Source organism: Streptomyces sp. NPDC021224 (assembly GCF_044332905.1).
GTDB lineage: Bacteria > Actinomycetota > Actinomycetes > Streptomycetales > Streptomycetaceae > Actinacidiphila.
On record NZ_JBIRPW010000003.1, the window covers coordinates 1 to 57,671 of the forward strand.

Annotated in this window: 41 protein-coding genes, 1 tRNA gene, 2 rRNA genes and 1 pseudogene (1 of these 45 running past the window's edge); 36 read left to right on the forward strand and 9 right to left on the reverse strand. The window is 73.0% G+C overall.

Going from position 1 to position 57,671, the window contains the following annotated elements:
• From ACH4PY_RS08695 to ACH4PY_RS08710, 4 genes are all read left to right on the forward strand, one after another.
• A 23S ribosomal RNA gene (locus ACH4PY_RS08695) occupies positions 1-76 on the forward strand; the annotation flags it as partial.
• A gap of 96 nt (positions 77-172) precedes the next feature.
• A 5S ribosomal RNA gene (gene rrf, locus ACH4PY_RS08700) occupies positions 173-289 on the forward strand.
• Positions 290-424: 135 nt separating this feature from the next.
• Positions 425-1,144, forward strand: coding sequence for a DegT/DnrJ/EryC1/StrS family aminotransferase (locus ACH4PY_RS08705; protein ID WP_398179249.1), 720 nt, complete (start codon positions 425-427; stop codon positions 1,142-1,144).
• Positions 1,145-1,239: 95 nt separating this feature from the next.
• Positions 1,240-1,312: transfer RNA gene (locus ACH4PY_RS08710), tRNA-Thr, on the forward strand.
• Between the two features lie 71 nt (positions 1,313-1,383).
• Here the strand turns inward: ACH4PY_RS08710 and ACH4PY_RS08715 are convergent.
• Positions 1,384-4,023: a SpoIIE family protein phosphatase gene (locus ACH4PY_RS08715; protein ID WP_398177669.1), complete on the reverse strand. Its 2,640-nt coding sequence runs from the start codon at positions 4,021-4,023 to the stop codon at positions 1,384-1,386.
• Between the two features lie 340 nt (positions 4,024-4,363).
• On the opposite strand from ACH4PY_RS08715, the gene ACH4PY_RS08720 reads away from it, so the two are divergent.
• The 10 genes from ACH4PY_RS08720 to ACH4PY_RS08765 all read left to right on the forward strand — a co-directional run bounded on the left by ACH4PY_RS08720 (position 4,364) and on the right by ACH4PY_RS08765 (position 19,426).
• Positions 4,364-9,760, forward strand: a complete 5,397-nt coding sequence (locus ACH4PY_RS08720) for a HAMP domain-containing protein (protein WP_398177672.1) — start codon at positions 4,364-4,366, stop codon at positions 9,758-9,760.
• Between the two features lie 235 nt (positions 9,761-9,995).
• Complete coding sequence (locus ACH4PY_RS08725; protein WP_398177675.1) at positions 9,996-10,685, forward strand: two-component system response regulator; 690 nt, start codon at positions 9,996-9,998, stop codon at positions 10,683-10,685.
• Between the two features lie 137 nt (positions 10,686-10,822).
• A complete protein-coding gene (locus tag ACH4PY_RS08730; RefSeq protein WP_398177678.1) occupies positions 10,823-13,561 on the forward strand; it encodes a DNA translocase FtsK in 2,739 nt (912 codons plus the stop codon).
• Between the two features lie 244 nt (positions 13,562-13,805).
• Entirely contained in the window at positions 13,806-14,615 is an 810-nt protein-coding gene (locus ACH4PY_RS08735; RefSeq protein ID WP_398177681.1) for a helix-turn-helix domain-containing protein, read from the forward strand.
• A gap of 194 nt (positions 14,616-14,809) precedes the next feature.
• On the forward strand, positions 14,810-16,327 hold the full coding sequence (rimO, locus tag ACH4PY_RS08740; RefSeq protein ID WP_398177683.1) for a 30S ribosomal protein S12 methylthiotransferase RimO: 1,518 nt from the start codon (positions 14,810-14,812) through the stop codon (positions 16,325-16,327).
• Positions 16,324-17,178, forward strand: a complete 855-nt coding sequence (gene pgsA, locus ACH4PY_RS08745) for a CDP-diacylglycerol--glycerol-3-phosphate 3-phosphatidyltransferase (protein WP_398177686.1) — start codon at positions 16,324-16,326, stop codon at positions 17,176-17,178. Before rimO ends, pgsA begins: the two co-directional genes overlap by 4 nt.
• The gene (locus tag ACH4PY_RS08750) at positions 17,175-17,657 is read left to right on the forward strand and encodes a CinA family protein (protein ID WP_398177689.1); all 483 of its coding nucleotides are present in this window, start codon (positions 17,175-17,177) and stop codon (positions 17,655-17,657) included. The genes pgsA and ACH4PY_RS08750 overlap by 4 nt, the downstream gene beginning before the upstream one ends.
• A 164-nt stretch (positions 17,658-17,821) precedes the next feature.
• Positions 17,822-18,214: a helix-turn-helix domain-containing protein gene (locus ACH4PY_RS08755; RefSeq protein WP_398177691.1), complete on the forward strand. Its 393-nt coding sequence runs from the start codon at positions 17,822-17,824 to the stop codon at positions 18,212-18,214.
• A gap of 212 nt (positions 18,215-18,426) precedes the next feature.
• Entirely contained in the window at positions 18,427-18,900 is a 474-nt protein-coding gene (locus ACH4PY_RS08760; RefSeq protein WP_398177694.1) for a Dps family protein, read from the forward strand.
• A gap of 160 nt (positions 18,901-19,060) precedes the next feature.
• Positions 19,061-19,426: a hypothetical protein gene (locus ACH4PY_RS08765; RefSeq protein WP_398177697.1), complete on the forward strand. Its 366-nt coding sequence runs from the start codon at positions 19,061-19,063 to the stop codon at positions 19,424-19,426.
• 38 nt (positions 19,427-19,464) lie between these two features.
• Here the strand turns inward: ACH4PY_RS08765 and ACH4PY_RS08770 are convergent, their stop codons facing one another.
• Positions 19,465-20,271: a DNA-formamidopyrimidine glycosylase family protein gene (locus ACH4PY_RS08770; RefSeq protein WP_398177700.1), complete on the reverse strand. Its 807-nt coding sequence runs from the start codon at positions 20,269-20,271 to the stop codon at positions 19,465-19,467.
• Between the two features lie 247 nt (positions 20,272-20,518).
• The gene (locus ACH4PY_RS08775; RefSeq protein ID WP_398177703.1) at positions 20,519-25,174 is read right to left on the reverse strand and encodes an ATP-dependent helicase; all 4,656 of its coding nucleotides are present in this window, start codon (positions 25,172-25,174) and stop codon (positions 20,519-20,521) included.
• A gap of 91 nt (positions 25,175-25,265) precedes the next feature.
• Between ACH4PY_RS08775 and ACH4PY_RS08780 the strand changes: the two genes are divergently transcribed.
• The 7 genes and pseudogenes from ACH4PY_RS08780 to recX form a co-directional block, all read left to right on the forward strand.
• Entirely contained in the window at positions 25,266-26,117 is an 852-nt protein-coding gene (locus ACH4PY_RS08780; protein ID WP_398177706.1) for an AraC family transcriptional regulator, read from the forward strand.
• Positions 26,118-26,126: 9 nt separating this feature from the next.
• Complete coding sequence (locus tag ACH4PY_RS08785; protein ID WP_398177708.1) at positions 26,127-26,873, forward strand: AzlC family ABC transporter permease; 747 nt, start codon at positions 26,127-26,129, stop codon at positions 26,871-26,873.
• On the forward strand, positions 26,870-27,196 hold the full coding sequence (locus tag ACH4PY_RS08790) for an AzlD domain-containing protein (protein ID WP_398177711.1): 327 nt from the start codon (positions 26,870-26,872) through the stop codon (positions 27,194-27,196). The genes ACH4PY_RS08785 and ACH4PY_RS08790 overlap by 4 nt, the downstream gene beginning before the upstream one ends.
• Positions 27,197-27,254: 58 nt before the next feature.
• Entirely contained in the window at positions 27,255-27,449 is a 195-nt protein-coding gene (locus ACH4PY_RS08795) for a DUF3046 domain-containing protein (protein ID WP_031513085.1), read from the forward strand.
• Between the two features lie 139 nt (positions 27,450-27,588).
• Positions 27,589-28,743: an AI-2E family transporter gene (locus tag ACH4PY_RS08800; protein WP_398177714.1), complete on the forward strand. Its 1,155-nt coding sequence runs from the start codon at positions 27,589-27,591 to the stop codon at positions 28,741-28,743.
• Between the two features lie 229 nt (positions 28,744-28,972).
• Positions 28,973-30,085 carry a recombinase RecA gene (gene recA / locus ACH4PY_RS08805; protein WP_398177716.1) on the forward strand — a complete coding sequence of 371 codons (1,113 nt, stop codon included), beginning with the start codon at positions 28,973-28,975 and terminating at the stop codon, positions 30,083-30,085.
• Positions 29,988-30,680, forward strand: a pseudogene (gene recX / locus ACH4PY_RS08810) (recombination regulator RecX); the annotation flags it as partial. The gene recA and the pseudogene recX, both read left to right, overlap by 98 nt.
• A gap of 12 nt (positions 30,681-30,692) precedes the next feature.
• Here recX and ACH4PY_RS08815 read toward each other — a convergent pair.
• A complete protein-coding gene (locus ACH4PY_RS08815; protein ID WP_398177719.1) occupies positions 30,693-32,414 on the reverse strand; it encodes an FAD-dependent monooxygenase in 1,722 nt (573 codons plus the stop codon).
• Positions 32,415-32,745: 331 nt separating this feature from the next.
• Here ACH4PY_RS08815 and ACH4PY_RS08820 point away from each other — a divergent pair, with 331 nt between their 5' ends.
• Both ACH4PY_RS08820 and ACH4PY_RS08825 read left to right on the forward strand, forming a co-directional pair.
• Positions 32,746-33,495 (forward strand): response regulator transcription factor, encoded by a 750-nt coding sequence (locus tag ACH4PY_RS08820; RefSeq protein ID WP_398179251.1) that lies wholly within the window; start codon positions 32,746-32,748, stop codon positions 33,493-33,495.
• A 27-nt stretch (positions 33,496-33,522) separates the two neighbouring features.
• Positions 33,523-34,950, forward strand: coding sequence for an ATP-binding protein (locus tag ACH4PY_RS08825; protein ID WP_398177722.1), 1,428 nt, complete (start codon positions 33,523-33,525; stop codon positions 34,948-34,950).
• A 9-nt stretch (positions 34,951-34,959) separates the two neighbouring features.
• On the opposite strand, the gene ACH4PY_RS08830 is transcribed toward ACH4PY_RS08825, so the two are convergent.
• On the reverse strand, positions 34,960-35,976 hold the full coding sequence (locus ACH4PY_RS08830; protein WP_398177725.1) for a TAXI family TRAP transporter solute-binding subunit: 1,017 nt from the start codon (positions 35,974-35,976) through the stop codon (positions 34,960-34,962).
• Between the two features lie 117 nt (positions 35,977-36,093).
• Here ACH4PY_RS08830 and miaB point away from each other — a divergent pair, with 117 nt between their 5' ends.
• Together miaB and ACH4PY_RS08840 are read left to right on the forward strand one after the other, a co-directional pair.
• Positions 36,094-37,584, forward strand: coding sequence for a tRNA (N6-isopentenyl adenosine(37)-C2)-methylthiotransferase MiaB (miaB, locus tag ACH4PY_RS08835; RefSeq protein WP_398177728.1), 1,491 nt, complete (start codon positions 36,094-36,096; stop codon positions 37,582-37,584).
• Positions 37,585-37,629: 45 nt separating this feature from the next.
• A complete protein-coding gene (locus tag ACH4PY_RS08840) occupies positions 37,630-38,361 on the forward strand; it encodes a class III extradiol dioxygenase subunit B-like domain-containing protein (protein ID WP_398177730.1) in 732 nt (243 codons plus the stop codon).
• Between the two features lie 183 nt (positions 38,362-38,544).
• On the opposite strand, the gene ACH4PY_RS08845 is transcribed toward ACH4PY_RS08840, so the two are convergent.
• Entirely contained in the window at positions 38,545-38,820 is a 276-nt protein-coding gene (locus tag ACH4PY_RS08845) for an antitoxin (protein ID WP_398177733.1), read from the reverse strand.
• A 193-nt stretch (positions 38,821-39,013) separates the two neighbouring features.
• Between ACH4PY_RS08845 and miaA the strand changes: the two genes are divergently transcribed.
• The 5 genes from miaA to hflX all read left to right on the forward strand — a co-directional run bounded on the left by miaA (position 39,014) and on the right by hflX (position 45,763).
• Entirely contained in the window at positions 39,014-39,937 is a 924-nt protein-coding gene (gene miaA, locus ACH4PY_RS08850; RefSeq protein WP_398177736.1) for a tRNA (adenosine(37)-N6)-dimethylallyltransferase MiaA, read from the forward strand.
• A gap of 105 nt (positions 39,938-40,042) precedes the next feature.
• Positions 40,043-40,594, forward strand: a complete 552-nt coding sequence (locus ACH4PY_RS08855; RefSeq protein WP_398177738.1) for a hypothetical protein — start codon at positions 40,043-40,045, stop codon at positions 40,592-40,594.
• Between the two features lie 56 nt (positions 40,595-40,650).
• Positions 40,651-41,559: a diaminopimelate epimerase gene (gene dapF, locus ACH4PY_RS08860; protein WP_398177740.1), complete on the forward strand. Its 909-nt coding sequence runs from the start codon at positions 40,651-40,653 to the stop codon at positions 41,557-41,559.
• A gap of 194 nt (positions 41,560-41,753) precedes the next feature.
• On the forward strand, positions 41,754-43,967 hold the full coding sequence (locus ACH4PY_RS08865) for a RelA/SpoT family protein (RefSeq protein ID WP_398177742.1): 2,214 nt from the start codon (positions 41,754-41,756) through the stop codon (positions 43,965-43,967).
• Between the two features lie 299 nt (positions 43,968-44,266).
• Positions 44,267-45,763 carry a GTPase HflX gene (gene hflX / locus ACH4PY_RS08870; protein WP_398177745.1) on the forward strand — a complete coding sequence of 499 codons (1,497 nt, stop codon included), beginning with the start codon at positions 44,267-44,269 and terminating at the stop codon, positions 45,761-45,763.
• Positions 45,764-45,868: 105 nt separating this feature from the next.
• Here hflX and ACH4PY_RS08875 read toward each other — a convergent pair whose 3' ends face one another.
• Entirely contained in the window at positions 45,869-47,035 is a 1,167-nt protein-coding gene (locus ACH4PY_RS08875) for a trypsin-like serine peptidase (RefSeq protein WP_398177747.1), read from the reverse strand.
• 225 nt (positions 47,036-47,260) lie between these two features.
• Between ACH4PY_RS08875 and ACH4PY_RS08880 the strand changes: the two genes are divergently transcribed.
• The 5 genes from ACH4PY_RS08880 (at position 47,261) to ACH4PY_RS08900 (ending at position 53,925) form a co-directional block, all read left to right on the forward strand.
• Positions 47,261-48,655: a diaminobutyrate--2-oxoglutarate transaminase gene (locus ACH4PY_RS08880; RefSeq protein WP_398179254.1), complete on the forward strand. Its 1,395-nt coding sequence runs from the start codon at positions 47,261-47,263 to the stop codon at positions 48,653-48,655.
• A 55-nt stretch (positions 48,656-48,710) separates the two neighbouring features.
• On the forward strand, positions 48,711-50,570 hold the full coding sequence (locus ACH4PY_RS08885; RefSeq protein WP_398177750.1) for an IucA/IucC family protein: 1,860 nt from the start codon (positions 48,711-48,713) through the stop codon (positions 50,568-50,570).
• A 40-nt stretch (positions 50,571-50,610) separates the two neighbouring features.
• Complete coding sequence (locus ACH4PY_RS08890; RefSeq protein ID WP_398177752.1) at positions 50,611-51,333, forward strand: GNAT family N-acetyltransferase; 723 nt, start codon at positions 50,611-50,613, stop codon at positions 51,331-51,333.
• A gap of 70 nt (positions 51,334-51,403) precedes the next feature.
• Positions 51,404-53,170: an IucA/IucC family protein gene (locus tag ACH4PY_RS08895; protein WP_398179257.1), complete on the forward strand. Its 1,767-nt coding sequence runs from the start codon at positions 51,404-51,406 to the stop codon at positions 53,168-53,170.
• A gap of 320 nt (positions 53,171-53,490) precedes the next feature.
• Positions 53,491-53,925 carry an FHA domain-containing protein gene (locus ACH4PY_RS08900; protein WP_398177755.1) on the forward strand — a complete coding sequence of 145 codons (435 nt, stop codon included), beginning with the start codon at positions 53,491-53,493 and terminating at the stop codon, positions 53,923-53,925.
• Between the two features lie 4 nt (positions 53,926-53,929).
• Here ACH4PY_RS08900 and ACH4PY_RS08905 read toward each other — a convergent pair whose 3' ends face one another.
• A complete protein-coding gene (locus ACH4PY_RS08905) occupies positions 53,930-55,123 on the reverse strand; it encodes a serine/threonine-protein kinase (protein ID WP_398177758.1) in 1,194 nt (397 codons plus the stop codon).
• Positions 55,120-56,298 carry an FHA domain-containing protein gene (locus tag ACH4PY_RS08910; RefSeq protein WP_398177761.1) on the reverse strand — a complete coding sequence of 393 codons (1,179 nt, stop codon included), beginning with the start codon at positions 56,296-56,298 and terminating at the stop codon, positions 55,120-55,122. The genes ACH4PY_RS08905 and ACH4PY_RS08910 overlap by 4 nt, the downstream gene beginning before the upstream one ends.
• A 102-nt stretch (positions 56,299-56,400) precedes the next feature.
• On the opposite strand from ACH4PY_RS08910, the gene ACH4PY_RS08915 reads away from it, so the two are divergent.
• Positions 56,401-57,671 carry the 5' portion of an ATP-dependent DNA helicase gene (locus ACH4PY_RS08915; protein WP_398177764.1) on the forward strand. The gene runs 700 nt beyond the window's last position, so 1,271 of the gene's 1,971 nt are visible here — the first part of the coding sequence; the start codon lies at positions 56,401-56,403; its stop codon lies off the right edge, out of view.

Below are 57,671 nucleotides of genomic sequence, written 5' to 3' on the forward strand. Positions count from 1 at the left end.
TGGGTTGATAGGCCGGATGTGGAAGCCCTGTAAGGGGTGGAGCTGACCGGTACTAATAGGCCGAGGGCTTGTCCTCAGTTGCTCGCGTCCACTGTGTGGTTCTGAAACAACCAGCCATCACAATCCCCTGTACGGGTTCATCCCGTGGGTTGTGGTGTGTGTTTCATGGTGTTTCGGTGGTCATAGCGTTAGGGAAACGCCCGGTTACATTCCGAACCCGGAAGCTAAGCCTTTCAGCGCCGATGGTACTGCAGGGGGGACCCTGTGGGAGAGTAGGACACCGCCGAACAAATATTGATGAAGGCCCCGGCCCCGAGCTTTGTCTCGTGGGCCGGGGCCTTTTTCGTTGCCCGTCACCCGGTGTTCACGTCACGCCAGGACGCTGAACGTCCCGAACTGGCGGAGGTGTGGAGACGTGCAGCAGATGACGACTGCCGGACGGCGGCACAGGATCGCTTCGGACACGACGGCCGCCGCGCTGCGCGACGTGCTGGTGGGACTCGGCATAGGCGGCGGAGACGAGGTCATCGTGCCGTCCTTCGGGCCCGGTGCGCCTGCCGATGCCGTACGGCTGGCCGGCGCCGTACCGGTCTTCGCCGACATAGACCCGCGGACGTTCTGCCTCGACCCACAGGCGGTCGAGGCCGGTCTGACGTCCCGGACCGCCGCCATCGTGCCCGTGCACGTCTTCGGACACCCGGCGCCCATGGCGGAGCTGACGGAGCTGGCCGAGCGGCGGGCGCTGGCCCTCGTGGAGGAGGGCGAAATCGCCGACGACGCAGGGGCGGTGGCGCGGCGGCGGGCGCACGCGCGGTTCCTGGACTCGGCGTTGAAGGGCGTGGTCGTGCCCTACACCGCGCCGGGGGCGCACCACCTCTACCACCGCTACACCGTGCGTGTTCCGGGCAACGGGCGGCCCGACCGGGACGCCTTCGCGGCCGCCCTGGCGGCGCGTGGGGTCCGGGCGACGGTGAGTGTGCCCGTACCCGTGCACCGGATGCCGGCGCACCGGTCGGGAGACATGCTGCCCCAGACCGAGCGGGTGGCGGCCGATTCCCTGTCGCTGCCGGTGCATTCCGGCATCACACAGCGGGAGTTGACGCACATCGCGGACACCTGCAACGCGCTCGGTGGGCTCATGTGATCCGGTCCGCCGGGCGGTCGGAGACGCCCGGGTCCGGGGCGGACGGCTGAGTTTCCCGCACAGCCGTTCATGGGCTACGATCTTCCCGTCGACGCGCCCCAATAGCTCAGTCGGTAGAGCGTCTCCATGGTAAGGAGAAGGTCTACGGTTCGATTCCGTATTGGGGCTCTGACAAGGAAAGGCCTCCCGCTGCGAGCGGGAGGCCTTCCTGCTGTCCGGGGACTGGGAGCGCCCGGCGGTCAGTCCTGCGGGAGGGCCGGGACGCGCATCGCCAGGATGGCCATGTCGTCGGACGGGGCGTCGGCGGCGAAGCGTTCGACCGCGCGCTGGATGCGGGCGGCGACGGCGCCCGCGGTGAGGCCGGTGCAGGTGGCGAGCACGTCCGCGAGGCCGTCGTCGCCGAGCATCCGGGTGCCCTCGCGGCGTTCGGTCACGCCGTCCGTGACGCACAGCAGGACGTCGCCCGGGTCGAGGGTCACGGACTGCTCGACGAGTTCCAGGTCGTCCATGACGCCCAGCAGCGGCTGGGGTTCGGCGGCGGGTTCCACCGAGCCGTCGGGGCGCAGACGTAGCGGGAGCGGGTGGCCCGCGCAGACCATGCGCAGCACCGCACTGCCGTCGTGCTGCGGCCACAGCTCGCCGTAGAGGAGGGTCAGGAAGCGGCTGCGGGCGCCTTCGTCGAGGATGGCGGCGTTGAGGCGTTCCAGGACGGCGGGGCCGCCGAAGCCCTCGCGGGCGAGGAGCCGCAGGGCGTGCCGGGCCAGGCCCGTGACGGCGGCGGCTTCCGGGCCGGTGCCGCAGACGTCGCCGATGGCGAAGCCCCAGCAGCCGTCGCGGATGGGGAAGAGGTCGTAGAAGTCGCCGCCGACCTCGTTGCCCTCGCCCGCGGCGCGGTAGACCACCTCGACCTCGACACCGGGGACGCGCGGGAGTTCCGGCGGAAGGAGGCTGCGCTGGAGGGCCTGGCTGATGGCGGTGCGCTCGCTGTAGAGGCGGGCGTTGTCCAGGGCGAGGGCGGCCCGTCGGGAGAGATCCTCGGCCAGTTCCAGGATCTCCTGGCGGAAGCGCTCGTCAGTGGGTTTGCCGAGCGTCAGCATGCCGATGACGCGGTTGCGGGCGACCAGCGGCAGGACGACCGTCTCGCCGCCGACGGCGGCCGCCGTGGCGAGGGCGACACCGGGTGCGCTGACCGGGCGGCCGGGGAGGGTCGCCGCGCCGCTGGGGCCGACGCCGAGGCTGCGCAGCGAGGCGCGCAGGGCGCTGGAGTGGGCGGCGTCGGAGGGCGCGGTCCAGACGCGGGCACCGGGGGTGGGGTCGGGGTCCGGCGGGCGGACCTGGGAGAGCAGGGCCTTGATGCCGTCGATGCGGTCCTCGTCCTCGTGCAGGACGAAGGCGAGTTCCGGTTCGGACTGCTCGGCGATGGTGTAAACGGCGCACCAGCTGGCGAGCGTGGGCACGGTCATCTGCGCCATGAGCGCCAGCGTCTGGTCGCGCTCCAGCGTTCCGGCGAGCAGGTCGGAGGCCTCGACGAGGAAGGACAGCGAGCCGCGGCGGAGCCGCTCCAGTTCGGTCAGCCGGGCGCTCTCGACGGCCAGCGCGATGCGGTCGGCGGCGAACTGGAGCCGCAGCGCCTCCTGGTTGGAGTAGCGGCCCGGGGCCTCCGCGGCCACGCCGAGCGAACCGGTGAGGCGGCCCTCGACCTTGAGCGGCACGGTGACGACGGAGCGCATGCCCGTCCCCGACAGCAGGGGCACGGCGCCGGGGACGGCGGTGAGGTCCTCGTGGACGGCGGGCATGCGGGCGCTGCCGTAGCGGCCGGTCCCTGCCTCGACGGGGACGCGGGCGAAGCGCTGGCGGGCCGAGGGCAGACCGGTGGAGGCGCGGACTTCGAGTTCGGTCTCGTCGTCGGTGGCGAGCAGCAGGTAAGCGGCGTCACCGTCGAGCATGTCGCGGGCGCGTTCCACGGTGCGCTGGAGCAGGCCGTCGAGGTCGTCGGGGGCGGGGGAGCCGATGAAGACCTCGAAGGCGTCGGTGCTCTTGCCGCGCTGCACCAGGCCGGGCTCGGAGGGTGCGGAGCCGCGGGCGGGTGTCTCCAGGATCGCGCGCTCCTCGGCCCGCACCAGCAGGCACACCGTGGAGGGCTCGCCCGCGCTGTCGCGGATGCGCAGGTGCGAGCCGTAGACGGGCACGACGCGGCCGGCGCCGTTGCGCAGCCCGTAGGTTCCTTCCCAGCGGGAGAGCTGGAGGGCCTCGGCGAGGCCGAGGCCGGTGCCGGGGGTCTGCGGCCAGGCGGTGAGGTCGGCGAGGGACTTGCCGACGACGTCGGCGGCGGGGTGGCCGAAGAGCTCGGCCGCGTCGTCGTTCCAGCGGGTGACGGCGCCCTGCCGGTCGATCTGGACGACGGCCACCCGGACCCGCTCGTCGGCCTCGGGGAGGTCGGCGGTGGCCAGCAGCGGGCCGGCCGAGCGCGTCCCCGCGGGGCGTTCGGGCAGGTCGAGCTGGAACCAGACGTGCTTGCCCGCGGCCGTGTACTCCACGCCCCAGCGGCTGGCGAGGGCGGCGCACAGCAGCAGTCCGCGACCGCCTTCGTGGTCGGGGTCGCGGTGCGGGCGGCCGCGTCCCTGGAGCGGCACCTCGCGTTCCGGGTAGTGGTCGGCGACCTCGACGCGTACGGCTGTCTCGTAGCGCAGGCAGCGTACGTCGGCGGCGGTGCCCGCGTGGACGACGGCGTTGGTCACGAGTTCGCTGGTCAGGACGACGGCGTCGTCCACCACGTCGGCGAAGCCCCAGCCGTGCAGTGTGTCGCGTACGAACGCCCTGGCCACGGCGACGGACCTGCCGACCGGTTCGAAGCTGGCCGTTGCCCGAGCCGTGATCACGGATCTCCTCATGACGGATTCGGTGGTCTCCCGCGGACGCCGCGGGCGGGTGCCGGGTACGGTCGCCCGACTGCGCACGCCGCGTCGTCCTGCCATCAGGCAAGGCTAGTGCGTCGCGCTCCGGCCGTCCCGTGGGTGGTCAAACCGGAACGTTCCGCGCCGGATGGGGGGCGTACGCGGGGCGTGCACCCGCGTGTACGGGGGGCGACGGCTCCTAGCGTCAACGCTTCTGTTGCGCACGGGTTACTCCGGATGTTGCGGGCCCGGCAGACGAAAGTGGAAGACTGGAGGGGCCCAACTCGGGTACATGCAGGTCGATCGACCCTCCAGGAGGGACACGGTGGAGTCTGGCGCATCGGCGCGGGGCGCGGTCACGCGTACGAAGAACGGGCGTTCCCGGGCCGGCGGGACCGTAGAGGTCGACGCGGCCGCGCTCTCCAAGCTGCTCTCCGCGCTGTCGGCGATGCGGGACGGCAACTTCCGCCGCCGGCTGACGGTGACCGGCGACGGGGTGATGGCCGAGGTGGCCGCCGTCTTCAACGAGGTCGCCGACCGTAACCAGCACCTCACCGGGGAGCTGGCCCGGGTGCGCCGCGTGGTCGGCCGGGAGGGCAAACTCACCGAGCGGCTGGAGACGGGGGCCTGCGAGGGTGCCTGGGCGGCCGCGATCGAGGCGTCGAACGCGCTGGTGGACGACCTGGTGCGGCCCGTCTCCGAGGTGGGCCGGGTGCTGTCGGCGGTGGCCGAGGGCGACCTGGAACAGCGCATGGACCTGCGGGCGCAGAACGCCGACGGGACCGGGCACCCGCTGCGCGGCGAGTTCCTGAAGGTCGGCCGCACCGTCAACGGCCTGGTGGACCAGCTGTCGGCCTTCACCGACGAGGTGACCCGGGTCGCCCGTGAGGTGGGCACCGAGGGCAAGCTCGGCGGCCAGGCGAAGGTGCGCGGGGTGGCCGGGTCCTGGAAGGACCTGACGGACTCCGTCAACACCATGGCGTACCGCCTGACGGCGCAGCTGCGCGACATCGCCACCGTGACGAACGCGGTGTTCAAGGGTGACCTGTCACGCAAGGTGACCGTGCATGTCGACGGCGAGATGCTGGAGCTGAAGAACACCGTCAACACGATGGTGGACCAGCTCTCGTCCTTCTCCTCCGAGGTGACGCGGGTCGCGCGCGAGGTCGGCACCGAGGGCGAGCTGGGCGGCCAGGCGCAGGTGCCGGGCGTGGCCGGTGTGTGGAAGGACCTCACCGATTCGGTGAACCTGATGGCCGGCAACCTGACGGCCCAGGTCCGCGACATCGCGCAGGTGACGACCGCGGTCGCGAACGGCGACCTGACGCAGAAGATCACCATCGGCGCGCGCGGCGAGGTCGCCCAGCTGGCCGAGACGATCAACGCGATGACCGAGACGCTGCGCACCTTCGCCGACGAGGTCACCCGCGTCGCCGGGGAGATCGGCGCGGAGGGCCAGCTCGGCGGTCAGGCGCAGGTGCCGGGTGCGGCGGGGACGTGGAAGGACCTGACCGATTCGGTCAACACCGCTTTCCGCAACCTGACGGCCCAGGTGCGGGACATCGCGCAGGTGACGACCGCGGTCGCGGGCGGTGACCTGTCGCAGAAGGTCACGGTGGACGTCTCCGGCGAGATGCTGGAGCTGAAGAACACCGTCAACACCATGGTCGACCAGCTGTCGGCGTTCGGCGCCGAGGTGACGCGGGTGGCCCGCGAGGTCGGCGTCGAGGGCATCCTCGGCGGTCAGGCGCAGGTGCCGGGTGCGGCGGGGACGTGGAAGGACCTGACGGATTCGGTCAACACCGCCTTCCGCAACCTGACCGGGCAGGTCCGCAACATCGCCCAGGTCACGACGGCGGTCGCCAACGGCGATCTGTCGCAGAAGGTCACGGTGGACGTCTCCGGCGAGATGCTGGAGCTGAAGAACACCGTGAACCGCATGGTGGACCAGCTCGGCTCGTTCGCCGCCCAGGTGACGCGGATGGCCACCGACGTGGGCACGGAGGGGCGCCTCGGCGGCCAGGCCCGCGTGGACGGGGTCAGCGGCACGTGGAAGGACCTGACCGACTCCGTCAACTTCATGGCCGGCAACCTGACCTCTCAGGTGCGGCAGATCGCCCAGGTCACGACGGCGGTGGCGCGCGGTGACCTGTCGCAGAAGATCGACGTGGACGCGCGTGGCGAGATCCTGGAGCTGAAGAACACCATCAACACGATGGTGGACCAGCTGTCGTCCTTCGCCGAGCAGGTCACGCGGGTGGCGCGCGAGGTGGGCACCGACGGGCGGCTGGGCGGTCAGGCACAGGTGCCGGGCGTGGCCGGCGTGTGGCGCGACCTCACCGACTCGGTGAACTTCATGGCCGGCAACCTGACGGCCCAGGTCCGCAACATCGCCCAGGTCGCCACCGCGGTCGCCCGCGGTGACCTGTCGCAGAAGATCGACGTGGACGCGCGCGGCGAGATCCTGGAGCTGAAGAACACCCTCAACACGATGGTGGACCAGCTGTCGTCCTTCGCCGAGCAGGTCACGCGGGTGGCGCGCGAGGTGGGCACCGAGGGCATCCTCGGCGGCCAGGCCGAGGTCAAGGGCGTCAGCGGGACGTGGAAGGACCTGACCCAGTCCGTCAACTTCATGGCGAACAACCTGACCAGCCAGGTCCGCAACATCGCCGACGTCACCAACGCGGTCGCCCAGGGCGACCTGTCGCGGAAGATCACCGTCGACGCCAAGGGCGAGATCCTCGCGCTGGTCACGACGGTGAACACCATGGTGGACACGCTGTCGGCGTTCGGCGACGAGGTGACCCGGGTGGCCCGCGAGGTCGGCACCGAGGGCCAGCTCGGCGGCCAGGCCCGGGTGCGGGACGCGTCGGGCATCTGGAAGGACCTGACCGACAACGTCAACCTGATGGCGAACAACCTGACCGGCCAGGTGCGGTCGATCTCCTCGGTGGCCACCGCGGTCGCCAACGGAGACCTGACCAAGAAGATCACCGTCGAGGCGCGCGGCGAGGTCGCGCAGCTCGCCGAGACCATCAACACGATGGTGGACACGCTGTCGGCGTTCGGTGACGAGGTGACCCGGGTGGCCCGCGAGGTGGGCACCGAGGGCATCCTGGGCGGCCAGGCGCGCGTCCCGGGCGTCGCGGGGACGTGGAAGGACCTGACGGAGTCCGTCAACGGCATGGCGTCGAACCTGACGGGCCAGGTGCGGCAGATCGCGCAGGTGACGACGGCGGTCGCGCGCGGCGACCTGTCCAAGAAGATCGACGTGGACGCGCGCGGCGAGATCCTGGAGCTCAAGACGACCATCAACACGATGGTCGGCCAGCTCTCCGCCTTCGGTGACGAGGTCACGCGGGTCGCGCGCGAGGTGGGTACGGAAGGACGGCTCGGCGGCCAGGCCCGGGTGCCCGGGGTATCGGGCATCTGGAAGGACCTCACCGAGTCGGTGAACCTGATGGCCAACAACCTGACCAGCCAGGTCCGCAACATCGCCCAGGTCGCCACCGCGGTGACCCGCGGCGACCTCAACCTGCGCATCGACGTGGACGCGGCGGGCGAGATCCTGGAGCTCCAGGACTACATCAACACGATGATCGTGCGCCTGCGCGAGACCACGCTGGCCAACAAGGAGCAGGACTGGCTCAAGGGCAACCTGGCCCGTATCTCCGGCCTCATGCAGGGCCGCCGCGACCTCGGCGACGTGGCCGCCCTGATCATGAGCGAGCTGACACCGGTCGTCTCCGCCCAGCACGGCGCCTTCTACCTCGCCGAGGACACCACGGAGGTCGGCGAGGAGTACGAGCTGCGGCTGCGCGGCAGCTACGGATTCTCGCGCCGCGCCATGTCGACGGTCTTCCTGCCCGGCGAGGGGCTCATCGGGCAGGCCGCGGTGGAGAAGCGGCCGATTCTCATCGAGAACGTCCCGCCGGGTTATCTGAAGATCACCTCGGGGCTCGGCGAGGCACCGCCGGCGCATGTGATCGTGCTGCCGGTGCTGTTCGAGGGCCGGGTGCTCGGCGTCATCGAACTGGCGGCTTTCCAGCCGCTCACGGAGATCCAGAAGGACTTCCTCAACCAGATCACCGACATCATCGCCATCAGTGTCAACACGATCAGTGTCAACACCAAGACCGAGTATCTGCTCAAGCAGTCGCAGGAACTGACCGAGCAGTTGCAGGAACGGTCGGGCGAACTGGAGAACCGGCAGCGCGCGCTGCAGCTCTCCAACGCGGAACTGGAGGAGAAGGCCGAACTCCTGGCCCGGCAGAACCGCGACATCGAGGTCAAGAACACCGAGATCGAAGAGGCCCGGCAGGTCCTGGAGGAGCGGGCGGAACAGCTCGCGGTCTCGATGCGCTACAAGTCCGAATTCCTCGCCAACATGTCGCACGAACTGCGCACCCCGCTGAACTCGCTGCTCATCCTGGCGAAACTGCTCGCCGACAACGGCGACGGCAATCTGTCGCCCAAGCAGGTCGAATTTGCCGAGACGATCCACAGCGCCGGTTCGGACCTGCTGCAGCTGATCAACGACATCCTGGACCTGTCGAAGGTCGAGGCGGGCAAGATGGACGTCTCGCCGACACGTATCGCCCTGGTGCAGCTCGTCGACTACGTGGAGGCCACCTTCCGGCCGCTCACGGCGGAGAAGGGCCTGGACTTCTCGGTGCGGGTCTCGCCGGAGCTGCCGGTGACGCTGCACACCGACGAGCAGCGGCTGCTGCAGGTGCTGCGCAACCTGCTGTCGAACGCGGTCAAGTTCACCGACAGCGGCTCGGTGGAGCTGGTGATCAGGCCGGCCGGCAGCGAGGTGCCGCAGTCGATCCGCGAGCAGCTGCTGGAGGCGGGCACGCTGCGCAGCCCCGACCAGCCGCTCATCGCCTTCTCGGTCACCGACACCGGTATCGGCATCGCGGCCGGCAAGATGCGGGTGATCTTCGAGGCGTTCAAGCAGGCGGACGGCACGACCAGCCGCAAGTACGGCGGTACGGGCCTGGGCCTGTCGATCAGCCGCGAGATCGCCCGGCTGCTCGGCGGCGAGATCCACGCCGACAGCCAGCCGGGCCGCGGCTCGACCTTCACGCTGTACCTCCCGCTGAGCCTGGGCCGGGACGCCGACATCCCGCAGGCGACCCCGCAGCTGCCGGCCGGCGCCGGCGACCAGGAGGGCGCCGCGGGCGGCCGTACCCGCAGCCCCGGCAGCAGCCTGGCCCGGCTGCGCCGCCGCTCGGCCCTGCAGGCCGCGCAGCCCGCCGCCGCGGTGGAGAGCGGCGAGGAGACGGCTTCCGGGCAGTGGGCGGAGCACGGCGAGCCGGGGGAGTCGCGCTTCACCGGCGGATTCCACGGTGAGAAGGTGCTCATCGTCGACGACGACATCCGCAACGTCTTCGCGCTCACCAGCGTCCTGGAGCAGCACGGGCTGACGGTGCTCTATGCCGAGAACGGCCGTGAGGGCATCGAGGTGCTGGAACAGCACGACGACATCGCGATCGTGCTGATGGACATCATGATGCCGGAGATGGACGGATACGCCACGACCACGGCGATCCGCAAGATGCCGCAGTTCGCCGGGCTGCCGATCATCGCGCTGACGGCCAAGGCGATGAAGGGCGACCGGGAGAAGAGCATCGAGTCGGGAGCTTCGGACTATGTCGCGAAACCGGTGGACACCGACCACCTGCTCAGCCTCATGGAACAGTGGATGCACTCACGCTGAGCAAGAAAGTTGAATTTTTTCCGACCGGAGGGTCCCTCACACGTGTGAGGGCGCGAGGATGAGGGAACCTTCTCGTCTCCGCCCGCGTTTTCGGTGCGTGGTGAGTGACGTGACGGTGACAGGGTGTGGCGAACGGCGGGGTGCGGCTACCATGACCGGCACAAGGACGGGCGGCGCGACGGAGTCGTCCCTGGGGGCGGCGACCGGTGTGATGCCGGGGCGAGGAGGGCGGGCCATGGTGCAGAAGGCCAAGATCCTCCTGGTCGATGACCGGCCGGAGAACCTGCTGGCGCTGGAGGCGATTCTCTCGGCGCTCGATCAGACTCTGGTCAGGGCATCGTCCGGGGAGGAAGCGCTCAAAGCGCTGCTCACCGATGATTTCGCGGTGATCCTGCTCGACGTGCAGATGCCGGGCATGGACGGCTTCGAGACGGCGGCGCACATCAAGCGGCGGGAGCGGACACGGGACATCCCGATCATCTTCCTGACCGCGATCAACCACGGCCCGCACCACACCTTCCGGGGTTACGCGGCGGGCGCGGTCGACTACATCTCGAAGCCCTTCGACCCGTGGGTGCTGCGGGCCAAGGTGTCGGTGTTCGTCGACCTGTACATGAAGAACTGCCAGCTGCGCGAGCAGGCCGCGCTGCTGCGGCTGCAACTGGAGCAGGGCGCGCCCTCGGGTACGGGCTCGGACGGCTCGAAGGAGCCCGCGGGTCTGCTCGCCGAGCTGTCCGCGCGGCTGGCCGCCGTCGAGGAGCAGGCCGAGGCGCTGGGCAAGCAGCTGGGCGAGTCCTCGGACGCGGCCGCGGTGGCCACCGCGGCCCACCTGGAGCGCAAGCTGACCGGCCTGCGCCGCGCGCTGGACGCGCTCGACCCGGGCAGCGGCGGCGGGATCGTACGGCAGTCCGCCGGCGGCGAGTAGCGCCGTCGGCGCCGCCGGGGCCCTGTGGCAACGGAGGTTGACGCCGGGTCAACGGGGCCGCGGGAACCGTCCGACACGAACGGGCGTATCCGCAGGGGCACGTGTTCACCGATCACAAGGGCGGTAACCTCGGCACCATGGCCTCACGTACGTCCGGCACCGCCAAGAAAGCCCCGGCGAAGCCTGCGGCCAAGAAGCCCGCCGCGAAGAAGACCGCGGCCAAGAGCGCCGCGAAACCGCCCGCCAAGAAGGCGGCAGCGGCGCCCAAGCCCGCGCCGAAACCGGCGCCGTCGCCGACCAGCGGCATCCTGCGGATGTTCCGCGCGCTGTGGCTGGGCCTCGCCCACGCGGTCGGCGCGATCTTCCGGAGCATAGGGCGCGGTGCCCGCGGACTCGACCCCGCGCACCGCAAGGACGGCCTGGGCCTGCTGCTGCTGGGTCTCACCCTGGTGGTCGCCGCAGGGACCTGGTCGAATCTGCGCGGCCCCGTCGGCGACCTGGTAGAGCTGCTGGTCACCGGCGCCTTCGGACGGCTGGACCTGCTGGTGCCGCTCATGCTCGGCGCGGTCGCGGTACGCCTCATGCGGCACCCGGAGCAGCCCGAGGCCAACGGCCGGATCGTGATCGGCCTGTCCGCCCTCGCCATCGGCATCCTCGGGCTGATCCACGTGGCCTGCGGCTCGCCCGCCCGGAGCGACGGGGCCACCGCGCTGCGCGACGCCGGCGGCCTGATCGGCTGGGCCGCCGCCTCGCCGCTCGTCTACACCGTCGGCGGTTTCCTGGCGGCGCCGCTGCTGCTGCTGGTCACCGTCTTCGGGCTGCTCGTCGTCACCGCCACCCCGGTGCACGCCGTGCCGCGGCGGCTGCGGGCCGCCGGCGCCAGGGTCGGCCTGTACGCGGCGCCGCCGGACCCCGAGGCCGTACCGCTGGAGGAGTTCTTCGACGAGGACGAGGCGGCCGGCGCGGCCGAGCCCGAGGATCTGTCGCCGGTGCGCCGGCTGCCCCGGCGGGCGGCCAAGCGGGACGAGCCGTACGACATGGAGAGCGAGGGCGCCGACACGTCCGCCGATCCGGCCGCGGGACTGCCCGCCGAGCCGCCCGCGGACGAGCCCCGGCCGCGTCGCAGGCCGCGCCGCCGCAGCGAGGAGCTGCCCGCCGCGCAGGGGGACGCGCCGGACGCGGTCGACGTGGCCGCCGCCGCGGCCGCTGCGCTGGACGGCGCGGTGCTGCACGGCCTGCAGCCGTCGCCGCTGGTGGCCGACCTGACCAGCAACCTGCGCAAGCCGGTACCCGCCGCCCGCGCGCAGGAGGACACCGGCTCGGACGGCGTGCCCGACCTGACCAAGCAGAGCGCCGAGGCGGGCGAGCCGCTGCCGCCGCGCGCCGAGCAGCTCCAGCTCTCCGGCGACATCACGTACGCGCTGCCGTCGCTCGACCTGCTGGAGCGCGGCGGCCCCGGCCGTACCCGCAGCGCCGCCAACGACGCGGTGGTGGCGGCGCTCACCCAGGTCTTCAAGGAGTTCAAGGTCGACGCGGTGGTGACCGGCTTCACCCGCGGGCCGACGGTCACCCGTTACGAGGTGGAGCTGGGCGCGGCGGTCAAGGTCGAGCGGATCACCGCGCTGGCCAAGAACATCGCCTACTCCGTCGCCAGCCCCGATGTGCGGATCATCAGCCCGATCCCCGGCAAGTCCGCGGTCGGCATCGAGATCCCGAACAGCGACCGCGAGATGGTCAACCTCGGCGACGTGCTGCGCTCGGCCGACGCCGCGGGTGAGGACCATCCGATGACGGTGGCGCTCGGCAAGGACGTCGAGGGCGGCTATGTGATGGCCAACCTCGCGAAGATGCCGCACGTGCTGGTGGCCGGTGCGACCGGCTCCGGCAAGTCCTCGTGCATCAACTGCCTGATCACCTCGGTCCTGGCGCGTGCGACGCCGGACGAGGTGCGCATGGTGCTGGTCGACCCCAAGCGCGTCGAGCTGACCGCCTACGAGGGCATTCCGCACCTGGTCACGCCGATCATCACCAACCCCAAGCGGGCCGCCGAGGCTCTGCAGTGGGTGGTGCGCGAGATGGACCTGCGCTACGACGACCTGGCGGCGTTCGGCTTCCGGCACATCGACGACTTCAACGCCGCCGTGCGCTCGGGGCGCGCCAAGACCCCGGAGGGCAGCGAGCGGGAGCTGTCGCCGTACCCGTACCTGCTGGTGATCGTGGACGAGCTGGCCGATCTGATGATGGTCGCGCCGCGCGACGTCGAGGACTCGATCGTCCGGATCACGCAGCTGGCCCGGGCGGCGGGCATCCACCTGGTGCTCGCCACCCAGCGGCCCAGCGTCGACGTCGTGACGGGGCTGATCAAGGCGAACGTGCCCTCGAGGCTGGCGTTCGCGACGTCGTCGCTCGCCGACAGCCGGGTCATCCTGGACCAGCCCGGTGCCGAGAAGCTGATCGGAAAGGGTGACAGCCTGTTCCTGCCGATGGGCGCGAACAAGCCGATCCGGATGCAGGGCGCCTTCGTCACCGAGGACGAGGTCGCCAAGGTCGTCGACCACTGCAAGGGGCAGCTCACCCCGACCTACCGTACGGACGTCACCGTCGGCAGCGGGCCGAAGAAGGAGATCGACGAGGAGATCGGCGACGACCTGGACCTTCTGTGCCAGGCCGCGGAGCTGGTGGTCTCCACGCAGTTCGGCTCGACGTCGATGTTGCAGCGAAAGCTGCGTGTGGGCTTCGCCAAGGCGGGCAGGCTCATGGACCTGATGGAGTCGCGCGGCATCGTCGGTCCCAGCGAGGGGTCGAAGGCGCGCGACGTGATGGTGAAGGCGGACGAACTGGACGGGGTCCTGGCCGAGATCCGCGGCGGGGCCTGACCGGACGGTCGGGGCAGGCGCCACCGCGGACCTGTGGTCCGCGGGCGGCGGCCCGCCGCGACACGCGGTGGCGGCGGAAAACCGATCGGATTCTTCGGGCAACCGTTTGATCTGTTCGTACGTCAACTTCGGCAGGGAAGGCGGCATCCTGATGGCGTACACATTTTCGCCGCCCGCTTGCCCCGCGGTTTCGGCACCCTCTTAGACTGATCCCCCAGCGGCTGCACGTTCGAAAGGCGCCCTCGTGTCCCTCGGCAACCCGCCCACCGAAGACCGGCCTTCGGTCGGTCACGCCCTCGCCCAGGCCCGAATCGCCGCCGGACTGTCCGTCGACGAGGTCAGCACCGTCACCCGGGTGCGCGTCCCCATCGTGCAGTCGATCGAGCAGGACGACTTCTCGCGCTGCGGCGGTGACGTCTACGCCCGCGGCCACATCCGTACGCTGGCCCGCGCCGTGGGACTCGACCCCGAGCCGCTGATCGCGCAGTACGCGGCGGAGCACGGCACCGAGGTCGTGCCGACCCCGGTCGCCCCGGTCTACTCCAACGAGCGCATCAAGTCCGAGCCGCGCCGGCCCAACTGGACCGCCGCCATGGTCGCCGCGATCGTCGCCGTGATCGGCTTCGTCGGCTACACCGCCTTCACCGGCGGAAACGACGGCAAGACCCCCAAGGCCGACCCCGCGCCGCCGACCCCGAGCAGTACCAGCACCACCCCCAGCGTGCAGACGACGCAGGGCACCATGCCGCCCTCGCCCGACCCGACCGGCAGCGCCATCGCCGCGGCGCCCCCCGGCAAGGTCACCGTCAAGATCACCGCGGAGGACGGCGCCAGCTGGGTGCAGGCCACCGACCACAACGGCAAGCGGCTCTACCAGGGCTCGCTCCTCAAGGGCGACTCGCAGACCTTCACCGACGACAAGAAGATCAAGCTGATCGTCGGCAACGCCGGAGCGGTGCAGCTCTTCGTCAACGGCAAGGACCTCGGCCCGGCCGGTGACAGCGGCCAGGTGGTCCGGCTCACCTACACCCCCGGCGACCCGACCCAGGGCTGACCGCCGCCGACACGTGCCGCCGTACCCGCGGGTACGGCGCCCCCCCGGTGTCCGGCGCACGCCGGGTCGCGGGTCCGGTGCAGGTCGGGAGCTTCCGCGGCGCTCGCGCCGGGCCCGTACGGTGCCGGGGAAGGGATCCGGCCGTAACCGACGAGGCGGGAGGGGTCCGACAGGGCAGCGGGTAGTCTGAGTGCATGCCCGAACCCCGTACCGTCGCCCTTGTCACGCTCGGATGCGCCCGTAACGAAGTGGACTCGGAAGAGCTCGCCGGACGGCTGGCGGCGGACGGCTGGCGGCTCGTCGAGGACGCCGCGGACGCCGACGTGGCGGTCGTCAACACCTGCGGCTTCGTCGAGGCTGCCAAGAAGGACTCCGTCGACGCCCTGCTGGAAGCCAACGACCTCAAGGAGCACGGCCGCACCCAGGCCGTCGTCGCCGTCGGCTGCATGGCGGAACGCTACGGCAAGGAGCTGGCCGACGCGCTGCCCGAAGCAGACGGCGTCCTCGGCTTCGACGACTACGCCGACATCTCCGACCGGCTGCGCACCATCCTGGGCGGCGGCGTCCACGCCCCGCACACTCCGCGCGACCGGCGCAAGCTGCTGCCGATCAGTCCCGCCGAGCGCCAGTCGTCAACCGTGGCGCTGCCGGGTCACTCGCAAGAGGGTCACCCGGACGGCGGTATCGCGGAGGCCGCCGACGGCCCCTCCGCGGACCTCGCCGACCTCCCCGCCGGTGTCGCCCCCGCCTCCGGGCCGCGCCCGCCGCTGCGGCGCCGGCTCGACTCGGGACCGGTCGCCTCGGTGAAGCTCGCCTCCGGCTGCGACCGCCGCTGCACCTTCTGCGCGATCCCGTCCTTCCGCGGCTCGTTCATCTCCCGCCGCCCCTCCGACGTCCTCGGCGAGACCCGCTGGCTCGCGGGCGAGGGCGTCCGCGAGGTCATGCTGGTGAGCGAGAACAACACCTCGTACGGCAAGGACCTGGGCGACATCCGCCTGCTGGAGACGCTGCTGCCGGAACTCGCCGCGGTCGAGGGCGTCGAACGCGTCCGGGTCAGCTACCTCCAGCCTGCCGAGCTGCGCCCCGGGCTCATCGACGTACTGACCTCCACGCCCGGCGTGGTGCCCTACTTCGACCTGTCCTTCCAGCACTCCGCCCCCGGCGTGCTGCGCGCGATGCGGCGCTTCGGCGACACCGAGCGCTTCCTCGACCTGCTCGCCACCATCCGCGCCAAGGCGCCGCAGGCGGGTGTGCGGTCCAACTTCATCGTCGGTTTCCCCGGCGAGAGCGAGGAAGACCTCGCCGAGCTGGAACGCTTCCTCGGCGCCGCGCGCCTGGACGCGATCGGCGTGTTCGGCTACTCCGACGAGGAGGGCACCGAGGCCGCCGGCTTCGACGGCAAGCTCGACGAGGACGTGGTCGCCGCCCGGCTGGCCCGCGTCTCCCGGCTCGCCGAGGAGCTGACCGCGCAGCGCGCCGAGGAGCGCGTCGGGGACACCGTCCAGGTGCTCGTCGAGGCCGTGGACGAGGAGACCGGCGAGATCACCGGGCGGGCCGACCACCAGGCGCCGGAGACGGACGGGCAGGTCCTGCTCGTCCCCGCCGCCGGCGGCGGGCGGATCCGGCTCGGTGACTTCGTGACGGCCAAGGTCACCGGGTCGCAGGGCGTCGACCTGGTGGCCGAGCCGCTGGGCGCGGCGGTGGGCAGATGAGCGGAGCGCCCGCGCCGGCGGCCTCCACACCGCCCTCCTCCTCGTCGTCCGCCGCGGGCGGGGCCTCCGCCGTCGGGGCGGGCCGGGCGGGGGCCACGGTGGCACCCGAGGAACTGCTCGTCCCGGCCGCGGACGGTGTGCCCGTGGCCAAGGCGGGGCTGTGGAACATCGCCAACCTGCTGACGATGACCCGGCTGGTGCTCGTGCCGGGCTTCGTGCTGCTGCTCGTGCACGACGGCGGCGACGACCCCGCGTGGCGCTCCTTCGCCTGGGCGGCGTTCGCCGTCGCCATGATCACCGACCTCTTCGACGGCGAGCTCGCCCGGCGCTACGGTCTGGTCACCGACTTCGGCAAGATCGCCGACCCGATCGCCGACAAGGCCATCATGGGCGCCGCCCTCATCGGCCTGTCGGCACTCGGCGACCTGCCCTGGTGGGTGACCGCCGTGATCCTCTTCCGGGAGCTGGGCATCACGCTGATGCGCTTCTGGGTGATCCGGCACGGGGTGATCCCGGCGAGCCGCGGCGGCAAGCTCAAGACGCTCACGCAGGGCGTCGCCGTGGGGATGTACATCCTGGTGCTCACCGGCCCGCTGGCCAGCCTGCGGGCATGGCTGATGGGCGCCGCGGTGGTGCTCACCGTCGTGACGGGACTGGACTACGTGCGGCAGGCCGTCGTCCTGCGGCGCGCGGGCCTCGCGGCCGAGCGGGCGGCACGCCTGGCGGTGGCCGCGACGGACCCCGGTACGGCGGAGTCGGCGGCGGGACCGGGCGCGGGCGCCGCCGGGACGGCCGAGGCGGGCGGTACGGGTTCCGCGGAGGCCGCGGACCGGCCGGGGGACGACGGATGACCGGTACGGCCGAGGAGGTGCTGCGGCTCCTGGAGGAGCGGGGCCGGACCCTCGCGGTGGCGGAGTCGCTGACCGGGGGCCTGCTGGCCGCGGCGCTGACGGGCGTGGCAGGCGCCTCCCGGAGCTTCCGCGGCTCGGTCACGGCGTACGCGACGCCCCTCAAGCAGCAGCTGCTGGGCGTGGACGGAACACTGCTCGCCGCGCGGGGCGCGGTGGACGCCCAGGTCGCGCGGGAGATGGCCGAGGGCGTACGGCGCCTGCTCGGCGCGGACTGGGGCGCCGCCACCACCGGGGTCGCCGGGCCGGACCCGCAGGACGGGCAGCCGGTGGGCACTGTGTTCGTGGCCGTCGCCGGACCGGACGGGACTGCCGAGGTCGCTCCGCTGCGGCTCACCGGGGACCGCGCCGCGATCCGCCGCGCATCGGTCGCGGCCGTCCTCGATCTGCTGGCCGAGACACTGCGGAAGTCCTCGGAATAACCGGCCCGGTGTGCGTTCGGCGGCCCCAGGAAGGGAAGAAGAGCGGGAGAGACGATGTTTGCAGCCCTGAGTGAACACGACTTCGCGCCCCGCACGGCCAGTGCCTGAGGCGGTACGGTGGGGCGAGAAGGATGCGGTACCGCGATCCGAGGAGGGAGCCACCGATGATTCTGCTCCGTCGCCTGCTGGGTGACGTGCTGCGTCGGCAGCGCCAGCGTCAGGGCCGCACCCTGCGTGAGGTCTCCTCGTCCGCCCGGGTCTCGCTCGGCTATCTGTCGGAGGTCGAGCGGGGGCAGAAGGAGGCGTCCTCCGAACTGCTCTCCGCGATCTGCGAGGCTCTGGACGTCCCGATGTCGGAAGTGATGCGCGAGGTCAGCGACGATCTGTCGCTCGCCGAGCTGGCGCAGTCCGCGGCGTCCGAGTCCGCCACCGCCCCCATGCGGCCGCTGCTCGGTACCGTCACGTCGGTCACTTCCGTCACGTCCACGCCGGACGAGCGGATCACCATCAAGGCGCCGAAGAAGTCCGCCGAGGCCGTGGACGTCGTCGCGGCCTGAGGCCGTCACCCCGTCCTCCGGGCCGGAGGGCGGCGTCACGTCGGCCTCGTATTCCTCAGATCCGCCGCCGGGCAGCTGCCCGGCGGCGGATCTGCCTTTGCCGTGTTCGGAAACGCAGGGCAGGGTAGGCGGAGAGGACCAGAAAGCGGTCGAATCCGGTCCGATCCGGATTCGACGGCGTCCCTTTCGTGTTCATCCGCTGGGAGAACCGCATGAGTGTCGTGAAGAGTCCGCTGTCCGAACAGGACCGCAAGGTCGTCGGGGATTCCCTCCAAGGCGCGCTGGTCGACCTCCTCGACCTGTCGCTGGTGGCCAAGCAGGTGCACTGGAACGTGGTGGGACCGCGCTTCCGCTCCATCCACCTCCAGCTCGACGAGGTGGTGGACAGCGCACGCGCCCATTCCGACACCGTGGCCGAGCGGGCCTCGGCGATCGGTGTCTCGGCGGACGGCAGGGCCGGAACGATCGCCAAGACCAGCGGCATCGACGCGGTCACCAACGGCTGGGTCAAGGACACCGAGGTCGTCGAGATCATGGTGGCGGCGCTGCACGCCGTCATCACGCGGATGCGCCAGCGCATCGAGGTGACCGCCGACCCGGACCCGGTCAGCCAGGACCTGCTCATCGGCCTCACCGCGGACCTGGAGAAGTTCCACTGGATGTTCCAGGCCGAGAACAGCTCCTGACCGCGCCCGTCACCCGTCGGTGCCCCCTGCGGGAGGTCCGGCCGGGCCCGTACCGCGGGCGGCTGCGACGGGCGGCCGTGTCCCGCGGACTCGGGGAATCGACTCGGGGAATCGGGGGCTCGCGTACTCGGGGTCCACTCGGGGTCGGAAGGAGGCGGCCATGCGACCGCTTCGAGCACTCCCGGAATTCCCTGCTCCGCCGTCCGCCGCCGCCGTTCTTTCGCCGGTCGGCGCTCCTGCGGGGGCGCTGCCCGGTGGTTCCCCCTCGGACAGGTGCCCGCGCGGCAGGCGGCGGCTGCGCTGTGTGATCGGGCTGATCGGCGGAGTGCTGTGGTGGGGGGCGGTGCTGGGGCTCGCCGCAGGGCGGGCCCCGGTGCTGCCCTGGCTGAGCGCGGTCGCTGCGGGGGGCTGGGGCCTCGGCCTCATACCGCTGCACGCGGTGCCCGCGCACGTCCGCCGTACCCGCGCCGCCCGTTCCCGGGGCGACCGCTCGCGGGCCGCGCCCGGCGCAGGTGAGCAGGCCTGACGGCGCGGCGCAGGTGAGGTCCGGTCTCGGTCCGGGCCTCAGGGCGCGTCGCCGGGCACGGGACCGCGCTGGCACTTCGGGCACCAGTACGCCACCCGCCGCTGGTCGGCGGGCCCGTGCTCGCCACCGCGCACGGGGGTGCCGCAGCGCAGGCACGGGCGGTGCGCCCGGCCGTAGACCCAGTGCGTACGGCCCCGCCGGGCGTCCCCGGTCGTCACATGGCCGGGGCGCGCCTTGTTCGCCTCCAGCAGCCGCTTCGCCAGCAGCACCAGCTTCTCCGGCCCCGGTACCTCCCCGAACGGGGTCCACGGCGTCACCCCGCGCAGAAAGCACAGCTCGGCCACGTAGACGTTGCCGATCCCGGCAAGATTGCGCTGGTCCAGCAGTGCCTCACCCACCGGCCGCTCCGGCTCCGCGGCCAGCCGCCGCAACGCCTCCGCCGGATCCCACCCAGGACCGAGCAGATCCGGCCCCAGATGGCCCACGACCTGCGACTCGTCCGCGGTGGCCAGCAGCGCCAGCACCGGCAGCCGGTAGCCGACGGCCGTCCGCTCCGCCGTCTCCAGCACAGCCCGCACCTGGTGCTCGGCCCCACCCCGCCAGCGCTCACCCGGCGCGTAGAGGTGCCAGGCGCCGTCCATCCGCAGATGCGAGTGCAGCGTCGCGTCGCCGTCCAGCCGGGTCATCAGGTGCTTGCCGCGCGGTACGACCTCCAGGACGCGGCGCCCCGCCAGATCGACGGTGGCCAGCTGCGGCACCCGCAGATCCGCGCGCACCAGCGGGTGCCCTGCCAGCGCGGCATGCAACCGGTGGGCGGTCAGCCAGACCGTGTCTCCTTCAGGCACCCCTCCATGATGCCGTGCCGGTCACCGCGTCGATGCCGTGCCGGTCACCTCGTCCGGCGGCCCGGAGCCTCGCCCACGCGACCGCCCGGCTGTGCGACCGCCCGGCCGCGCCGCCCGACGTCCTGTGCTGCACCGCCGGTCCTACGGCGGCCACCCGGCGACCGGCGGCCGTACCGCCGTGCGGCTCCGGACCGGCGGGCCCGGCGGACGGGGGTCTGCGCCCGGCCGCCCGGCGGCGGGTCCGGGGCTAGGAACCGTCCCGCAGGCGCAGCCCGCGGGGAGTGGCGTGGAAGCCGGCCGCCTCCAGAGCCCGGCCCAGAGGCGAGGTCAGGGCGGGCTCGCCGTTGGTGCGCTCCACCGTGAGCTTGCCCAGCGCCCCCTCCCGCACCGCGAGGGCCAGGGCGTCGGCAGCGGCCTGCACCCGTATCTCGTCCACGGGCCAGGCCAGCAGCGTCTTGCCGCCCCGCTCCACGTAGAGCGCCAGCTCCCCGTCGGTGAGCACCACCAGGGAACCCGCCTTGCGGCCCGGCCGGTGACTGACGCCCGGCGGCTGCTCGGGCCAGGGGAGAGCGGCACCGTACGGATTCGCCGGATCCGCCGCCGCCAGCACCACCGTGCGGGAATGGCCGGAACCCTCCTCCGCGCGCTCACGCACCGTGCTCAGCGCGCGCAGCCTGTCCACCGCTCCTTCCATCGCGAACTGCGCAGCCCCCAGCCCCTCCACCACGTAGCCGCGCCTGGCGTGCCCCGTCTCCTCCAGCGCCGCCAGCACCCGGTATGCCGCGGAGAAGCCGCCCTCCACGCCCTCGGCCGCGACCGCGCCCCTGGTCACGACGCCGTGCCGGTCGAGCAGCGCGTGCGTCAGGGCGTGCGCGCGCAGCGTCGGATCCTGCTCGGGCGCGGGGACCAGGGACCAGCGGCCCGCTGTCGTGGGCGGGCCGTTGCGCGACGCCGTGGCGCGGGGCGCCGCCCGCCCGGCGAGCGAGCTGTACCTGCCGCGTGGGACCGACCGGGGCGCACGGTGTGCGGTCGCCCCGGCCGTCCGCCCGGAACCGAGCAGCGCCCGCAGCGGGGCGAGGGTGTCGTTGGTGAGCCGGCCCGACCAGGCCAGCTCCCAGATCGCGTCGGCCAGCTCCGGCTCGGTCACCTCAAGACCCGCGGCGCGCACGTGGTCGGCGATCTGCCGGAAGAACAGCCCGTAGCCGCCGGACAGCGCCGCCAGCACCGCATGCTGCAGGGGGCTCGGCTCCAGCGGCTGCGGCGGGGGCAGCAGCAGCGGGGCGCTGTCGGCCGGGTAGAGGGCGATCCAGCCGTCCTTGCCGGGCAGCGCCCCCGCTCCCGCCCAGAGGATCTCCCCGGAGGCCGTCAGCTCGTCCAGCATCGCCGGTGTGTAGCCGCTGACGCGCGAGGGCAGGACCAGCTTCTCCAGGGCGGAAGCGGGTACGGCCGCACCCTGCAACTGCTCGACCGCCCGGGCCAGGCCGTCCATGCCGCGCAGGCTGTGGGTGCCGACGTGCTGCCACTGCGGCAGGAAGACGCCCAGCGTCGCGGGCGGAACGGGCTCCAGCTCCTGCCGCAGCGCCGCGAGCGACCTGCGGCGCAGTCGGCGCAGCACCGCCGCGTCGCACCACTCCTGGCCCGCGCCGCCGGGGCGGAACTCGCCCTGCACCACCCGGCCCGCCGCGGCCAGCCGCTGCAGCACGCCGTCCGCGACGGCCGCCCCGAGCCCGAACCGAGCTGCCGCCTCCGCCGTGGTGAACGGTCCGTGCGTGCGCGCGTAGCGGGCCGTCAGGTCGCCCAGCGGATCCTTGACCGGCTCGGTGAAGGCCACCGGTACGCCCACCGGCAGGGCCGTGCCGAGCGCGTCCCGCAGCCGCCCGGCGTCCTCGACCGCCGCCCAGTGCTCGACTCCGGCGATCCGTACCCGGATGGCGCGCCTGGCGGATTCCAGGTCGTGCGCCCAGGCCGGTTCGGCGCCCCTGGCGGCCAGCTCGGGCCAGGTCAGCGGACCGAGCAGCCGCAGCAGGTCCGCCACGCCCTCGGCGTCCTTGACCCGGCGCTCGTCCGTCAGCCACTGCAACTCGCGGTCCAGCTCGGCCATCACGTCGGCGTCGAGCAGCTCCCGCAGCTCGGCCTGGCCCAGCAGTTCGGCGAGCAGCCGCGAATCCAGCGAGAGCGCCGCCGCCCGCCGCTCCGCCAGCGGCGAATCGCCTTCGTAGAGGAACTGCGCCACGTAGCCGAACAGCAGCGACCTGGCGAAGGGCGAGGGTTCACCGGTCGTGACCTCGACCAGCCGCACCCGGCGGGCCTCGATGTCGCCCATCAGCTCCACGAGCCCGGGTACGTCGAAGACGTCCTGCAGGCACTCGCGCACCGCCTCCAGCACGATCGGGAACGACCCGAACTCCGAGGCGACCGCCAGCAGCTGCGACGCCCGCTGCCGCTGCTGCCACAGCGGGGTCCGCTTGCCGGGGCTGCGGCGCGGAAGCAGCAGGGCGCGTGCGGCGCACTCCCGGAAACGGGAGGCGAACAGCGCCGATCCGCCGACCTGGTCCGTCACGAGCTGTTCGACCTCGCCCTTGTCGAAGACGACGTCGGCGGCGCCCACGGGCGACTGCTCGGGATCGAATTCGGCGCCGGGCCGGGCAGGCGCCACGTCCAGCAGATCCAGGCCCATCAGGTCGGCGTCCGGCAGCCGCAGCACGATGCCGTCGTCGGCGTGCATGGCCTGGACGTCCAGGCCGTACTTCTCCTGGAGCCGCGCCCCGAGCGCCAGCGCCCAAGGCGCGTGGACCTGCGCGCCGAAGGGGGAGTGGACGATCACCCGCCAGTCGCCCAGCTCGTCGCGGAAGCGCTCGACCACGATCGTCCGGTCGTCCGGCACGTGGCCGCAGGCCTGGCGCTGTTCGGCGAGATACGCCAGCACGTTGTCCGCCGCCCAGGTGTCGAGGCCCGCCTCCGTCAGCCGCTCACGTGCCGGGCCCTCGGCGAGCGCTCCCACCTCGCGCAGCCACGCGCCCAGCGCCCGGCCCAGTTCGAGCGGCCGGCCGAGCTGGTCCCCCTTCCAGAAGGGCAGCCTCCCCGGCACTCCCGGTGCCGGGGACACCAGGACCCGGTCCCGGGTGATATCCTCGATCCGCCAGGAGGTGGTGCCCAGCGTGAAGACGTCCCCGACCCTGGACTCGTAGACCATCTCCTCGTCCAGCTCGCCGACCCTGCCACCGCCCTTCTTCGGGTCGGAGCCCGCGAGGAACACCCCGAACAGGCCGCGGTCCGGGATCGTGCCGCCGGAGGTGACGGCGAGCCGTTGCGCCCCGGGGCGGCCGGTCAGCGTGTTCGCCACCCGGTCCCACACCAGCCGCGGGCGCAGTTCCGCGAAGGCGTCGGACGGGTAGCGGCCGGCGAGCATGTCGAGGACCGCCACGTACGCCGAGTGGGGCAGGGAGGCGAAGGGTGCCGCACGCCGGACCACGGCCAGCAGCTCGTCGACGTCCCAGGTGTCCAGCGCCGTCATCGCGACGATCTGCTGGGCCAGCACGTCCAGCGGGTTGGACGGGACGCGCAGCGACTCGATGGCCCCCTCCCGCATCCGCTCGGTGACCACGGCGGACTGCACCAGGTCACCGCGGTACTTGGGGAAGACCACGCCCTTCGACACCGCGCCCACCTGGTGTCCGGCGCGGCCGACCCGTTGGAGTCCGGAGGCGACGGACGGCGGCGACTCCACCTGTACGACCAGATCGACCGCGCCCATGTCGATGCCCAGTTCCAGACTGGACGTGGCGACGACCGCGGGCAGCCGGCCCGCCTTCAGGTCCTCCTCGACCAGTGCCCGCTGCTCCTTGGAGACCGATCCGTGGTGGGCGCGAGCGAGCACCGGCGGCGCACCGCGGGCGGCACCGGACTGGGCCATGATCTCGGCAGGCGACGGATTCTCCGGGAGCGGGGCGCCCTCGGCCCGCTCGTGGCCGATCTCGTTGAGCCGGTTGCAGAGCCTTTCCGCGAGCCGCCGCGAATTGGCGAAGACGATCGTCGAACGGTGGGCCTGGACCAGATCGGCGATCCGCTCCTCCACGTGCGGCCAGATCGACGGGCGCTCGGCCGGGCCCGCGGCCGGACCGGTGTGCTCCGCGGCATCGGCGACCGGCGAACCGCCCAGCTCGGCCAGATCCTCCACCGGCACCACCACCGAGAGGGCGAACTCCTTGCGCGAGGCCGGCTGGACGATCGACACCCTGCGCTGCGGCGACAGGTAGCGGGCGATCTCGTCCACCGGGCGGACGGTCGCCGACAGGCCGATCCGCCGGGCGGGGCGGTCCAGCAGCTGGTCAAGACGCTCCAGGGACAGGGCCAGGTGAGCGCCGCGCTTCGTGCCCGCGACCGCGTGCACCTCGTCCAGGATCACCGTCTCCACCCCGCTCAGCGCCTCGCGCGCCGCGGAGGTGAGCATCAGGAACAGCGACTCCGGCGTGGTGATGAGGATGTCCGGCGGCCGGGTGGCCAGCGCGCGCCGCTCCGCCGGCGGAGTGTCGCCCGAACGGATCCCCACCCGCACCTCGGGCTCGGGGAGCCCGAGGCGCACCGATTCCTGGCGCAGACCCGCGAGGGGACTGCGCAGATTGCGCTCGACGTCCACCGCGAGAGCCTTCAGCGGCGAGACGTAGAGCACCCGGCAGCGCTTGCGCGCCTCGGCCGGCGGGGGAGTGGCGGCGAGCCGGTCCAGCGCGGCGAGGAAGGCGGCGAGTGTCTTGCCGGAGCCCGTGGGCGCGACCACCAGCACGTCGGAGCCCCCGGCGATGGCGGTCCACGCCCCGGCCTGCGCCGGGGTGGGCTCGCTGAACGCACCGGTGAACCACGCGCGGGTGGCCGGTGAGAAGGCGTCGAGACTGCGGTGATCGGACATGCCACCATCCTGCCTCGCAGCACCGACACCTCGCCGGGCACGACGCCCGAGCTGTGGATAACCCCTGGCGCGGGCACGTCACAATGGCCTCATGACGCGAGGCGAGCAGGCCAGGCACTGGGAGCACCCCGCGCTGCCCGGCGTGGACCTGCTGCGCGCCCGCTACATCCGGCACACCTTTCCCCGCCACGCGCACGACGGTTTCGTGCTCGCAGCGGTCACCAGCGGCGTCGAGGGCATCGGCCTGCCCGGCGGGGCCGAGCGTGCCGGGGCCGGAGGTGTCGTCCTCATCAATCCCGAGACCCCGCACTCCGCGTACGCGGGGACCGAGGAGGGCTGGGCCTACCGCGTCCTCTACCCGGCGCCGCAGGTGGTCTCGGCGGTGGCCGCGGAACTGTCGCTGCCGCAGGGCACCCCCTCCTTCACCACGACCGTGCTGCACGACCCCGGCACCGCCCGGATGATCGCCGACGTGCACTCGGCCGCGGAGCGCGACAACGCGCTCGCGGCGGACACCTGCCTGCGCGTGCTGCTCGCCCGGCTCCTCTCCCGGCACGGCTCGGCTCCCGGGGCCGTACGCGGCGGCGCGGACGGAGGCCGGACCGTCGCCGCCCGCGCCCGCGAGATGCTGCTCAGCCGCCTCCCGGACCCGCCGGGCCTGGAAGCGCTCGCCGCCGAGTTCGGGACCAGCCCCTTCGCCCTGCTGCGGGCCTTCAGATCCGCCTACGGACTTCCACCGCACGCCTGGCTGACCGGGGAACGGGTCAGGGCCGCCCGCCGGCTGCTTGACGCCGGTGTCGCCCCCGCCGCGGCCGCGTCCGCCGTCGGCTTCACCGACCAGCCGCACCTCAACCGCCACTTCACGCGGATCGTCGGCGTGCCGCCGGGGGCCTACCAGCGCGAGCGCAAGAACGTACAAGACCCGGCGGCTGCCACTTCCTAGCCTGGACCGGTGATCGCACCACCGATACCCGGCCAGGCGGCCGAACGCCCGCCGTCCCCTCGCTCCCGCGTGGTCCGCGACGCCCTCGGCGTCGGCGTGGCCGTGGGCCTTTCCGGCTTCGCCTTCGGCGTGACCTCGACGGGCGCCGGACTCAGCGTGCTCCAGAGCTGCGCCCTGTCCCTGCTGGTCTTCACCGGCGCCTCGCAATTCGCCCTGGTCGGCGCCCTCGGCGCGGGCGGCAACCCCTTCGCGGCAGCCGCTAGCGCGCTCTTCCTCGGCGCCCGCAACGCCTTCTACGGACTGCGCCTGTCCCAGCTGCTGGGTCTGCCCGGCGCGGTGCGTCCGGCCGCCGCGCAGTGGGTCATCGACGAGACGTCGGCCGTCGCCCTGGCCCAGCCGGACCGTGCGAGCGCCCGGCTCGGGTTCACCGTGACCGGTGCGAGCCTGTACGCGCTCTGGAATCTGACGACCCTCGGCGGCGCGCTGGGTGCCTCCGCGCTCGGCGACCCGGCGGCCTGGGGGCTGGACGCCGCCGGTCCGGCCGTCTTCCTCGCGCTGCTGGCCCCCATGCTCAAGGGGCGTACCGAGCGCGCGGTGGCGGGGCTGGCCGTGCTGCTCGCGCTGGTCTGCCTGCCCGTGCTCCCCGCCGGGGCGCCGGTGCTGGTCGCCGCACTCGCGGCGCCGCTGGTGCTGGCGGCACGCAGGCGCGGCCGCGGTCCGGCGTCCGGTTCTGCCATGACCGGAGAGGCACGATGACCGGCTCGGCGGGCGTCTGGGCGGCGATCGGTGTCACGGCGGCCGGATGCTACGCGGTGAAACTGCTGGGCCTGTCGATACCGGCCGGGATGCTGGACCGCCCGCTGGTCAGGCGGCTCGCGGCCCTGGTACCGATCGCGCTGCTGGCGGGACTCACCGCGCTCCAGACGTTCGGTACCGACCAGCTGCGACTCACGGTGGACGCGCGGGCGGCCGGCCTCGCGGCAGCGTGCGTCGCACTGCTGCTCAGGGCACCCTTCCTGGTGGTGATCGGCGCGGCCGTGGCAGTCACCGCCGCCCTGCGCGCGGTGGGCAGGCTGTGAGCGGCGACGACCGCGGCGGCCTGCGGGATCCATTTGGCTGCGCGCGATACTTGCAGCCATGCGGCTGACGATTTTCTGGGAACGAATGCGCGCGCACTTCGGTGAGACCTACGCCGACTCCTTCGCGCGCGACCACGTGATGTCGGAACTGGGCGGACGGACCGTGGTCCAGGCGCTGGAGGACGGCTGGGAGGCCAAGGACGTCTGGCGCGCGGTGTGCGCCGCGATGGACGTCCCCGCGGCCCGGCGCTGACCGTCGGCCGCCACGGGCCGCAGCGGGTTCGCGGATCCGCGGCGGCCGCCCCGTCCGGCAGCGGCACGCCCCGGGTCCCGTGCTGCGCCGAATGACCTGATATCAGGACTTTCCCGTCACGCGAGGCGAGACTTGGCGCGTGGCAGAAACCGGTGGCACCCCCGACCCGGTCACGCCTCCTGCCCAGCCGCCGACCGGCGGGGCGGATCCTCCCGGCCCTCCCCACCACGGCCGGTCCGGCCCGCGCGCCCGGATGCCCCGCTGGCTGCCCCGCGCGCTGCTGCTCGCCCTCGCCCTCCTGGCCTGCTACCAGTTCGCGCACTGGGTCTTCGGCCGGCTGGTCGGGCTGCTGGTCAACGTCCTGATCTCGTTCTTCTGCGCGGTGGCCATCGAGCCCGCGGTGGACTGGATGGCCACCCGGGGGATGCGCCGCGGTCTGGCCACCGGCCTGGTCATACTCGTGGTCCTGGCCGCCTCCGCGGGCTTCCTGATCGCACTGGGTTCGCTGCTGGTCGACCAGATCGGCACCATCGTCCGCAACCTGCCGCAGTACGTGGACGACGTCGTGGCATGGATCAACCAAACCTTCCACTCCCACCTCGACACCGGACGGCTGCGGGAGAACTTCCTGCACTCCGACTGGGTGCGCACCTACCTCGCGAACGGGGCGAGCAGTGTGTGGGGCCTGTCGGCCACCGTCGTCGGCACGGTTTTCCAGCTCTTCACCGTGCTGTTGTTCACCTTCTACTTCGCCGCCGACGGCCCGCGGCTGCGCAGGGCGCTGTGCTCCGTGCTGCCGCCCGCCCGGCAGGCCGAGGTGCTGCGCGCATGGGACATCGCCGTCGCCAAGACCGGCGGCTACCTGTACTCCCGCGCGCTGATGGCGGTGATCTCCGGTGTCGCGCACTACATCCTGCTGCAGGTCCTCGGCGTGCCCTACGCGCCCGCGCTCGGGGTGTGGGTCGGCCTCGTCTCGCAGTTCATCCCGACCGTCGGCACCTATCTCGCGGGTGCGCTGCCGGTCCTGATCGCGTTCGCCGAGGATCCGTGGGACGCCCTGTGGGTGCTCTGCTTCGTCGTGGTCTACCAGCAGTTCGAGAACTACCTGCTCCAGCCGCGCATCACCGCGCGGACCGTGGACATCCACCCGGCGGTCGCCTTCGGCTCCGTCGTCGCGGGAACGGCCCTGCTCGGAGCGGTGGGCGCGCTCATCGCCATCCCCGCGACCGCCACGCTGCAAGGTTTCTTCTCGGCCTATGTGCGACGCTACGAGGTGACCGATCCGCGGCTGTGACGGCCTGGACGCCCCTCGGCGGGTCGCTTGACACGAAAATCGAACATCCATTCTGATGGATGAGCGGGGACCGGTTCTCCGCGCCGGCGGCACGGATTCCGGCCCGGGTTTCGGGCCGGGGCCGCCCAAGTTATCCACAGGTCGGAGCGACGTTCCCGGCGCGTTGTCAGTGGCAGGCGCTAGCGTCGTGGACGTGAAGCGATCGAACCAGACATCCCGGGTGGAACCCATGGCAGGAAACGACCGCGACAAGGCGCTCGACGCCGCGCTCGCACAGATTGAACGGCAGTTCGGCAAGGGCGCGGTCATGCGCCTGGGCGACCGGCCGAATGAGCCCATCGAGGTCATCTCCACCGGGTCGACCGCCCTGGACGTGGCCCTCGGCGTCGGCGGGCTGCCGCGCGGCCGGGTCGTGGAGATCTACGGCCCCGAGTCCTCCGGCAAGACGACCTTGACGCTGCACGCGGTGGCCAACGCCCAGCGGGCCGGCGGCACGGTGGCGTTCGTCGACGCCGAGCACGCCCTCGACCCCGAGTACGCCAAGGCCCTCGGCGTCGACACGGACAACCTGCTGCTGTCCCAGCCGGACACCGGCGAGCAGGCGCTGGAGATCGTGGACATGCTGGTCCGCTCGGGCGCGATCGATCTCATCGTGATCGACTCCGTGGCAGCCCTCGTGCCGCGGGCCGAGATCGAGGGCGAGATGGGCGACTCGCACGTGGGTCTCCAGGCCCGGCTCATGAGCCAGGCGCTCCGCAAGATCACCAGCGCGCTCAACCAGTCCAAGACCACCGCCATCTTCATCAACCAGCTGCGCGAGAAGATCGGTGTGATGTTCGGCTCGCCGGAGACCACCACCGGTGGCCGCGCACTGAAGTTCTACGCCTCCGTCCGGATCGACATCCGCCGGATCGAGACGCTCAAGGACGGCACCGAGGCGGTCGGCAACCGCACCCGCTGCAAGATCGTCAAGAACAAGGTGGCGCCGCCCTTCAAGCAGGCCGAGTTCGACATCCTCTACGGCCAGGGCATCAGCCGCGAGGGCGGTCTGATCGACATGGGCGTCGATCACGGCTTCGTCCGCAAGTCCGGCGCCTGGTACACGTACGAGGGCGACCAGCTCGGCCAGGGCAAGGAGAACGTCCGGAATTTCCTCAAGGACAATCCGGACCTGGCCGACGAGATCGAGAAGCGGATCAAGGAGAAGCTGGGCGTCGGCGTGCGGAAGACCGACACGCCGGAAGCCCAGCCGGGAGCGGAGCCGACCGGTGCCGAGGCGGCGGCCAAGGCCGAGGTGCCTGCACCGAAGAAGGCGACCAAGGCCACCGCAGCCAAGGCCTGACGCCGTGGCGGGCAGGTCCCAGGAGCGCGGCGGCTCTTCCGAGTCGAGGGCCTCGCAAGAGCCGCCGCTCAGTCCCGAGGAGCAGGCAAGGGTGCTGTGCCTGCGCCTGCTCACCGGGAGCCCCCGTACGCGCAAGCAACTCGCCGACGCCCTGCGCAAACGGGAGATCCCCGAGGAAGTGGCCGAGAGCGTCCTGGAGCGCTTCCAGGACGTCGGGCTGATCGACGACCAGGCGTTCGCCAACGCCTGGGTGGAGTCCCGGCACCGCGGGCGCGGCCTCGCCCGCCGGGCCCTCGCCCAGGAGCTGCGCCACCGCGGAGTGGAGGCCGAGCTGGTCACCGAGGCCGTCGGCCTGCTCGATCCCGAGCAGGAGGAGGAGACGGCCCGGGCCCTCGTCCAGCGTCGGCTGCCCGGCACCCGCGGCCTGGACCGCGACCGGCGGATCCGGCGGCTGGCCGGCATGCTGGCGCGCAAGGGATACGGCGAGGGCCTGGCGCTGAAGGTGGTGCGCGACGCCCTCGCCGCGGAAGCCGACAGCGCCGACGACGACTCCGGCTCCTGGCACGGTTCCGGCGGTCCGGATCCGTGGGAGTGAGCCGCAGGGCTTCTACGGAGTGTGCCCGCTGACCCGGGCGCCCGCCGAGCCGTCCCGCGGCATGCCACCCGCGGCGCCGGGCGCCCCGTCGTCCGTGCCGTCCGGACCCTCGCCGGTGTCGTCGCTCGCCGCCGTCGGCGGGCCGCCGCGCGCCAGGTCGGCGTACGAGTACAGCTCGGCGGGGCGGCATCCGACCATCGCCGTGACCAGGTGCCCATCCGGCCGGATGAGCAGCACGGTGTGCGCCGTCGCCCCCGGATAGGACTCGGTGACCAGCAGTTCGGCCGGGGTGGGCAGCGCCGCGACCGCCGACGCCAGCCGCGGCATCAGCCCGGCCGTCAGCCAGTGCCTGCTCTCCCACACCCCGGTGCCGGGCGCGACCAGCAGGACCACGAGGCCCTGGCCCAGCCGGTCCCGCAGACGTCCCACCGTGCCGTCGAGCGCCGTCACGGGCACGTCGTCGACCCGGCCGCCCGGCGGTGTGTCGCATCCGGCCACCAGCGGCGACGCGCCGGCCCTGCCGCTGCCCGACCGCGCCGCGGGCAGCGCGAGCGGCGAGCGCGCGTAGACCCGGGAGCCGGCGGAAGCGCCCCGCCCCAGGTGGCTGTCGGTCAGCATCTCCGCATGGCCGCGGGCGGAACCCGACAGCAGCGACTGCCGGACGGTCTGCCACGCCCCGCTCGCCCGCAGCAGCGGAAGTGCCTGGTCGGTGGCCCGCAGCCGACTCCCCACCGCCCCGCGGCGCTCGGCCTCGTAACTGTCCAGCAGCACCTTGGACGCACCGTCGTGCCACGCCAGGGCGAGCTTCCAGGACAGGTTCTCCGCGTCCCGCAGACCCTCCTCGACGCTCTGCGCACCCAGCGCCCCCATGACGTGGGCGGCATCGCCCGCCAGGAACACCCGGCGCACCCGCCACCGCCGGGCCAGCCGCTGGTGCACCGTGTAGTCCGCCGAGCCGACGACCTCGTAGGGCACCACGCTGCCGCACCACGCCGCGAGCGTGCCGCGCAGCCGTTCCACCAGCGCGTCCGGGGTGAGCGCGCGGGCCTGCACCGGCAGCAGCCAGTCCAGCCGCCACAGCCCCCCGGGCAGCGGCCGCGCCGTCACCTCCTGCCCGGCCGGTGCGCCCGGCGGATCGCGGTGCAGCACCGCCACACCGGGTTCGGGCAGCTCGGCGCGTACGACCGCCACGGCGTGCCGGTCCACCGCCGTGCGGCCGGGGAAGCGCACCCCGAGCAGTTTGCGGACCGTCGACCGCGGTCCGTCGCACCCCACGAGGAAACTGCCGCGCCACCACGTCTCGTGCGAGCCACGGGTGTGCACCGTGACACCGCGCGCGTCCTGCTCCACCGCGTCCACCCGGCAGCCGGCCACGATCCGGACCGAGCCGCAGCCCAGCAGCGCCTGCCGCAGCCCGTTCTCCAACCGGTGCTGGGCGATGTGCACGGGCGCGTCGTCCGCCCCGAAGTCGAGCCGTGCCACCTCCGCGCGCCGGCGGACCGTGCGCCAGCCCCTCCAGGCCGTGCCCTCGGTCCGGACGCCCGGGTATCCCAGCCGTTCGACCAGGGCGGCCGCGGCCGGGCCGAGCACGGCGGTGCGCGAACGCCGCAGCCCCTCGGCGTCGGCGATCACCTCCGCCTCGTCCAGCAGGATGACGGGGACGTCGCGGCGGGCCAGCGCGAGGGCGAGGGTCAGGCCGACCGGGCCTGCCCCCGCGACGATCACCGGATCCACTCAGCGGTCCCGGGAAGGAGTGCGGTCACAAAGCGTATGCAACTCACTGCGCCTGCCCACGTCAAGCGACAGTCGCACGTCGGCGCGGTGCGAGCGCGGCACAGCGGGCGCACCGGCGCACATCGGGTGGCGCGTGGGACGCGTACCGGGTCGGTAACGGTCCGCACCACGAGCCGGTACCCCCTTGACTCACCCCCGCCGGATCGGGGTGGATGCCGTGACAAAGCAGAAGCGGAAGCGAACCGGCGCGTACCCTGCCGCCGGGCGTCGCCCGCCCCGGCACGCCGGGGCCCCGCCGGACCGGCGGGCGACAGAAGGAGGAGTGGCACAGATGCGGCTGCTGCTGGTGGAGGACGACGACCGGGTTGCCGCGGCCGTCTCGGCGCTCCTCGGCAAGCACGGTTTCGACGTCAGGCACGCGCGCAGCGGCGAGGAGGCGATCCAGGCCCTGCTGCCGGACGGCGGACCGGCGTTCGACTGCGTCCTGCTCGACCTCGGCCTGCCCGACCAGGACGGCTTCGAGGTGTGCAGCAGGATCCGGCGCAGGACGGCCACACCGGTGATCATGGTGACCGCCCGCGCGGACGTCCGCTCCCGCATCCACGGCCTCAACCTGGGCGCCGACGACTACGTCGTCAAGCCGTACGACACCGGCGAGCTGCTCGCCCGCATCCATGCCGTCAGCCGCCGCCCGCCGCTGCGCCCGGAGGGCGCCGGCTCACCGCCGCCGGCCCACGGCGCGGGCGGCGCCGCGCAGGCCGCCGCACCTCCCGCGGCGCGTACCCGGCTGCAACTGGGCCCCATGGCCATCGAACCGGCCACCCGCAGCGTCACCGTCGAGGGCGCGGCGGTGGTGCTGACCCGCAAGGAGTTCGACCTGCTGGCCCTGCTCGCCGGGCACCCCGGGGTGGTCTTCCGCCGGGAGCAGATCATCAGCGAGGTGTGGCGGACCGCGTGGGAGGGCACAGGGCGCACCCTGGAGGTCCATGTGGCGTCCCTGCGGTCCAAGCTCCGTGTCCCGGCCATGATCGAGACGGTGCGCGGCGTGGGCTACCGGCTCGTCGTCCCGCCCGCCGGCTGAGCCGCCCCGCGAAGCAGATCTCCCACCGTGCGCACCCGACTGCTCCCGCTGCTCATCGTGCTGATGGCAGGCGTTCTGCTGGCCCTCGGCATCCCGCTCGCCGTCAGCCAGGCGGCCGCCCAGCAGCAGCGTGTCGTCGTCGACCGGATCGACGACACCACGCGCTTCGCGGCGCTGGCCCAGTTCGTGACCGCGCGGAACGAGGAGCAGTCGATGGTCGACAGCGTGGACGGCGAGAGGCTGCACACGCTGCGCACGGAACTCGTCCGCTACCAGCAGCTGTACGGCATCAGCGCCGGGGTCTTCTACCGCGACAGCACCGCCATGGCCGAGGCGCCCGCGAAGTGGCGGCTGCCCGCCGAGGGCGAGCTCTACGACGCCTACGAGTCGGCGCTGCTGGGCCGCCGCGCCCACGACCCGGCGCAGGTCTGGCCGTGGCAGCACCGGCGGCTGGCCATCGCGTCGCCGATCGTGCGGGACGGCGACGTCGTGGCGGTCGTCGTGACCGATTCCCCGACCGGCGCCCTGCGCTCGCGCATCCTGCACGGCTGGATGCTGCTCGCCGCGGGGGAACTCGCCGCCATGGTCATCGCCGTGCTCTGCGCGGTGCGGCTGACCGCCTGGGTGCTGCTGCCGGTCGCGAAGCTGGACCGCGTCACTCATGACATCGCCACCGGTCGGATGAAGTCCAGGGTCCGGGCGACCGGCGGGCCGCCCGAACTACGCCGGCTGGTCCGTTCGTTCAACGAGATGGCCGACAACGTCGAGGCGGTGCTCGACCAGCAGCGAGCCTTCGTCGCCGACGCCTCGCACCAGCTGCGCAACCCGCTCTCCGCGCTGCTGCTGCGGATCGAGCTGCTGGGCCTGGAACTGCCCGAGGGCCACACCGAGGCCGACGCGGTCAAGGAGGAGGGTCACCGGCTGGCCCAGGTGCTCGACGACCTGCTGGGCCTGGCCGTCGCCGAGAGCTCGGGAGGCCACCCGCAGGTGATCGACGTGGCGGCCCTGGTCCGTACGCGTACGGCCGCGTGGCGCCCGGTGGCCGACCGGGCACAGGTCGGGCTGGACTTCGCCGGGCCGCCGCCGGACGGCCCGGCGGTGACCGGCTGGGCGGACGCCGTGGCCCTGTCCAGCGCGCTGGACGCCGTGCTGGACAACGCGATCAAGTTCACCCCGGCAGGAGGCGAGGTCGGCGTCGTGGTCGAGGCGGGCGAGGACGCGGCCGCCGTCGTGGTCGCCGACGGCGGACCGGGTCTGGCCGACGAGGAACTGGCGAGGGTCGGTGACCGCTTCTGGCGCAGCCCGCGGCATCAGAACGTGCAGGGCTCCGGGCTCGGCCTGTCGATCGCACGGTCATTGCTGCGCCAGGGCGGCGGCGCCATCGCGTACGGGCACCACGAGCCGACCGGCCTCCGGGTCACGCTCACCGTGCCGCGGACGGCTCCGGAGTCCTGACGCGGCGCCTCAGGGCTTCACCGAGCGGTAGTAGCGTATGGCGCCCTGATGGAGGGGCAGCGGGTCGGTGAAGACGGCGGTGCGCAGGTCCACCAGTTGGGCCGCGTGCACCACGGTGCCGATCGCGTCCCGGCTGTCGATCACCGCCCGGGTCAGTCGCTCGACCAGCCCGGCGTCCGCGCGGTCGGTGGTGATCAGCAGATTGGGCACGGCGACGGTGGGCACGGCCTTGCTGTCCTGCGCCGAGGGATACGCGTCGGCAGGCATCGCCGCCTGGCGGTAGTACGCCATCTCCGGCCCCAGCGCGTGCAGCGACGCCACCATGTCACCGAGCTGGACCAGCCTGATCCGCGCCACCGGCGTGGCCATGGCCGTGACGGCGGCCGTCGGCAGCCCGCCGGACCAGAAGAACGCGTCGAGCCTGCCGCCGAGCAGCATGGCGGGCGCCTCGTCGATGCCGACCGGCACCGCGGTGACGTCCTTGTCTATGTCCATGCCCGCGGCCTGGAAGAGCCGGTGGGTGATGAGGCTGACGCCGGAGTCGGCCTGGCCGATCCCGACCGTCATGCCGCGCAGGTCCCGGATCGACCGGACCGGGGAGTCGCGCGGCACGATCAGCTGCATGTAATCGTCGTAGAGCCGGGCGACGGCGCGCAGCCGCGACTTGCCGGGCCCGTTGTAGCTGGCCACCGCGTCGGCGGCGGCGATCGTGAAGTCCGAACGGCCGGACGCGACGCGCTTGATGTTGTCGACCGAGCCCTCGGTGTGCTCCAGCGTGACCTGAACCCCGGGCAGCGCCGTCCGCAGGTCGCCCTGCAGCAGCATCCCGTACTTCTCGTAGACGCCGTTGGCGACACCCGTCGCGAAGGACACCGGCCGGTGCGGGTACGACGGGCCGTCCGACGGCACCAGCCACCACGCCAGCAGCGCCAGCGCAAGGGCCGCGCCCAGCGAACCCTGGACGTACCGCCACAGCCTGGCCCGGCGGCCCTGCGGCCGGAGCAGGCGAAGCACACGACGGTCCATGGCCCGCGATCCTGCCAGGCGGCAGCGGTGCGGGGAAGGGCGGCCGCCCGGTGGCCGGGAGTTGTCCACAAGCCGGAGGCGAGGCGGCGGGGAAAGCACGTACTCTGGGTCATTGTTATGAGCGCGCGTACTTACGAGGTCCGCACCTACGGGTGCCAGATGAACGTCCACGACTCCGAGCGGCTGTCCGGCCTGCTGGAGGACGCCGGGTACGTCCGGGCGCCCGAGGGCTCGGACGGGGCGGACGTCGTCGTCTTCAACACCTGTGCGGTGCGGGAGAACGCCGACAACCGGCTCTACGGCAATCTGGGCCAGCTCGTGCCGAAGAAGGCCGCCCGGCCCGGCATGCAGATCGCCGTCGGCGGCTGTCTGGCGCAGAAGGACCGCGACACGATCGTGAAGCGCGCGCCCTGGGTCGACGTCGTCTTCGGCACCCACAACATCGGACAGCTGCCGGTGCTGCTGGAGCGCGCCCGGATCGCGGACGAGGCGCAGGTGGAGATCGCCGAGTCGCTGGAGACCTTCCCCTCGACGCTGCCCTCGCGCCGCGAGTCGGCCTATGCCGCGTGGGTGGCCATCTCCGTGGGCTGCAACAACACCTGCACCTTCTGCATCGTGCCCGCGCTGCGCGGCAAGGAGAAGGACCGGCGCCCCGGTGACGTCCTCGCCGAGGTCGAGGCGCTCGTCGCCGAGGGCGTGATCGAGGTCACGCTGCTCGGCCAGAACGTCAACGCGTACGGCTCCGACATCGGCGACCGCGAGGCCTTCGGCAAACTGCTGCGGGCCACCGGAGCGGTCGAGGGCCTGGAGCGGATCCGCTTCACCTCACCGCACCCGCGGGACTTCACCGACGACGTCATCGCGGCCATGGCCGGGACGCCGAACGTGATGCACCAGCTGCACATGCCGCTCCAGTCGGGCTCCGACCAGGTGCTGCGGGCGATGCGCCGCTCCTACCGGCAGGACCGCTACCTGGGCATCATCGAGAAGGTGCGTGCCGCCATGCCGGACGCCGCCATCACCACCGACATCATCGTGGGCTTCCCCGGCGAGACCGAGGAGGACTTCGAGCAGACCCTGCACGTCGTCCGCGAGGCACGCTTCGCCCAGGCCTTCACCTTCCAGTACAGCAAGCGCCCCGGCACCCCCGCGGCCGACATGGACGGGCAGATCCCCAAGGCCGTCGTCCAGGAGCGCTACGAGCGCCTGGTGGCGCTCCAGGAGGAGATCTCCTGGGAGGAGAACAAGAAGCAGGTCGGCCGCACCCTGGAGGTGCTCGTCGCCGAGGGCGAGGGCCGCAAGGACGAGGCCACCCGGCGGCTGTCCGGCCGCGCGCCCGACAACCGCCTCGTGCACTTCCAGCGCCCCGAGGGACAGCAGGTCAGGCCCGGTGACATGGTCACCGTCGAGATCACCTACGCCGCGCCGCACCACCTGCTCGCCGAGCGCCCCGCGCAGGCCGTGCGCCGCACGCGTGCCGGGGACGCCTGGGAACGCCGCACCGCGGCTGCCGCGCAGGCCCCGGCCGGTGTCATGCTCGGCATGCCCGCGGTCGGTGCCCCGTCGGCCGTGCCCGCCGCTGCCGCGGGCGGCTGCTCCGTCTGCTGACGCGGTCCGGGCTCCCTGTCGGTGCCCGGCGGTAAGGTGTCGATCATGCTGGTCGCCGCCGCCGTCTGCCCCTGTCCGCCGCTGCTGGTCCCCGAGGTGGCGGCCGGTGCCGCACCCGAGCTGGACGCGCTGCGGGACGCCTGCGCGGACGCCGTCGGGCTGCTGGCCGCCGCACTGCCCGACCGGCTGGTGGTGGTCGGGCCCGAGGAGGGAACGGAAAGCCGCACCCTTGCGTCCGGCGCACACGGGGACTTCCGCCCCTTCGGCGTCGCGCTCGACGTACGGCTCGGGCGGCCCTCCGCGGCCACGGACGAGCCGGGCGGCGCCACCTCCGGCGCAGCGCCCCTGCCGCCGTCGCTCGCGGTGGCCGCCTGGCTGCTGCGCGGCTGGAACTCGGGGGAGACGACCGGGCTGGCCGTCGGGGAAGCGCTGGACGCGGGACGCTGCGCCGCCGAGGGCAGGGCGCTCGCCGCGTCCGCGGAGCGGGTCGCGCTGCTGGTCATGGGCGACGGCAGCGCGTGCCGGACGGTCAAGGCGCCCGGCTATCTGGACGAGCGCGCCGAGGGCTTCGACGCCGCGGTGTCGGCCGCACTGGACACCGCGGACACCGGCACCCTGGCGGGGCTCGACGCGGCGCTCGCCGCCGAGCTGCGGGTGGCGGGCCGCGCACCCTGGCAGGTGCTGGCCGGGGCCGCCGCGGATGCGGGCCTGGACGGCCGGCTGCTCCACGAGGCCGCACCCTACGGCGTCGGGTACTTCGTCGCCTGCTGGACCTGAGCCCGCGCCGGACCGACGGCAACACCGGTGGGCGTGGACGAGCCGCGGAAGGTGGAATTCCGCGGCTGTCCGGTCCGGGGCGGCACCCGGGCGGGCGAGACGGGCGCCCGGGGGAGCGGCGGATCCTGCCAGGACCGGCCGGGCCGTCAGGACGGAGGCAGAGCCCTCAGGGTCTGCGGGCTCTCAGGACTGGCCGGGCCGGTCTCCCTGACCGGACGGGCCCGCCTGACCGGACTGGCCGCCCGCGCCGCCCTTGCCACCGAGGTTCTGGGTGGCGCTCTTGGCCTTGTCGGCCCCCGAGCCGATCTTGTCCGAGTACTTCCCGCCGGTCTTCGAGTCGGCCATCTGCGCGGCCTTGTCGATCCCCGACTCGACCTTGTCGCCGTGCTGCCGGGCAAGATCCCCGGCCTTGCCCCTGGCCATGCCGAGCTTGTCCTTCAACGTGTCCATGAAGCTCATCAGGCACCTTCCCTGGACGCTGAGCGATGAGGGCGGTGGCTCCGCCGCTTCGCGGCACCGATGGTGCAAAGCGGGCCGAGCGGCGCAAAACGCCCTCCCCGTCCTTCGACCATACCCGCGCCCCGGGGCGGGCGCCGCCGGGCGGACCGCCGGACCGCGACCGGGCACGCCGGTTGTTTGGGAGAATCGCCGGGTGAAGAACCGTGTGATCACCGTCGTCGGTCCCACCGCGGCCGGAAAGTCCGACCTCGGCGTCGCGCTCGCCAGGGAATGGGGCGGCGAGGTGATCAACGCCGACTCCATGCAGCTCTACCGCGGCATGGACATCGGAACGGCCAAGCTGACCACCGCCGACCGGCAGGGCGTACCCCACCACCTGCTGGACATCTGGGACGTGACACAGGCCGCCAACGTCGCGGACTACCAGCGGCTCGCCCGCGCCGAGATCGACCGCCTGCACGCGGCGGGCCGCGTCCCGGTGCTGGTGGGCGGTTCGGGGCTGTACGTGCGCGCCGTGATCGATCCGCTGGAGTTCCCCGGCACCGACGCGGCGGTACGGGCCCGGCTGGAGGCCGAGCTGGCGGAGGAAGGCCCCGGCCCGCTGCACGCCCGCCTCGCCGCCGCCGATCCGGAGGCCGCCCGGCTCATCCTGCCCAGCAACGGGCGCCGTATCGTGCGCGCCCTCGAAGTCGTCGAGATCACCGGCCGCCCCTTCACCGCGAGCCTGCCCGGCACCGAGTCGCAGGAGGCGGTCTACGACACCGTGCAGATCGGCGTGGACGTGCCCCGCCCCGTGCTCGACGAGCGCATCGTGCGGCGGGTGGACCGGATGTGGGACGAGGGACTGGTGGCGGAGGTCCGCGCGCTGGAGGCCGCCGGGCTGCGCGAGGGCCGTACCGCCTCGCGCGCGCTCGGCTACCAACAGGTGCTGGCCGCGTTCGCGGGGGAGTGCACCGAGGACGAGGCGCGCGCCGAGACCGCCCGAGCCACGAAACGTTTCGCGCGGCGGCAGGACTCGTGGTTCCGCCGGGACCACCGTGTGCACTGGCTCACGGCTCAGGGAGCGGAACTCGCCGACCGCGCGCTGACGTTGCTCGGGGAAGCGGTCACAGCCTGATCACGTGATGGCATCGGGACGCCCCGGCGTCCGGGAGGAGCCCTCCGGGCGTGCCATCATCAAGCATCCAGCTACGGTGTCGGAGACTCGGGAGGGCGCGTGGCGATGGCACTCGGCCCACGCGACACCCCCCAGGGGCGCGATTCGACAGCGGACTCCTACGAGTCACATGTGTCACAGGGCGCCAACGGCGTCCCGTCCGGCGGGACGGAACCGGCCGAACGGCTGGACGAGCCCCCGCCGTTGGAGCCGCTGGGCGACCCCATGGATCTCCTCGATCCGATGGCGGTCATCGACCCGGCGCTGTCGCTCGACGGCGGCCAGTCCTTCCGCGAACTGCGCCCGCAGCGGCGGCTGCGGATCTGGCAGCTCGCGCCGATCGTCGCGCTCGCTGTGGCCGGTTCGCTGATGTTCGCCTTCCCGCTCGCCTTCGAGTCCGGCGACGCCGGACCCGTCGTCGCGATGCTCGGCCTGCTGCTGTGCGGGTGCTCGGCAGGCTGGGGCCTGACGGCCGCCCTCCGGGTCGGCTACACCTTGCCGGGACTGCCTGTGCGCGGCTCGGGCACCCGGGTGGACTGGCGCTACGTCGCCGGTTACGCCGTGGCGGTCGTCCTGCTGGCCCTGCTCGCCGTCTGGCGCGTCGCCCGGCTGCGCTGACCGGCCCCGACCGGCCGCGACCGCCCTTCCGGGACCGGCCGCGTACGATCGAAGATGTGACAGACGCACGGCACGACACCGCCCCCCTGAACTTCCTCAAGGGCCACGGGACCGAGAACGACTTCGTGATCGTCCCCGACCCGGACGGCCTGCTCGACCTGTCCGCGGCCCAGGTGGCACGGCTGTGCGACCGGCGAGCCGGGATCGGCGGAGACGGCCTGCTGCGGGTGGTGCGCTCGGCCGCCCACCCCGAGGCGGCGGCCCTCGCCGACCGCGCCGAGTGGTTCATGGACTACCGCAACAGCGACGGCAGCGTCGCCGAGATGTGCGGCAACGGCGTGCGGGTCTTCGCGCGGTACCTGCAGCGTGCGGGCCTCGCCGAGGCCGGTGACCTGACCGTCGCCACCCGCGCCGGGCTGCGGCAGGTCCACATCGCCAAGGACGGCGGCGACGGCGTGCCCGGTGAGGTCACCGTAGGCATGGGCCGTGCCGCCTTCCCCGGAGGGGACGTCACGGTCACGGTCGGCAGCCGTACCTGGCCGGCGCTCAACGTCAACATGGGCAACCCGCACGCGGTCGTCTTCGTGGCCGACCTCGACGAGGCGGGCGACCTCTACCGGGCACCCGGCGTCGCGCCCGCCGAGGCCTATCCCACCGGCACCAACGTGGAGTTCGTCGTCGACCGCGGCCCCCGCCACGTGGCCATGCGCGTCCACGAGCGCGGCTCGGGCGAGACCCGCTCCTGCGGTACGGGCGCCTGCGCCGTGATGGTCGCCGCGGCCCGCCGTGACGGCCTCGACCCGGCGCGGACGGGCCGCCCGGTCACGTACACCGTGGACGTCCCCGGCGGGCAGCTGGTGATCACCGAGAACACCGACGGGCGGATCGAGATGACCGGTCCCGCGGTCGTCGTCGCCGAGGGCGTCGCCGAAGCCGCCCTGGTGGCGGGAATCCCCTCGGCCTGATCGCACGGGCCGCTTGCACCGCGGGGCACATTCCGCCGGGAATCCCCGTACACCATCCCTCGAACGGGTGACGGGGATCACTCTCGGCGAGAGCGCGGCAGCCGCACGTGGTGGGCTCGGTAGCATCAATCACCGGCGCGGCCCCGCGGGTCGTGCGAGGCTTCCGCAGCCGGTCCATGCTGCCGGAGGTGTCGATGAGCGCAGACAACGCGGTGGATGCCGGGCAGGCCGCCGAGATCCCGCGACGCGGCCTGCGGCGCATCGATCTGCGCAGGCTGGGACGGGCCGCCCTGCTCGGCCCGGGTCCCCGGGACCGGCTGCCCGGTGCCATCGAGCACCTCATCAAGGTCCACCGCGCCCGGCACCCGCAGGCCGGCTCCGAGGCGATCGAGACGCTGCGCCGCGCGTATGTGCTCGCCGAGTCCTCGCACCGCGGGCAGATGCGCAAGAGCGGTGAGCCGTACATCACCCACCCGCTCGCCGTCACCCTCATCCTGGCCGAACTCGGCGCCGAGACCACCACGTTGACGGCGTCGCTGCTGCACGACACGGTCGAGGACACCGAGGTGACGCTGGATCAGGTGCACGCCGAGTTCGGCGCCGAGGTCACGCATCTCGTCGACGGCGTCACCAAGCTGGAGAAGGTCGACTACGGGGCCGCGGCCGAGTCGGAGACCTTCCGCAAGATGCTCGTCGCGACCGGCAGCGACGTGCGGGTGATGGCCATCAAGCTGGCCGACCGGCTGCACAACGTCCGCACCCTCGGGGTGATGCGCCCCGACAAGCAGGCCAGGATCGCCCGCGTCACCCGGGACGTCCTCATCCCGCTCGCCGAGCGGCTCGGCGTCCAGGCGCTCAAGACGGAGCTGGAGGACCGGGTCTTCGCGATCCTGCACCCCGCGGAATACGCCCGCACCCGGGCCATGATGGCCGCCAACGCCGAGCGGCCGGACCTGCTGGCCGTGATCGCCGAGGACCTGCGCAAGGTGCTGCGCGAGGCGGACATCGCGGCGGAGGTGGCCATCAGGCCGCGGCACGCCGTCTCGGTGCACCGGCTGCTGCTCAAACGCGGCGGGACGGAGCTGGACAGCGGTGACTTTGGACGGCTGCTCGTGCTGGTCGGGGAACCCGCCGACTGCTACGCGGTGCTCGGCGAGCTGCATACCTGCTTCACCCCGGTCATCGCCGAGTTCAAGGACTTCATCGCCGCTCCCAAGTTCAACCTCTACCAGTCCCTGCACACCGCGGTCGCCGACGCCCAGGGGCGGATCGCCGAGGTCCTGGTCCGCACCCGGCAGATGCACCGGGTCGCCGAGACCGGGGTGATCGCTCTCGGCCACACCCCCGCCCCCGCGGAGCAGCCACGTTCCTCCGGTGGCACCGACACCCGGGCCCCGGGCGCCGCCGCATCGCGCTCCGGGGAGGCGCCGGCGCCCGCCGCCGAGGCGTGGGGCAACGTGGACCTGTCGCGGCCCGGATGGCTCGCCCGGCTGCTGGAGTGGCAGCGCGACGCCCCCGACTCGGACATCTTCTGGACGGCGCTGCGCGACGACCTGGCGCAGGACCGGGAGATCACGGTCTTCACCGCCGACGGCCCCGACGCCTCGGGCACGGTCCGGCTGCCCGCCGGCGCCAGCTGCGTCGACGCCGCCTACGCCGTGCACGGCGAGGACGGTCACCGATGTATCGGCGTACGGGTCAACGGCCGGCTGGCGCCACTGAGCACGCGACTGCAGGACGGTGACAGCCTGCAACTGCTGCTGGACGACGCGGCGACCTCGCGCCCCGGTGCCGACTGGCTCGACCACGCCGCCACGCCCGCGGCCCGTATCGCGATCACCCGCTGGCTGGCCTTGCACCCGGCCCCTGCCGACGACGAACAGCCCGCGGCGCTGCCCGCCCTGCGCCCGGCCAAGGAGGTGTCCGGCCCGCGGCCCGAGCTGCCGGTGGCGGTCGCCGACCTGCCCGGTGCCACGGTCCGGCTGGCCCGCTGCTGTACGCCCGTCCCGCCCGACGCGGTGACGGGCTTCGTCATCCGGGGCGGCACCGTGACCGTCCACCGTGCCGAATGCCCCTCCACCGCGCGGATGGCCGCGGCCGGCCGCAGGCCCGTACCGGTCGGGTGGCGCGACGGCACTCCGGCCGGCGGCTACCGGGCCACCGTGCTGGCGGAGGCGCTGAGCAGGCCCAGGCTGCTGGCGGACCTGACCGAGGCCATCGCCGCCGAGGGGGTCGGCATCGTCTCGGCCGCGGTGGAGCCTCCGCAGGAACTCAGGGTGCGGCACACCTACACCGTGGAACTGCCCGATCCCGGCGCCCTGGCCGGGCTGATGCGCGCCATGCGGGCGGTGCCGGGCGTCTACGACGTCTACCGGTCCCGCCCCTCCGTCACCACCCGGCGCGGCTGACCGGGACCGGATCCCGCCACCGTCAGCCTCGCCGCACCCACACGTGCGTCCCCCGTCGCTCACCGCGCCCACCCCTTCACCCGGAGCGGCCGCCGATCATCGACGGCCTCATTCGATTACTCTGAGTGAATGCCCGTGTGCGCCGGGGACCTAACCCTCGATCCGTGTCACTCGTGCGAGTGATCGTCCCGCGGTGCCCGTGCCGGGAAACCCGCGTGACCGCGAGGGCCGGGCGTGCGACCATCGTAATGACGGCACGTACGCGTGCCCGACCCACAACCGCGCTACCAAAGGATCAGATGACCTCCTCTTTTTCTTCCTCCACGAACGATCGCCAGCGCCTCGCCGAAAGCCGTCGGGCCGACGCCCTGATGGAGGAGGACGTCGCCTGGAGCGCGCGGATCGACGGAGAGCGGGACGGCGATCAGCTCGACCGTGACGACCGTGCCTCGCTGCGCCGGGTCGTCGGGCTCTCCACCGAGCTGGAGGACGTCACCGAGGTCGAGTACCGGCAGCTCCGCCTGGAGCGCGTGGTGCTCGTCGGGGTGTGGACCTCCGGAACGGTGCACGACGCCGAGAATTCCCTCGCGGAGCTGGCGGCGCTCGCCGAGACCGCGGGCGCCCTCGTCCTGGACGGTGTCGTCCAGCGTCGCGACAAGCCGGACCCGGCCACGTACATCGGCTCCGGCAAGGCCAACGAGCTGCGGGACATCGTGCTCGAAAGCGGCGCGGACACCGTCGTGTGCGACGGTGAGCTCAGCCCCGGCCAGCTCATCCACCTCGAAGACGTGGTCAAGGTCAAGGTCGTCGACCGGACGGCGCTGATCCTGGACATCTTCGCCCAGCACGCCAAGTCCCGAGAGGGCAAGGCGCAGGTCTCGCTCGCGCAGATGCAGTACATGCTGCCGAGGCTGCGCGGCTGGGGCCAGTCGCTGTCGCGGCAGATGGGTGGTGGCGGCTCCGGCTCGTCCGGCGGCGGCATGGCCACCCGTGGTCCCGGTGAGACCAAGATCGAGACCGACCGGCGGCGCATCCGCGAGAAGATGGCGAAGATGCGCCGGGAGATCGCGGAGATGAAGACCAGCCGCGACCTCAAGCGCCAGGAACGCCGGCGTCACAAGGTGCCGTCGGTGGCGATCGCCGGCTACACCAACGCGGGCAAGTCGTCGCTGCTCAACCGGCTCACCGGTGCGGGCGTCCTGGTGGAGAACTCGCTGTTCGCCACCCTCGACCCGACCGTACGCCGTGCGGAGACGCCCGGCGGGCGGCTCTACACCCTCGCCGACACCGTCGGGTTCGTCCGGCATCTGCCCCACCACCTGGTGGAGGCTTTCCGCTCCACGATGGAGGAGGTCGCCGACGCCGACCTGATCCTGCACGTGGTCGACGGGTCGCATCCGGCGCCCGAGGAGCAGCTGGCGGCGGTCCGCGAGGTGTTCCGCGACGTGGGCGCGCTCGACGTGCCGGAGATCGTCGTGGTCAACAAGGCGGACGCGGCCGACCCGCTGGTGCTCCAGCGTCTGCTGCGCAACGAGAAGCACGCCATCGCGGTCTCGGCCCGTACGGGCCGGGGCATCGCCGAGCTGCTGGAGATGATCGACGACGAACTGCCGCGCCCTGACGTCGAGGTGGAGGCCCTGGTGCCGTACACCCACGGCGGCCTGGTCTCGCGTGTCCACGCCGGTGGTGAGGTCCTCTCCGAGGAGCACACCGGCGACGGAACGCTGATCAAGGTACGGGTCCACGAGGAACTGGCCGCGGAGCTCGCTCCGTTCGCCCTCGCCGTCCAGCACTGAGCCGGGCGGTGCCCGCCGCCCGGCCGGGTGCCTCCGCACAAGGGCAACGTGTAAGGGGCGCGTCACCATGGTGACGCGCCCCTTACCCTTCCGCCGTCCGCCGTCTCAGCTGAACTTGGCGACCACCGAGTCGTAGACCTTCTTGGCGTCCGCGCCCAGCCGCGGGCCCGCCAGCCAGGTCGCCGTCACCGGGCCGATCGAGGTGTTGCTGACCAGCGCCGTCGTCCCGTCGGGCTTCGTGGCGAACCAGCCGCCGCCCGACGAACCGGCCGTCATGGTGCAGCCGATGCGGTATTCGGTCGGCTGCGCGGAGTCCAGCGACAGACGTCCCGGCTTGTCCGCGCAGTTGTACATCCGCTGGCCGTCGTACGGCGGGGCCGCGGGGTAGCCCCATGCGTCCAGCGTGCCGACCTGAGCCGTCGCCGGGGCGTCGAACCACACCGGCACGGCCGAGCCGACCGTCTCCTCGAGGGACTTGCCGCCCTTCTCCGGAGTCACGTGCAGCACCGCGAAGTCGTACGGCGACCCGCTGCCGCCCTCCTCGGCGCCGGTGTCGATCCACTGCTGCGAGGTGGCCGCGCCGTCGGCCCAGAAGACCCCGTAGGGCGCGAGCACGTCCCGCTTGGCCCCCTTCAGCGCCGCCGCGCTCTGCCCCTGGTCGTTGTAGGCGGGCACGAAGGCGATGTTGCGGTACCAGCCGCCGTCCGCCCCCGCGTGCACGCAGTGGCCCGCCGTCCACACCAGGTTGGACTTGCCGGGGTGCGCCGGGTCCTGGATCACGGTCGCCGAGCAGACCATCGACCCCTTGGGGCTGTCGAAGAACAGCTTCCCGACGTCGGGGGCATTGCGGTGGTAGGGCGTGGCCACGGACTTGGCGATCACCGGGGTCGGCGTCCGGTCCGTCTGCCCCTGGTCGGCGGGGACGTCGGCCGGGACGTTCTTGTCACCGGGGTCGGCGCCCTTCATCCGGTCGTCGTTCCACAGCCCGTCGATCACCGGATTGACGAAGTCGGCCGCCTTGCGCAGCCATTGGGCCTTGTCCCAGTTCTTCCAGGCGCCGCGCTTGTACGCCTCCTCCCACTTCTTGAGGTCGGAGACGCTGGTGGGAAGCCCGGTGGGGAGGGAGAGGTCGAGTTTCTGCTTGGCCGTCACCGTCCGGGCGGGTGTGGGCTTGTTGTCGCCCCCGTCGTCCGACGAATCGCACGCCGCCGCCGTGGCGACGAGCACCACGGTTGCTGCGACTGCCAGGAACGGCCGGCCTATCGATGACATGAACGTGAGCCCCCTGCGGAGTCGGCGTGCCGGAGGATCGTCGCACGTCCGGCACGGGTGGCGCCTCGGACAGGCCACCGGTGTGAGGGACGGTCACCCCGCGCCGGACGGTTCCCGCCGGGAAAGATCTGAGTGCGGGCCGTGATCGGTCCGTCACCGCGTCGTTAGTACGGAAGGGGGACGACCGAACAGCAGGCGAGTCGGAGGAGACAGCGCGTGGCGGCCATTTCCAGCGTGCCGGGACAGCTCACGGCGCCGGCCGACGACTTCACCGCCGCCGAGGGGATCCTGCGCAGACAGGCGCAGCGCGAGTCGGCGGCCCGGACGTACGCGCGCGCCCTGCCCGTCGTCCCGGTCCGCGCCCGCGGGATGACGGTGGAGGGCGCGGACGGCCGCCGCTACCTGGACTGCCTGTCGGGGGCGGGCACGCTCGCGCTGGGCCACAACCACCCCGTGGTGCTCGAAGCCATCAGGGGCGTCCTCGACTCGGGAGCGCCGCTGCACGTCCTCGACCTGGCGACCCCGGTGAAGGACGACTTCACCACCGCCCTGTTCGACACCCTGCCGCGGGAGCTCGCGGAGCACGGGCGCATCCAGTTCTGCGGCCCGGCCGGGACGGACGCGGTCGAGGCGGCCATCAAGCTCGCCAGGATCGCCACCGGCCACGACGGGCTGCTGGCCTTCTCCGGCGCCTACCACGGCATGACGTCGGCGGCCCTGGCCGCGACCGGCGACACCGCGGTACGCGCGGCCGTACGCGGGCCCGACACGCAGGTCACCCGGCTGCCGTACCCGTACGACTACCGCTGCCCGTTCGGTGTCGGCGGTGACCGCGGCGCCGAACTCGCCGCGCGCTGGACCGCCCACCTGCTGGACGACCCGAAGGGGGGCGTGCAGGCGCCCGCCGCGATGCTGCTGGAGGCGGTGCAGGGCGAGGGCGGGGTCGTCCCCGCGCCCGACGGCTGGCTGCGGCGGATGCGGCAGATCACCGCGGAGCGCGGCATCCCGCTGATCGTGGACGAGGTGCAGACCGGCGTCGGCCGGACCGGCACCTTCTGGGCCGTGGAACGCAGCGGCATCGTGCCGGACGTGATGGTGCTGTCCAAGGCCATCGGCGGCAGCCTGCCGCTCGCCGTCATCGTCTACCGCGAGGAGATGGACGGCTGGCTGCCCGGCGCCCACGCCGGGACCTTCCGCGGCAACCAGCTGGCCATGGCCGCGGGCACCGCGACGCTGCGCTTCGTGCGGCGCAACGCCCTGCACGCCCGCGCCGACTCCCTCGGCACCCGGATGCTCCGCTCGCTGCGCGAGCTGGCCGCCCACCACCCGTGCATCGGCGACGTACGCGGCCGCGGCCTGATGATCGGCGTGGAACTCGTCGACACCGCCGCGGAGCCCGACGACCACGGCGCCCTGCCCGCCGCGCCGCACCTGGCGGCCGCCGTCCAGCAGGAGGCCCTGCGGCGCGGCCTGATCGTCGAGCTGGGCGGCAGGCACGGCAGCGTCATCCGGCTGCTGCCCCCGCTGACCATCACCGACGAGCAGGCCGAGGCCGTACTCGACCGCCTCGCCGGAGCCCTCGAAGCTGCCCGCGCCGCCGTACCGGGCGCGGCCGCATGACGCAGGCCCCCCGCACCCTCCGCAGCCCCGCGGCCGTCACCAGTGGAGCCCCCGTATGACCGCCCCCGCAGAATCCGGCACGGCCCACGCGGCCGAGCCGACCACCGTGCCGTTCCCGCGCTCGCCGCTCCCGGACACGGCCGCACCCGCGGCGCAGACCGGACCCGACCCGCTGCACCACCCCGACGCCTACGCCGTCGCCGACGCCGCGGGCACCGACAACCTGCTGCGCTGCTGGGTCCGCGAACGCCGGCTGCCCGCCCCCGCGGGCGCCGAACTGCGGATCCCAATGCCAGCCAGCGGAACCGAGGCCCGCGCGGCGGTCCGCCACTGGTCGCCGACCGGCCACCACCGCTTCGGCCCCGTCCGCCCGGCCGCCGGGGGCCCCGCGCTGACCGCCGTCGGCCTGGCCGCGCTGCTCGCCCGGGAAGGCGGCGGCGAGCCCGCGGAAACCGCCGACCTGGTCGCGCGGGTGGCCGACTCGGTCCGCCGTACCGCCGCGTTCGTCACCGAACGGCGCGCACCGGGCCGGTCCGCCTCGTCCGACGACCCCGAGCTGCCCTTCCTCGACTCCGAGCAGGCCCTGGTCTTCGGGCACTCCATGCACCCGGCGCCCAAGAGCCGCGAAGGGCTCGGCGACGCCGAATGCGCCGCCTACTCCCCGGAGACACGCGGCTCCTTCCGCCTGCACTGGCTCGCCGTCGACGCCTCCGTGCTCGCCACCGACTCCGCCTGGACCGAGGGCGGACGGCCCATCGGTGCCGTCGACCTGATCGGCTCCCTCGCCGGGCCGCAGCCGCCCGCCTCCGGTGGCGCCGCCCTGCTGCCGCTGCACCCGTGGCAGGCCCGCGACATCCGCCACCGGCCGGGCGTGCAGGCCCTCTTCGACGCCGGGCTGCTCCGCGATCTCGGCCCGCACGGGGACCCGTGGCACCCCACCTCCTCGGTCCGCACCGTCTACCGCCCCGACGCGCCCGCGATGCTCAAGCTGTCGCTCGGGGTGCGCATCACCAACTCGCGGCGGGAGAACCTGCGCAAGGAACTCCTCCGGGGTACCGAGGTCCACCGGCTGCTGCGCAGCGGTCTCGCCGCCCGGTGGCACGCCGTCCACCCCGGCTTCGACATCGTCCGCGACCCCGCCTGGCTCGCCGTCGACTCCCCGGACGGCGCACCCGTGCCGGGACTCGACGTCGTCCTGCGGCACAACCCCTTCGGCCCCGGCGACCGGGCGCACTGCCTCGCGGGCCTGGCCGCGCCGCGCCCCTGGCCCGCGGACGGCTCCTCCCTCGTGCTGCGGTCCCGGCTGGCCCGCACCGTCGACCGCCTGGCCGCGCGCACCGGGCGACCCGTGCACGCGGTCGCCACCGAGTGGTTCCTGCGCTACCTCGACGCGGTGGTGCGTCCGCTGCTGTGGCTGGACGGGGAGGCGGGCATCGCCCTGGAGGCCCACCAGCAGAACACGCTGGTGCTGCTGGACGCCGACGGCTGGCCCCGCGGAGGGCGCTACCGTGACAACCAGGGCTACTACTTCCGCCGCTCGCACCGCGCGGACCTGGAGGCGCGGCTGCCCGGCATCGGGGCGGAGAGCGACACCTTCGTGGCCGACGAGGTCGCCGACGAACGCCTCGCCTACTACGTCGGCATCAACAACGTCTTCGGGCTGGTCGGCGCCCTCGGGTCGCAGCAGCTGGCCGACGAGCGCGTGCTCCTCGCCGCCTTTCGCCGCTTCCTCACCGCAGTGGCCGCGGAGCACGACGGCGCCGGCCGCAGCGGTCTTCCCGAGCGGCTGCTGAGCAGCCGGGAACTGCGCTGCAAGGCAAACCTGCTGACCCGGCTGCACGGCATGGACGAACTCGTCGGGCCGGTCGACACGCAGTCGGTGTACGTCACCGTGCCCAACCCGCTGGCCGCCTGAGCGCGCGGCGGCCGGGCTGCCGAGGAGAGGAGGAGCCACCGTGCCACCAGCGGACTCCGATACCGAGGACACCCTGGACCTGAGGCTGCCACCGGACTTCCTCGCCCTGCCCGGCGTCCCCGGGAAGGGCGGTCCGGCCACGTCCGCCGGCGTCGCCGCCCACGCCGCCGGTCCGCCGACGGCCCGCGGCTGCGCCCTCGTCGGCCGCGTCGCGGAGTGGGCCGGGGCCGACACCCCCGCGGGGGCCTTCCGTCTCGTGCCCGCCCACGCCGACCGTGACCTGGCCCTGGTCAGCGGATGGATGAACGACCCGGCGGTCGCCGAGTTCTGGGAGCTGGCGGGAGAAGCGGCGCTGACCCGGCGGCACATCGCGGCGCAGACCTTCGGCGACGGGCGCAGCGTCCCGTGCCTCGGCCTGCTCGACGGCCGGGCGATGAGCTACTGGGAGGTCTACCGCGCCGATCTGGACCCGCTGGCACGGCACTACCCGGCTCGGCCGCAGGACACCGGCGTCCATCTGCTCATCGGCGGCGGCGCCGATCGCGGGCGCGGTCTGGGCGGCACCCTGATCAAGGCGGTCGCCGACCTGATCCTGCAGCACCGCCCCGGCTGCACCCGCGTCGTCGCGGAACCGGACATCCGCAACACCGCGTCCGTCGCCGCCTTCCTCGGCGCCGGTTTCCGGCTGTCGGCGGAGCTCTCCCTGCCCGGCAAACGGGCCGCCCTCATGGTCCGCGACCGTGCGCTGCGGCGCGTGCTCTGACCTCCGCCCGCCCCCTCACCCCTCGATCCGTCCCGTCTCGTCCCGTCGGCAACCGGCCCCGCAGGAGTCCATCGTGATCACCACCTCCCCGCCCTCCGACGCCGCAGCCTGGCAGCGAGCGGCCCGGCGACTGCTGGCGAAGATGCTCGCCGAATTCGCCTACGAGGAGGTGATCGCACCCGAGCCCGACCCCGCCGCGGGGCCGACCGCCTACCGGCTGCCGCTCAGCGACACGCTGACCTACCGCTTCCAGGCCCGCCGGGGCGCGTACGGCAGTTGGCAGGTGGACCCGGGAAGCATCGGCCCGAGCGGCGACCCGCTGCACTTCCTCAGCCACGCCCACGAGAGTGTGCTCGGGCTCAGCGGGGACACCACCGGGCACCTGATGCGCGAGATCCTCACGACCCTGCGCGCCGACCAGCGGATCGACGCCGAAGCGCTCTCCGCCGCGGAGCTGGCCGACCTCGACTACGCCGAGCTGGAAGGGCACCAGACCGGGCACCCCTGGCTCGTCGCCAACAAGGGGCGTATCGGATTCTCCGACGCCGACGCGGCGCGCTGGGCCCCCGAGAGCCGCAGACAGCACCGGCTGCCGTGGATCGCCGTCCACCACAGCCTCGCCCGGTACCGCGGTGTCGACACCCTGGCCACCCCCGATCTGCTCTACGCGGACGAGCTCCCGCCGCCCACCCTCGACGCCTTCCACCACGCCATCGCCGATCGCAACCGCAACCCGGCCGACCACCTCCTGCTGCCCGTGCACCCCTGGCAGTGGGAGAACGTCGTCCTGCCGCTCTTCGCGCCCGCGATCGCCGACGGATCCATCATGCACCTGGGCACCGACAACGACCTGCGGGTGCCGCAGCAGTCCGTCCGGACGTTCCTCAACGCCAGCCGTCCGCAGCGGCGTACGGTCAAGCTGCCGCTGTCGGTGCTGAACACCCTGGTGTGGCGCGGGCTGCCCACCGAACGGACCCTCGCCGCGCCCGCCGTCACCGCGTGGGTGGAGGGGCTGCGGTCGGGCGATTCGTTTCTGCGGGACGAGACGCGGGTCATCCTGCTCGGCGAGGTCGCCTCCGTGTCGGTGGCGCACCCGCAGTTCGACCGGCTGCCCACCGTGCCGTACCAGTACCGCGAACTGCTGGGCTGCATCTGGCGTGAGCCGCTCACCGCGTACCTGGAGGCCGGGGAGCACGCCCGTACGCTGGCCGCGCTGCTGTACACCGACCCGGACGGCCGGTCCTTCACCGCGGAGCTGGTCGAGCGCTCCGGGCTGGCCCCCGCCGTCTGGCTGCGGCATCTGTTCGGCGCACTGCTGCCACCGCTGCTGCACTTCCTCTACCGCTACGGCACGGTCTTCTCGCCGCACGGGGAGAACGCCATCGTGGTCTTCGACGAGCACGACATCCCGGTGCGGCTCGCGGTCAAGGACTTCGTCGACGACGTCAACGTCAGCGCGGAGACGCTCCCCGAGCACGCCGCCATGCCCGGCGAGGTCAGGTCGGTGCTGCTGACGGAGAAGCCCGCCTTCCTGACCCAGTTCATCCACTCCGGGCTCTTCGTCGGGGTGCTGCGCTACCTGGCACCGCTGTGCGAGGAGCAGCTCGGGGTGCCCGAGCCCGAGTTCTGGCAGCTGGTACGCGACGAGATCGTCCGCCACCACGACCGCTTCCCCGAACTCAAGGAGCGCTTCGCCGCCTTCGACCTGCTCACCCCGCGCATCGACCGGCTGTGTCTCAACCGCAACCGGCTGCACCTCGACGGTTACCGGGACCGGGCCCAGCGCCCGCACGCCGCCGTGCACGGCACGGTGCCCAATCCGCTGTACGCGCTCTGACGACGGGCCGCGGCACCCCGCGCGCGGAAGATACGATCGCCGCACGGTCGTACCGCGGAGAGGTGAGGGGCGGATGCGCGAGGAAACGGGCGTCGGATCCTGCCCCGAATGCGGCACGCCTGGTTCGTTCGCCGGACAACTGGTGTGCCAGGGCTGCTTCGTGCCCTTCGCGCTGATGGCGTCCGCACATGCCGCGGCCGCGCCGTCCGCCTCCCCGACCGCCGTCACGGAGCGGCTGCCGCCCCCCCCCCGGGGGCGGCCGCCCCCCCCCGCCCGCCAGGCCGGGGCGGCCGCGCCCCGCGGGGCGCGGCAGCCGCTCCGTGACGGCGGTCGGGGAGGCGGACGGCGCCGCCGACCTCGACGCCGAGGACACCGAGCACACCCGCGTCATCAGCGTCGTCCCCGGGACCCCGCCCCGCCCGGCCGGCACCCGTCGCGACGTCGCCCTGCACGTCATGCGCCTGCACTTCCCCGACGGGGAGATCGTCGAGGTGGCGGCCGGCTACTCGATCCGGCTCGGCCGCGACCCGCAGCTGTGCCCGGCCGTCACCTTCCTCGCCCGGCGGGACAACCTCTCCCGAGTCCACGCCTGGGTGGGCGTCGAGACGGACGGCTCGGCCTGGATCACCGACGAGGACTCCACCAACGGCACCTTTGTGCGCGGTTACCGCCTCACACCCAACGAGGCCACGCCCCTGCGGCCCGGCGACACCTTCCGGCTCGCCGCGGACGTGCACGTCAACGTGCTGCCCTGACCGGTCAGCGCGCCGCCCTGACCGAGGCGTAGGCGGCGGTGCAGCGGGCCAGCGGATGGTCGGCGCCCAGGGCCGCCGCGGCGCTCTCCGCCACCTCCTCGAACTGCCGGCGCGCGGCCTGCACGCCGTTCAGGCCCTCCAGAGCGCGGGCCCGGCCGAAAAGCGCGGCAAAGGACGCCGGTTCATTGTCCGCGCCCTGGCGCACGACCTGCTGGCGGGCCTGCCAGTACCGCTCGTCGGCCTCGTGGAAGCGTCCGGCGGACAGCAGTGCCTCGCCCTCCTCGATCAGCGTCCAGACCAGGTGGCGGGCCCCGCGGTCGAGGGCGGTGGGCGTCCGCCGCAGCGCCGCGGGCCGCATCATGGCACGCAGCCGCTCGGCGACCTCGGCCGCGCCCGACGGCCGGTCGGCGGGTTTCTTGGCCAGCAACTGGTGCACCAGGCGGGCCAGTTCCGCGGGGACCTCGGGCCTGCGGCGGACGATCGGCTCGGGTTCCTCGTGCACGTGGAGATATGCGTAGCCGATGTAATTCCCCGCGGTGAAGGGCGGGCCCTCGGCGAGCATGGCGTACAGCACGCAGCCCAGCGAATAGAGGTCCGACCGGGCGGTGACCTCTCCGCCCTGCGCCTGCTCGGGGGCGAAATACGGCGGCGATCCCAGCAGCGCCTGCGGTTCGGTGTAGCGCGTCGCGTCGGAGTCCCGGTGGGTGACCAGACCGAAGTCACAGATTTTGACGACACCGTCCGGCAGCAGCATCAGATTCTCGGGTTTGATGTCGCGGTGCACCAGACCGCGTTCGTGCGCATGCTGCAGCCCCGAGCAGATCTGCGCACCATAGGCGATGACATCCGGCACCGGCAGCCCGCCGCGGTCCAGCAGCACCCGCCGGAAATCCGTGCCGGCGAGCAACTCCATGACGAGAAAAGGCCGTCCCTGGTGCTCGCCCGCGTCGTGGATCGTCGCCACGTTGGGATGGCTCAGCGCGGCCGCGGCGACGGCCTCCCGGCGGAAGCGCCCCTGCCGTTCGCTGCGCTCGATCTCCGCCCACTCGGTGCGCAGCATGAGCACCTTCACCGCGACCCGGCGCCCCAGGCTCTGGTCGACGGCCGCGAAGACCTGGCCGAAACCGCCGCCGCCCAGCAGTTCCTCCAGCCGGTAGCGGCCGTTGAGGACCGTGCCGACAGCCACCTCGCCCGTCACGCGCACCCCGTTCCGTCGATGTCGTGCAACGGCAGCCGCATCATGGTGGGTTCCGCGAGCGCGGCGCCGTCCCGCGGTCCGACCGTACCGTCCGTCGGGTCCTCCTCGAAGACGAACTGTCGCCCGCTCGGCAAGAGTTCCAGCCGTTCGTGCAGCACCACCGACTCACCTCTGCGCAGGGCGCGCACGACACCGTGCGGCAGCGGCTCCTCCGTGTCGTTGCCGGGCAGCCGGCGCCGTACCCGGGTCCCGTTGGCGCTGCGTTCGTCGAGCACGCTCAGCGTCCTGCCGTCGTAGGCGAGCACGACGTGGCTGCGGCTCACCGAGTCGACCGCGGTGTCGTCGATCCAGGCGCCCAGCGCAACCCCGCCGCCCGCGGGCGCCCGGCCCACCGTCACCGGGTCGCCCTCGGTCACCATGAAACGGCCGCGTACCGTCCCGTCCAGCACGACCTTCACCTGGGCGCGCGGGCGGCGCGGACCGGTGTCGGTGAGCGGCAGGCCGTGGGTCGGGCACAGCACCCGGTCCTTGCGGCGGCGCGGCAGCGCGGTGCCGGGCCGGTCGGCGGACCCGAACAGCGGGCAGCCGGGCTCCGGGCACCGCCACTCGCGGCTCAGCACCGCGCGGTGCGCCGCCGAGTGCTCCCAGCGGCGCACGACCCCTGCCTGGAGCAGCAGCCCTTCCTCCTCCTTGCGCGAGACCTGCCACTCCTCGGGCACGGGCATGACGCGCGGGCGCACCCCGATCCGCCCGTCGGGGAGGAGCACCGGGCGCAGGAAGCGGTCGCGGTCGCCGGGTATCCAGGGATAGGCGCGGTGGAAGTCCAGGAAGTTGTCTGCGCTGACCACGCGCAGGCCGAGGGCGTCGGCCAGCTCCAGGATGCGGTCGTCCGCGCGGGGCAGCACCTCCAGCATGCCGTCCGCGTACCACCGGTTCAGGTCCTGCCGTTCGGCCGCGGTGAGGCGGCCGTCCGTGAGCAGCGACCGGTCGGTGATGGCGTAGACCTGGACGGCCGGGTCGCGGGCGAAGCCGGCCAGCGCGTCGAGGAGCCCCGCGAGCCTGCCCAGGTCCGCGGCACGCTCCCCGCCGAGGGCCGGTTCGCGCACGACGTTGGCGACGTCGATCACGTACTCCGCGGCTGAGGTGTCCAGAGTCAGGCGACGCTCGAACGGCATGCGACCAGAAATTAGCACCGCGGGACGGGAGCGGACCCGCGGATGACCGGCTGAGCGCTTCCGGACGGCGTTGTCGGTGGCTGCCCTTAGGCTGGCCCTCCTATGACTGACACGCCACCACCCGCGCTCACCGACCTGCTGCACGCCGCCGTCACCGCCGTCGGCGGGGTGGAGCGGGCCGGTCAGGTCACCATGGCCGAGGCCGTCGCCGCCGCCGTGGACGACAAGTCGCATCTGCTCGTCCAGGCCGGCACCGGGACCGGCAAGTCCCTCGGGTATCTGGTGCCCGCGCTCGCCCACGGCGACCGGGTGGTAGTGGCCACGGCCACCCTCGCGCTCCAGCGCCAGCTCGTCGAGCGCGACCTCCCGCGGACGGTCACCGCCCTGCGTCCGCTGCTGCGCCGCGAGCCGCAGTTCGCGATGCTCAAGGGACGGTCGAACTACCTGTGCCTGCACCGCCTGCACGAAGGTGTGCCGCAGGACGACGAAGAGGGCCTCTTCGACCCCTTCGAGGCCGCCGCGCCGACCAGCAAGCTCGGCCAGGACCTGCTCCGTATGCGGGACTGGGCCGACGAGACGGAGACCGGCGACCGAGACGGTCTGACCCCCGGCGTCTCGGACCGTGCGTGGGGCCAGGTGTCGGTCAGCTCACGCGAATGCCTCGGCGCCACCAAGTGCGCGTACGGCGCGGAGTGCTTCGCCGAGGCCGCCCGCGAGCGCGCCAAGCTGGCGGACGTGGTGGTGACCAATCACGCGCTGCTGGCGATCGACGCCATCGAGGGCACCCCGGTGCTGCCGAGCCACGAGGTGCTGATCATCGACGAGGCGCACGAACTCGTCTCCCGCGTCACCGGCGTCGCCACCGGCGAGCTCACCCCCGGCAGTGTCAACCGCGCGGTGAAGCGCGCCGCCCGGCTGGTCAACGAGAAGGCGGCGGACGCGCTGATGAGCGCCTCCGAGGGCTTCGAGCGGGTCATGGAGCTGGCTCTGCCGGGCCGCCTGGAGCCGATCCCGGAGGATCTGCTGTACGTCCTGGCGGCGCTGCGCGACGCCTGCCGCCTGGTGATCACCTCGCTGGGGGAGACGCGTGACAAGTCCGTCCAGGACGAGGACGCGGTGCGCAAGCAGGCCCTGGCCGCCGTGGAGAACGTGCACGAGGTGAGCGAGCGGCTCGTGACCGCCTCCGAGTACGACGTGGTCTGGTGCGACCGGCACGACCGCTACGGCGCCTCGCTGCGCGTCGCCCCGCTCAATGTGTCCGGCCTGCTGCGCGAGAAGCTCTTCACCGAGCGCTCGGTCGTCCTCACCTCGGCCACCCTCAAGCTGGGCGGCGACTTCAACGGCGTCGCGGCGTCCCTCGGCCTGGCCAAGGA

Bases quoted from the DNA above. Each gene is read 5' to 3' on its own strand.
- ACH4PY_RS08855 (WP_398177738.1), top strand. From the start codon at position 40,043: ATGGCACTCGGCCCACGCGACACCCCCCAGGGGCGCGATTCGACAGCG.
- ACH4PY_RS08840 (WP_398177730.1), top strand. From the start codon at position 37,630: ATGCTGGTCGCCGCCGCCGTCTGCCCCTGTCCGCCGCTGCTGGTCCCC.
- ACH4PY_RS08830 (WP_398177725.1), bottom strand. From the start codon at position 35,976: ATGGACCGTCGTGTGCTTCGCCTGCTCCGGCCGCAGGGCCGCCGGGCC.
- hflX (WP_398177745.1), top strand. From the start codon at position 44,267: ATGACCTCCTCTTTTTCTTCCTCCACGAACGATCGCCAGCGCCTCGCC.
- ACH4PY_RS08750 (WP_398177689.1), top strand. From the start codon at position 17,175: ATGACCGGTACGGCCGAGGAGGTGCTGCGGCTCCTGGAGGAGCGGGGC.
- rimO (WP_398177683.1), top strand. From the start codon at position 14,810: ATGCCCGAACCCCGTACCGTCGCCCTTGTCACGCTCGGATGCGCCCGT.
- ACH4PY_RS08705 (WP_398179249.1), top strand. From the start codon at position 425: ATGACGACTGCCGGACGGCGGCACAGGATCGCTTCGGACACGACGGCC.
- ACH4PY_RS08845 (WP_398177733.1), bottom strand. From the start codon at position 38,820: ATGAGCTTCATGGACACGTTGAAGGACAAGCTCGGCATGGCCAGGGGC.
- ACH4PY_RS08795 (WP_031513085.1), top strand. From the start codon at position 27,255: ATGCGGCTGACGATTTTCTGGGAACGAATGCGCGCGCACTTCGGTGAG.
- ACH4PY_RS08730 (WP_398177678.1), top strand. From the start codon at position 10,823: ATGGCCTCACGTACGTCCGGCACCGCCAAGAAAGCCCCGGCGAAGCCT.
- ACH4PY_RS08725 (WP_398177675.1), top strand. From the start codon at position 9,996: ATGGTGCAGAAGGCCAAGATCCTCCTGGTCGATGACCGGCCGGAGAAC.
- ACH4PY_RS08765 (WP_398177697.1), top strand. From the start codon at position 19,061: ATGCGACCGCTTCGAGCACTCCCGGAATTCCCTGCTCCGCCGTCCGCC.
- pgsA (WP_398177686.1), top strand. From the start codon at position 16,324: ATGAGCGGAGCGCCCGCGCCGGCGGCCTCCACACCGCCCTCCTCCTCG.
- ACH4PY_RS08775 (WP_398177703.1), bottom strand. From the start codon at position 25,174: ATGTCCGATCACCGCAGTCTCGACGCCTTCTCACCGGCCACCCGCGCG.
- miaB (WP_398177728.1), top strand. From the start codon at position 36,094: ATGAGCGCGCGTACTTACGAGGTCCGCACCTACGGGTGCCAGATGAAC.
- ACH4PY_RS08885 (WP_398177750.1), top strand. From the start codon at position 48,711: ATGACCGCCCCCGCAGAATCCGGCACGGCCCACGCGGCCGAGCCGACC.
- recA (WP_398177716.1), top strand. From the start codon at position 28,973: ATGGCAGGAAACGACCGCGACAAGGCGCTCGACGCCGCGCTCGCACAG.
- ACH4PY_RS08790 (WP_398177711.1), top strand. From the start codon at position 26,870: ATGACCGGCTCGGCGGGCGTCTGGGCGGCGATCGGTGTCACGGCGGCC.
- ACH4PY_RS08755 (WP_398177691.1), top strand. From the start codon at position 17,822: ATGATTCTGCTCCGTCGCCTGCTGGGTGACGTGCTGCGTCGGCAGCGC.
- ACH4PY_RS08820 (WP_398179251.1), top strand. From the start codon at position 32,746: ATGCGGCTGCTGCTGGTGGAGGACGACGACCGGGTTGCCGCGGCCGTC.
- ACH4PY_RS08875 (WP_398177747.1), bottom strand. From the start codon at position 47,035: ATGTCATCGATAGGCCGGCCGTTCCTGGCAGTCGCAGCAACCGTGGTG.
- ACH4PY_RS08760 (WP_398177694.1), top strand. From the start codon at position 18,427: ATGAGTGTCGTGAAGAGTCCGCTGTCCGAACAGGACCGCAAGGTCGTC.
- ACH4PY_RS08780 (WP_398177706.1), top strand. From the start codon at position 25,266: ATGACGCGAGGCGAGCAGGCCAGGCACTGGGAGCACCCCGCGCTGCCC.
- ACH4PY_RS08865 (WP_398177742.1), top strand. From the start codon at position 41,754: ATGAGCGCAGACAACGCGGTGGATGCCGGGCAGGCCGCCGAGATCCCG.
- ACH4PY_RS08910 (WP_398177761.1), bottom strand. From the start codon at position 56,298: ATGCCGTTCGAGCGTCGCCTGACTCTGGACACCTCAGCCGCGGAGTAC.